The 55,736-nt window shown below is 72.6% G+C and carries 53 protein-coding genes and 1 pseudogene (1 of these 54 running past the window's edge); 35 read left to right on the forward strand and 19 right to left on the reverse strand.

All coding sequences use genetic code 11. The features are described 5' to 3' along the window. Positions 1-21 precede the first annotated feature (21 nt). Positions 22-654, forward strand: a pseudogene (locus ADY01_RS00955) (uridine kinase); the annotation flags it as partial. A 140-nt stretch (positions 655-794) separates the two neighbouring features. Continuing rightward, complete coding sequence (locus ADY01_RS00960; protein ID WP_049564154.1) at positions 795-1,235, forward strand: DUF6224 family protein; 441 nt, start codon at positions 795-797, stop codon at positions 1,233-1,235. A gap of 8 nt (positions 1,236-1,243) precedes the next feature. On the opposite strand, the gene ADY01_RS00965 is transcribed toward ADY01_RS00960, so the two are convergent. Together ADY01_RS00965 and ADY01_RS00970 are read right to left on the reverse strand one after the other, a co-directional pair. Continuing rightward, positions 1,244-2,236 (reverse strand): zinc-dependent alcohol dehydrogenase family protein, encoded by a 993-nt coding sequence (locus tag ADY01_RS00965; protein ID WP_199826134.1) that lies wholly within the window; start codon positions 2,234-2,236, stop codon positions 1,244-1,246. A 50-nt stretch (positions 2,237-2,286) separates the two neighbouring features. After that, complete coding sequence (locus tag ADY01_RS00970) at positions 2,287-3,717, reverse strand: WGR domain-containing protein (protein WP_049564158.1); 1,431 nt, start codon at positions 3,715-3,717, stop codon at positions 2,287-2,289. A gap of 143 nt (positions 3,718-3,860) precedes the next feature. Between ADY01_RS00970 and ADY01_RS00975 the strand changes: the two genes are divergently transcribed. The 4 genes from ADY01_RS00975 to ADY01_RS00990 all read left to right on the forward strand — a co-directional run bounded on the left by ADY01_RS00975 (position 3,861) and on the right by ADY01_RS00990 (position 7,814). After that, on the forward strand, positions 3,861-4,310 hold the full coding sequence (locus tag ADY01_RS00975) for a type II toxin-antitoxin system PemK/MazF family toxin (protein ID WP_049564160.1): 450 nt from the start codon (positions 3,861-3,863) through the stop codon (positions 4,308-4,310). A 7-nt stretch (positions 4,311-4,317) separates the two neighbouring features. Continuing rightward, complete coding sequence (locus ADY01_RS39615) at positions 4,318-5,850, forward strand: PolC-type DNA polymerase III (protein ID WP_063784078.1); 1,533 nt, start codon at positions 4,318-4,320, stop codon at positions 5,848-5,850. A 177-nt stretch (positions 5,851-6,027) separates the two neighbouring features. Next, positions 6,028-6,771 (forward strand): PIG-L deacetylase family protein, encoded by a 744-nt coding sequence (locus tag ADY01_RS00985; protein WP_049564162.1) that lies wholly within the window; start codon positions 6,028-6,030, stop codon positions 6,769-6,771. Positions 6,772-7,157: 386 nt separating this feature from the next. Continuing rightward, complete coding sequence (locus ADY01_RS00990; RefSeq protein ID WP_049564165.1) at positions 7,158-7,814, forward strand: M23 family metallopeptidase; 657 nt, start codon at positions 7,158-7,160, stop codon at positions 7,812-7,814. 47 nt (positions 7,815-7,861) lie between these two features. Here ADY01_RS00990 and ADY01_RS00995 read toward each other — a convergent pair whose 3' ends face one another. From ADY01_RS00995 to ADY01_RS01005, 3 genes are all read right to left on the reverse strand, one after another. Further along, on the reverse strand, positions 7,862-8,476 hold the full coding sequence (locus ADY01_RS00995; protein ID WP_049564167.1) for a hypothetical protein: 615 nt from the start codon (positions 8,474-8,476) through the stop codon (positions 7,862-7,864). Between the two features lie 154 nt (positions 8,477-8,630). Beyond that, positions 8,631-9,182: a methylated-DNA--[protein]-cysteine S-methyltransferase gene (locus ADY01_RS01000; protein ID WP_049564169.1), complete on the reverse strand. Its 552-nt coding sequence runs from the start codon at positions 9,180-9,182 to the stop codon at positions 8,631-8,633. 119 nt (positions 9,183-9,301) lie between these two features. Further along, positions 9,302-10,201, reverse strand: a complete 900-nt coding sequence (locus tag ADY01_RS01005; RefSeq protein ID WP_049564170.1) for a glycerophosphodiester phosphodiesterase — start codon at positions 10,199-10,201, stop codon at positions 9,302-9,304. 151 nt (positions 10,202-10,352) lie between these two features. Here ADY01_RS01005 and uvrB point away from each other — a divergent pair, with 151 nt between their 5' ends. Then, a complete protein-coding gene (uvrB, locus tag ADY01_RS01010) occupies positions 10,353-12,458 on the forward strand; it encodes an excinuclease ABC subunit UvrB (RefSeq protein WP_049564172.1) in 2,106 nt (701 codons plus the stop codon). A gap of 43 nt (positions 12,459-12,501) precedes the next feature. Next, entirely contained in the window at positions 12,502-13,089 is a 588-nt protein-coding gene (locus ADY01_RS01015; RefSeq protein WP_049564174.1) for a TerD family protein, read from the forward strand. 10 nt (positions 13,090-13,099) lie between these two features. Here the strand turns inward: ADY01_RS01015 and ADY01_RS01020 are convergent, their stop codons facing one another. After that, positions 13,100-16,402, reverse strand: coding sequence for a phosphodiester glycosidase family protein (locus tag ADY01_RS01020; protein WP_107081599.1), 3,303 nt, complete (start codon positions 16,400-16,402; stop codon positions 13,100-13,102). Positions 16,403-16,696: 294 nt separating this feature from the next. Then, positions 16,697-19,639 (reverse strand): excinuclease ABC subunit UvrA, encoded by a 2,943-nt coding sequence (uvrA, locus tag ADY01_RS01025; RefSeq protein WP_049564176.1) that lies wholly within the window; start codon positions 19,637-19,639, stop codon positions 16,697-16,699. A gap of 221 nt (positions 19,640-19,860) precedes the next feature. Here uvrA and ADY01_RS01030 point away from each other — a divergent pair, with 221 nt between their 5' ends. From ADY01_RS01030 to pgi, 12 genes are all read left to right on the forward strand, one after another. After that, on the forward strand, positions 19,861-20,550 hold the full coding sequence (locus ADY01_RS01030) for a maleylpyruvate isomerase family mycothiol-dependent enzyme (RefSeq protein ID WP_049564270.1): 690 nt from the start codon (positions 19,861-19,863) through the stop codon (positions 20,548-20,550). A 19-nt stretch (positions 20,551-20,569) separates the two neighbouring features. Then, positions 20,570-21,226, forward strand: coding sequence for an MBL fold metallo-hydrolase (locus tag ADY01_RS01035; RefSeq protein ID WP_049564178.1), 657 nt, complete (start codon positions 20,570-20,572; stop codon positions 21,224-21,226). 96 nt (positions 21,227-21,322) lie between these two features. Next, positions 21,323-23,296, forward strand: a complete 1,974-nt coding sequence (gene uvrC / locus ADY01_RS01040) for an excinuclease ABC subunit UvrC (protein ID WP_049564180.1) — start codon at positions 21,323-21,325, stop codon at positions 23,294-23,296. A gap of 61 nt (positions 23,297-23,357) precedes the next feature. Next, positions 23,358-24,281: an RNase adapter RapZ gene (gene rapZ, locus ADY01_RS01045; RefSeq protein WP_049564181.1), complete on the forward strand. Its 924-nt coding sequence runs from the start codon at positions 23,358-23,360 to the stop codon at positions 24,279-24,281. Beyond that, positions 24,282-25,337: a gluconeogenesis factor YvcK family protein gene (locus ADY01_RS01050; RefSeq protein ID WP_049564183.1), complete on the forward strand. Its 1,056-nt coding sequence runs from the start codon at positions 24,282-24,284 to the stop codon at positions 25,335-25,337. It abuts the gene before it with no gap. After that, positions 25,328-26,305 (forward strand): DNA-binding protein WhiA, encoded by a 978-nt coding sequence (whiA, locus tag ADY01_RS01055; protein WP_049564186.1) that lies wholly within the window; start codon positions 25,328-25,330, stop codon positions 26,303-26,305. The genes ADY01_RS01050 and whiA overlap by 10 nt, the downstream gene beginning before the upstream one ends. Before the next feature lie 169 nt (positions 26,306-26,474). Then, positions 26,475-27,479, forward strand: coding sequence for a type I glyceraldehyde-3-phosphate dehydrogenase (gene gap / locus ADY01_RS01060; protein ID WP_049564189.1), 1,005 nt, complete (start codon positions 26,475-26,477; stop codon positions 27,477-27,479). Positions 27,480-27,587: 108 nt separating this feature from the next. Then, positions 27,588-28,790: a phosphoglycerate kinase gene (locus ADY01_RS01065; protein WP_049564191.1), complete on the forward strand. Its 1,203-nt coding sequence runs from the start codon at positions 27,588-27,590 to the stop codon at positions 28,788-28,790. A gap of 14 nt (positions 28,791-28,804) precedes the next feature. After that, the gene (gene tpiA / locus ADY01_RS01070) at positions 28,805-29,581 is read left to right on the forward strand and encodes a triose-phosphate isomerase (protein WP_107081600.1); all 777 of its coding nucleotides are present in this window, start codon (positions 28,805-28,807) and stop codon (positions 29,579-29,581) included. A 124-nt stretch (positions 29,582-29,705) separates the two neighbouring features. Further along, on the forward strand, positions 29,706-29,936 hold the full coding sequence (gene secG, locus ADY01_RS01075; protein WP_049564196.1) for a preprotein translocase subunit SecG: 231 nt from the start codon (positions 29,706-29,708) through the stop codon (positions 29,934-29,936). Between the two features lie 95 nt (positions 29,937-30,031). Then, entirely contained in the window at positions 30,032-30,367 is a 336-nt protein-coding gene (locus ADY01_RS01080; protein WP_078899897.1) for an RNA polymerase-binding protein RbpA, read from the forward strand. A gap of 179 nt (positions 30,368-30,546) precedes the next feature. Beyond that, positions 30,547-32,199 carry a glucose-6-phosphate isomerase gene (gene pgi / locus ADY01_RS01085; RefSeq protein WP_049564199.1) on the forward strand — a complete coding sequence of 551 codons (1,653 nt, stop codon included), beginning with the start codon at positions 30,547-30,549 and terminating at the stop codon, positions 32,197-32,199. A 4-nt stretch (positions 32,200-32,203) separates the two neighbouring features. Here the strand turns inward: pgi and pgl are convergent, their stop codons facing one another. Genes pgl through tkt form a run of 5 tightly spaced genes read right to left on the reverse strand, consistent with a single transcriptional unit; the run spans position 32,204 to position 38,783 of the window. Continuing rightward, on the reverse strand, positions 32,204-32,950 hold the full coding sequence (pgl, locus tag ADY01_RS01090) for a 6-phosphogluconolactonase (protein ID WP_049564201.1): 747 nt from the start codon (positions 32,948-32,950) through the stop codon (positions 32,204-32,206). Further along, on the reverse strand, positions 32,947-34,008 hold the full coding sequence (opcA, locus tag ADY01_RS01095; protein WP_049564274.1) for a glucose-6-phosphate dehydrogenase assembly protein OpcA: 1,062 nt from the start codon (positions 34,006-34,008) through the stop codon (positions 32,947-32,949). Before opcA ends, pgl begins: the two co-directional genes overlap by 4 nt. Further along, the gene (zwf, locus tag ADY01_RS01100) at positions 34,005-35,543 is read right to left on the reverse strand and encodes a glucose-6-phosphate dehydrogenase (RefSeq protein ID WP_049564204.1); all 1,539 of its coding nucleotides are present in this window, start codon (positions 35,541-35,543) and stop codon (positions 34,005-34,007) included. The genes opcA and zwf overlap by 4 nt, the downstream gene beginning before the upstream one ends. Positions 35,544-35,550: 7 nt before the next feature. Continuing rightward, positions 35,551-36,669 carry a transaldolase gene (gene tal / locus ADY01_RS01105; RefSeq protein ID WP_049564207.1) on the reverse strand — a complete coding sequence of 373 codons (1,119 nt, stop codon included), beginning with the start codon at positions 36,667-36,669 and terminating at the stop codon, positions 35,551-35,553. A 35-nt stretch (positions 36,670-36,704) separates the two neighbouring features. Beyond that, positions 36,705-38,783, reverse strand: a complete 2,079-nt coding sequence (tkt, locus tag ADY01_RS01110; protein WP_049564209.1) for a transketolase — start codon at positions 38,781-38,783, stop codon at positions 36,705-36,707. A 386-nt stretch (positions 38,784-39,169) separates the two neighbouring features. On the opposite strand from tkt, the gene ADY01_RS01115 reads away from it, so the two are divergent. Continuing rightward, a complete protein-coding gene (locus ADY01_RS01115) occupies positions 39,170-40,111 on the forward strand; it encodes a heme o synthase (RefSeq protein WP_078899902.1) in 942 nt (313 codons plus the stop codon). Positions 40,112-40,168: 57 nt separating this feature from the next. Continuing rightward, positions 40,169-40,567 (forward strand): hypothetical protein, encoded by a 399-nt coding sequence (locus ADY01_RS01120; RefSeq protein WP_078899898.1) that lies wholly within the window; start codon positions 40,169-40,171, stop codon positions 40,565-40,567. Here the strand turns inward: ADY01_RS01120 and ADY01_RS01125 are convergent. Further along, positions 40,549-40,815: a DUF2087 domain-containing protein gene (locus ADY01_RS01125; RefSeq protein WP_049564215.1), complete on the reverse strand. Its 267-nt coding sequence runs from the start codon at positions 40,813-40,815 to the stop codon at positions 40,549-40,551. The genes ADY01_RS01120 and ADY01_RS01125 overlap by 19 nt on opposite strands. A 73-nt stretch (positions 40,816-40,888) precedes the next feature. Continuing rightward, on the reverse strand, positions 40,889-41,353 hold the full coding sequence (locus ADY01_RS01130; RefSeq protein ID WP_049564217.1) for a VOC family protein: 465 nt from the start codon (positions 41,351-41,353) through the stop codon (positions 40,889-40,891). 141 nt (positions 41,354-41,494) lie between these two features. On the opposite strand from ADY01_RS01130, the gene ADY01_RS01135 reads away from it, so the two are divergent. Then, entirely contained in the window at positions 41,495-41,815 is a 321-nt protein-coding gene (locus ADY01_RS01135) for an antibiotic biosynthesis monooxygenase family protein (protein ID WP_049564219.1), read from the forward strand. Here ADY01_RS01135 and ADY01_RS01140 read toward each other — a convergent pair. The 3 genes from ADY01_RS01140 to ADY01_RS01150 are packed head-to-tail and all read right to left on the reverse strand — an operon-like array spanning position 41,812 to position 44,629. Further along, positions 41,812-42,852, reverse strand: coding sequence for a COX15/CtaA family protein (locus ADY01_RS01140; RefSeq protein ID WP_049564221.1), 1,041 nt, complete (start codon positions 42,850-42,852; stop codon positions 41,812-41,814). The genes ADY01_RS01135 and ADY01_RS01140 overlap by 4 nt on opposite strands. Before the next feature lie 29 nt (positions 42,853-42,881). Beyond that, positions 42,882-43,700, reverse strand: coding sequence for an ABC transporter permease (locus ADY01_RS01145; RefSeq protein ID WP_063784079.1), 819 nt, complete (start codon positions 43,698-43,700; stop codon positions 42,882-42,884). Beyond that, positions 43,697-44,629, reverse strand: a complete 933-nt coding sequence (locus tag ADY01_RS01150) for an ABC transporter ATP-binding protein (protein ID WP_049564224.1) — start codon at positions 44,627-44,629, stop codon at positions 43,697-43,699. Before ADY01_RS01150 ends, ADY01_RS01145 begins: the two co-directional genes overlap by 4 nt. 145 nt (positions 44,630-44,774) lie before the next feature. Here ADY01_RS01150 and ADY01_RS01155 point away from each other — a divergent pair, with 145 nt between their 5' ends. The 8 genes from ADY01_RS01155 to ADY01_RS01190 all read left to right on the forward strand — a co-directional run bounded on the left by ADY01_RS01155 (position 44,775) and on the right by ADY01_RS01190 (position 51,468). Next, positions 44,775-45,605 (forward strand): helix-turn-helix transcriptional regulator, encoded by an 831-nt coding sequence (locus tag ADY01_RS01155; RefSeq protein ID WP_049564226.1) that lies wholly within the window; start codon positions 44,775-44,777, stop codon positions 45,603-45,605. Further along, positions 45,602-47,023, forward strand: coding sequence for a Fe-S cluster assembly protein SufB (sufB, locus tag ADY01_RS01160; RefSeq protein WP_049564228.1), 1,422 nt, complete (start codon positions 45,602-45,604; stop codon positions 47,021-47,023). Before ADY01_RS01155 ends, sufB begins: the two co-directional genes overlap by 4 nt. A gap of 74 nt (positions 47,024-47,097) precedes the next feature. Next, a complete protein-coding gene (gene sufD, locus ADY01_RS01165; RefSeq protein WP_049564230.1) occupies positions 47,098-48,249 on the forward strand; it encodes a Fe-S cluster assembly protein SufD in 1,152 nt (383 codons plus the stop codon). Then, entirely contained in the window at positions 48,246-48,605 is a 360-nt protein-coding gene (locus ADY01_RS01170; protein WP_049564233.1) for a non-heme iron oxygenase ferredoxin subunit, read from the forward strand. The genes sufD and ADY01_RS01170 overlap by 4 nt, the downstream gene beginning before the upstream one ends. Before the next feature lie 5 nt (positions 48,606-48,610). Then, positions 48,611-49,372, forward strand: a complete 762-nt coding sequence (gene sufC / locus ADY01_RS01175) for a Fe-S cluster assembly ATPase SufC (protein ID WP_049564234.1) — start codon at positions 48,611-48,613, stop codon at positions 49,370-49,372. Further along, the gene (locus ADY01_RS01180; RefSeq protein ID WP_049564236.1) at positions 49,369-50,649 is read left to right on the forward strand and encodes a cysteine desulfurase; all 1,281 of its coding nucleotides are present in this window, start codon (positions 49,369-49,371) and stop codon (positions 50,647-50,649) included. The genes sufC and ADY01_RS01180 overlap by 4 nt, the downstream gene beginning before the upstream one ends. Before the next feature lie 28 nt (positions 50,650-50,677). Then, positions 50,678-51,142 carry a Fe-S cluster assembly sulfur transfer protein SufU gene (gene sufU, locus ADY01_RS01185; RefSeq protein ID WP_078899899.1) on the forward strand — a complete coding sequence of 155 codons (465 nt, stop codon included), beginning with the start codon at positions 50,678-50,680 and terminating at the stop codon, positions 51,140-51,142. Continuing rightward, positions 51,139-51,468: a metal-sulfur cluster assembly factor gene (locus ADY01_RS01190; RefSeq protein ID WP_049564240.1), complete on the forward strand. Its 330-nt coding sequence runs from the start codon at positions 51,139-51,141 to the stop codon at positions 51,466-51,468. Before sufU ends, ADY01_RS01190 begins: the two co-directional genes overlap by 4 nt. Before the next feature lie 84 nt (positions 51,469-51,552). On the opposite strand, the gene ADY01_RS01195 is transcribed toward ADY01_RS01190, so the two are convergent. Further along, positions 51,553-51,789 (reverse strand): hypothetical protein, encoded by a 237-nt coding sequence (locus ADY01_RS01195; protein ID WP_049564245.1) that lies wholly within the window; start codon positions 51,787-51,789, stop codon positions 51,553-51,555. Positions 51,790-51,936: 147 nt separating this feature from the next. Between ADY01_RS01195 and ADY01_RS01200 the strand changes: the two genes are divergently transcribed. From ADY01_RS01200 to ADY01_RS01215, 4 genes are read left to right on the forward strand one after another with little or no spacing between them, the layout of a single operon-like run. Next, a complete protein-coding gene (locus ADY01_RS01200; RefSeq protein ID WP_049564247.1) occupies positions 51,937-52,257 on the forward strand; it encodes an SMR family transporter in 321 nt (106 codons plus the stop codon). Further along, positions 52,257-52,829, forward strand: coding sequence for a TetR/AcrR family transcriptional regulator (locus ADY01_RS01205; RefSeq protein WP_049564249.1), 573 nt, complete (start codon positions 52,257-52,259; stop codon positions 52,827-52,829). Before ADY01_RS01200 ends, ADY01_RS01205 begins: the two co-directional genes overlap by 1 nt. A gap of 10 nt (positions 52,830-52,839) precedes the next feature. Beyond that, a complete protein-coding gene (gene dapD / locus ADY01_RS01210; RefSeq protein ID WP_049564278.1) occupies positions 52,840-53,835 on the forward strand; it encodes a 2,3,4,5-tetrahydropyridine-2,6-dicarboxylate N-succinyltransferase in 996 nt (331 codons plus the stop codon). Positions 53,836-53,885: 50 nt separating this feature from the next. Beyond that, positions 53,886-54,683, forward strand: a complete 798-nt coding sequence (locus ADY01_RS01215) for an EI24 domain-containing protein (protein ID WP_078899900.1) — start codon at positions 53,886-53,888, stop codon at positions 54,681-54,683. Between the two features lie 13 nt (positions 54,684-54,696). On the opposite strand, the gene ADY01_RS01220 is transcribed toward ADY01_RS01215, so the two are convergent. Beyond that, positions 54,697-55,736, reverse strand: partial view of a serine/threonine-protein kinase gene (locus ADY01_RS01220; protein ID WP_049564251.1) — the 3' portion only. It continues 463 nt past the right edge of the window; the window shows 1,040 of its 1,503 coding nt (coding positions 464-1,503); its start codon lies beyond the right edge, outside the window — the gene reads right to left on this strand; it ends in the stop codon at positions 54,697-54,699.

Raw genomic sequence — 55,736 nt, forward strand, 5'->3', positions numbered from 1 at the left:
GGGGGCGAGGAGGATGGGGGGATGCGACTGGAGGCGATCAGCTGGGAGCGGCTCACCGGCGAACTGGTGGACCGCCTGGCAGGGGTGGCGACCGGCCCCGGTCCCGAGTGGGCGCGGGTGCTGATCGACGGGGCCCCGGCGGCCGGGACCGGGGCGCCGGCCCGGTGGATGGCCGAGGAGCTGAGGCTGCGGGGGCGGCCCGCGCTCGTGGTGGCGGCCGAGGGGTTCCTGCGGGCGGACTCGCTGCGCTTCGAGTACGGCAGGCGGGACCCCGACGCCTACGTCGACCTGTGGCTCGACACCGGCGCCCTCTGGCGCGAGGTCCTCACGCCGCTCGACCCCGGCGGGACGGGGCGGGTGCTGCCCGACCTGTGGGACGCCGAGCGCGACCGCGCCACCCGTTCCCCCTACACCGAACTGCCGCCGGGGGGCGTGCTCCTGCTGCACGGCACCTTTCTGCTGGGGCGGTGGTTCCCGGCCGATCTGACGGTGCACCTGAGCCTGTCGCCCGGCGCGCTGGCGCGGCGGACGCCGGAGGGGGAGCGGTGGACGCTCCCCGCGTTCGCCCGGTACGAGAGCGAGGCGCGGCCCGTCGAGGAGGCCGATGTCGTCGTCCGCGTGGACGACCCGAGGCGGCCCGCCTGGACGCCCCCGCCTGACCGCCGCCCCCTCCCGCCCCTGACCGAAACCACATGCGAGGGGCGGCGTTGGGCTGCGAACGGCTGCCGCACGCCGTCGAACCTGCAACACTGGGTGCTCGAATGATCGGCGGACAGTGACAGGGGCGGTGGCTGGTGGACGACTCGGGAAAGCCGTATACCACTGACGAGGTGCTGCACGCGGTGGCGCTGATCCAGGCCCACCTGGCCGAGGACGAGGAGGCCGTGCAGGCACTCCAGGACGAGACCGAGGAGAGCGCCCGCCAGTGCGCCAGGTCCATGTTCGCGCTGGCCCACGTCATCGTCTTCGGCCAGATCATTCCGGAGATGTGGGTCATCAAGCAGAACCTGGACTTCGGTCACACCAGCCGCGTTCCCGAGCTCAACCTGGCCATCCACGTGCTCAAGCGCATGGAGGAGCGGATCGGCCTCGCGCATGTCCACCCGGTGGTCGGCGCCCTGTCCGCGGGCGATGTGATGGACCTGATCATCCAGTGCACCGGGACCACGATGGAGGATGTGCCGGGCTTCCTCGACACCGTCCGCGAACGGACCCTGCGCACCGCCCAGTTCTGAGCCGGGCCTCAGTCCCCGGCCATCGTCAGTACCGCGGCCCCCCGCACCCCCCCCGCGGCCAGGTCGTCCAGCGCCGCGTCCGCCCGTTCGAACGGGTAGGGCATCACCGTCGTCCGGATCCGGTGTTCCGCCGCCGCCGCGAGGAACTCCCGCCCGTCCTCCCGCGTGTTGGCCGTCACGCTCCGCACCGTCCGCTCCCGGAAGAGGAGCGCCTCGTAGTCCAGCGGCGGGATCGCCGACAGGTAGATGCCCGCGATGCTCAGCGTTCCGCCCGCGTCCAGCGCCGAGAGCGCCACCGGGACCAGGTCCCCGACCGGCGCGAACAGGATCGCCGCGTCCAGCGGCTCCGGCGGCCCCGCCTCCGCGTCCCCCGCGGAGGCGGCGCCCAGCTCCAGGGCGAGCGCCGGCGCCGCCTTCGAGCGCGTCAGCACATGGACGCGCGCGCCCCGGCCCACCGCCACCTGCGCCGTGAGGTGGGCCGAGCCGCCGAAGCCGTAGATGCCCAGCCGCCCGCCCTCGGGAAGGTCGGCGCGCCGCAGCGCCCGGTAGCCGATGATCCCGGCGCAGAGCAACGGGGCCAGCTCCTCGTCGGTGAACCCCTCGGGTAGCGCGTAGGCGTACGCCGCGGGCACCGTCAGGTACTCGGCGTACCCGCCGTCCTCGTCCCAGCCGGTGTACCGCGAGTGCGGGCACAGGTTCTCCTGGCCGCGGCGGCAGAACCGGCACCGGCCGTCGGTGTGCCGCAGCCAGGGAACGCCGACCCGGTCGCCCACCGCGTGCTCACCGGCCCGCGGGCCCGCCGCCACCACCTCCCCGACCACCTCGTGCCCCGGCACCACCGGCGAGCGGTGAGGCGGCAGGTCGCCGTCCCTCACATGCAGGTCCGTGCGGCACACTCCGCAGGTCCGCACCCGGACCAGCAGCTCGTCGGGCGCCGGGCTGGGCACCGGCAGCCTCACCAGGTCAAGACGTCCCGGGGCGCGGACCACCCAGGCGCGCATCGTGTCACCGGCCATGGCGACACGGTAGCGCCGCGGGGTACCGGCGCCCGTCAGGCCAGGCGCCGTATCTCCCCGCGCACCCGGTAGAACCCGCCGGCCGAGGCGTGCAGCCCGTCCACCACGTACCGCGCGCCGGGCTGGCGGATGTGCCGGGGGAACTGCACGTTCCACCCCGGGTCGAACCCGGCGGTGCTCACCCGCATCCGCAGCCGGGAGCCGTCCTGGACGCACTCCACGATCACGCCGCCGCTCGGCACCGCCGCGACCGTCTCCACCGAAGCGCCCGGCGTGTACGTCGGCAGCGCCGCCGCCGACTTGACGTCCACGGCCCGCGGCACCGTCCCGGCCTGGGCCGCCGCGATCGCCGCCTCGCTCGCGTCGACGCACGCCAGCGAGCCGTCGGTGGTGACGACGAACAGCTGCTCGCCGAGGTACTGCATCGACAGCGCCGAGCCCGCGCCCGTCCCCAGCTTCCACAGCCGGGTGCCGTCCTTGGCGAAGCAGTACACCGAGGACGAGCTGTCCCCGGCGAACACGTAGCGCCCGTCGGGGGCCGCCGCGCAGGAGTACACCACGGAGTCGCAGGCGTACGTCGCCTCCACGCGGCCCGTCGCCTTCGACAGCCGCTGCACCACCCTGCGGTCGGTCCCCGCGTAGACCGCGTCGTGCTCCTGCCAGCCGAAGAGCACCGCGCCGCGGGTCGGCGTGTGCCACAACTCGCCGCGGCTGTCGGGCGTGTAGGCCGTCACGCCGCGGCTGTGCCCGTGGTAGACGGCGGACTCGTCGCGCCGCACCATCCACGCGTGGTCGCCCAGGCTCCGGCGCGACCATTTCAGCTCGTCCTCGTGGTCGATGACGGTCAGCCGGCCCTGCCGGTCCGAGACGTGCAGGACGCCCTCGTGGATGTCCAGCCAGAAGATGTCGACGTCCTCGGCTATCGCGTAGGCCGCGAACGGCAGCTTGGACGACAGGTCGTACACGGTGCCGTCGTCGCACCCGGCGTAGATCCAGAAGTCGTCCGCCACCAGGCACTTGACCCCGTCCGGCAGCCGGTAGCGGGCCAGCACCTCGCCGTCGTGGGCCAGCGTGTAGACGTCGCCGCTCTGATTGCCCACCCAGCAGCGGTCCTCGTCGATGTGGATGCCGAACGCCGAGGTGCCGGTGCGGAAGCGCCACAGCACCGGCGCCACCGCCCGCGCGGTCGAGGGGGCGGAGGTGACCTGGCGGCGCGTCACCGACCTCGCGGCCCGCTGCCCCCGCACGGCCGGCGCGTACCCCTTGCGAACCTTCTCGTCGATCTTCCGGTCCGCCGCCGCCCGCGCCTTCGCGGCCGTCGGGAACGAGCTCGTCTTCGTCTGGCCCCCCGCCCCGATGCGTCCGTAACGAACGGTCACCGCCGTCCCGTTCACCGAGATCTCGTAGAACTTGTGCGCGCCACCGCCGTCTTCCGACAGCTCCAGATAGGTCGTGGCCTCGGGCACGGCAAGCTCCTTCCCCCCGGCCCCGATGGCCCGGGTTCATCTGTGCGGAACGTTAGGCGCCGCCACTGACAGTCCGCGTCGAGTCCCCGTGCGCGGGCCCGGCCGAGGGACCGCCTGTCAGTGCCCGGCGATAGCGTGTGCGCATGGATCGCATCAGGACAGACCAGATACCCGGACGCGCGGGCCTCTCGGCGACCGTCGAGGTCGAGCCGCGCGAAGTGGGGCCCGTCCGCACGCAGTACGCGCCCGAGCCCGACGGCGATCCCGACCCCGGCGAGGTCGTGTGGACCTGGGTCCCGTACGAGGAGAACGACGGCCGCGGCAAGGACCGGCCCGTTCTGGTCGTCGCGCGGGAGGAGCGTCGCGAGACGCTGCTGGCCGTTCAGCTCACCAGCCGCGACAGGGACCATGACGACGAGTGGATGCCGCTCGGCTCGGGACCCTGGGACCGCACGGGGCGGGACTCGTGGGTGCATCTGGACCGCGTCCTGCGCGTGCACCCCGAGGGCATGCGGCGCGAGGCGTGCGCGCTGGACCGCGCCCGGTTCAACCGGGTGGTCCACAACCTCCAGCTGCGGCACGGCTGGCGCTGAGGCACCGATGACGGCCGACATGCTCCCCGAGTCGCCTGCCCTGCTCGGGGACCGCTTCGTGGTGCTCGACTGCGAGACCACCGGGTTCAGCCCCGAGCGTGGCGACCGCATGGTCTCGCTCGCCCTGGTGACCGTGGAGGACGGGCGCGTCACCGACCGGTGGACGAGTCTGGTCGACCCGGGGCGCGACACGGGCCCGGTCCACATACACGGCATCACCAACGCGGAGGCCGCCGCCGCCCCCCGCTTCGCCGACCTGGTGCCCGAGGTCCTGGCCCGGCTCGAAGGCGCGGTGCTGGTCGCGCACAACGTCGGCTTCGACCTCAGGTTCCTGGCCATGGAGCTGGAGCGGGCCGGCACCGGGCGGCTCCCGGCGACCGCCCTCGACACCCTCCGCCTCGCCCGCCGGTTCCTGCCCGAGCTGGACAACCACCGGCTCACCACCTGCGTCGCCGCCCTCGGCATCCCGCACCGCGCCCACCGCGCCGACTCGGACGCCGAGGTCACCGCCGCGCTCCTCACCGACCTGCTGCGCCGCGCCGCGCGGGACGGCCACACGGACCTGACCCGCCTGAGCGCCCCCGCCGCCGACCTGCTCCGCGAGGAGCGCCGCAAGCGCGTGCGGTGCGACGCGGACACCGAGGGCCTCACGCAGGGCCACCGCGCCGCGCACCTGACCATCGCCGGCTGGCACGGCGGCGCGGAGGGCTGGCGCGCCGCCCTGGCCAGGCTCCGGGACGACGGGTGCCCGGAGGCCGGGCGGCTGTGGGGCCTCTTCGGCGGGATGCTGTGCGCCGAGACCTCCGTCTTCGGACCCGCCAGGCCGGAGCTCGCCAGGGACGCGCTGCTGAGGGGCCTGCGGCTCCAGCTCGCCGAGGAGGGGGCGCACCGCGAGGACGTCGGGCAGATCGTGACCCACCTGGCCACCCTCGACCGCGGCAGCCGCGCCCCCGCTCACCTCCTGGGGCTCTTCCCTTCCGCCGCCGCCGCGATCGCCGCGCTCCCCGGCTGCCGGAGCTGCTGGTCGTGCGATGCCCTGGGGCTGTGCGACACGGGCAGCGCGGGCGGCGCGCTGGTCTCGCACTACGGCTCGGCCACGCCGTACCCGGACGACCTCGCGGCCCGGCTGCCGCTGCTCGCCGCCGCCGGGGACCTGGCCGCGCTGGGCCGCGGCGCCCGGTACGCGGGGCAGGTGTGGGAGCGGCAGGAGCGCGTGGACGACGCCGTGCGGCTGTGGCAGTGGGCCGTGGACCAGGGCGCCCGCGACGCCGCCCTGTTCAACCGGCTGTCCCTGCACCACGAGCGGCGCCTCGGCGACCACGCGACGGCCCTCGCCCTGTGCGAGCGGGCCCTCGCCGCCCGCCGCGGCGGCTCCACGGCCGCCTCGTCCTCCTGGTCGGCTCTCGCCCGCCGCGCCGAGCGCTGCCGCCGTCGGCTCTCGGGCCGCCTGCCGCTGGGACCGGTGGGACCGGTGGGGCCGGTGGGACCTGATGGTGCGGTGGGCCGGACCTCGTTCGGCGAACGGCAGGGGCACCGCTGACCGCCGTCCGGCGGCCCGGCTCGTGCCCGGGGGCGGCGCGTGCGCGGACGGAGCGCGTCGGCCGCTCCCCAGGCCGCGGTCAGCCACCTGCGCGGGCGAGGCGATGCTTCGGCGATGATGGTGCCGCGGTCGCCGAGGGCGGACGCGGCGAGATCGGGACCGGCGAGGAGACCTGCGGTGACGGACCAGTTCACACCCATGCCCACCGACTGGGAGCGGGCCCTGGCGATCGTCGCCCACCCCGACGACCTGGAGTACGGCGCGGCGGCGGCCGTGGCCGAGTGGACCGACGCGGGGCGTGACGTGGCGTACCTGCTGGTGACGCGCGGCGAGGCGGGCATCGACACGCTGGAGCCCGAGGAGAGCGCGCGGGTCAGGGAGGGCGAGCAGATCGCGAGCGCCGCCGTCGTCGGCGTCGACTCCGTCACCTTTCTCGGGCACCGGGACGGCGTGATCGAGGAGGGGACCGCGCTCCGCCGCGACCTGGCCGCCGTCATCAGGTCCCACCGGCCCGAGCTGCTGATCACGCTCAACCACCGCGAGACGTGGGACTGGGGCACCCGCGCCTGGAACACCCCGGACCACAGGGTCGTGGGACGGGCCGTGCTGGACGCCGCGGGCGACGCGGGGAACCGGTGGATCTTCCCCGAGCAGCTCGCCGCGGGCGGCGCACGCCCCTGGGACGGGGTGCGCTGGGTGGCCGTGGCCGGCTCCCCCGAGGCGACCCACGCACAGGGCGTGAGCGAACGCTCCGTGGAGCGGGCCGTCGCCTCGCTCGCCGAGCACCGCGCCTATATCGCCGCCCTCAGCGATCTGGAGCCGGTCGCCTACGCACGGGAATTGCACGCCTCCATGGCGGAGATGACCGCGCCCCGATTCGGCGGCGCCCCCTGCGTTCCCTTTGAGCTTTTCACCCGCTGATCCCGCGCCGACGCGGCGGCGAAAGTGACGCTCCACACACGCGAATCCGGGCCTACGAAGCCCGATAGGATCGAGGATTGCCAAAAGTCCGGGACTTTGGTCCCGTGCGGCCGGGTATTCCGGCGGGAGCGGCGGCAGACCTCGGGGAATTGACGGGTGGACCCACGATCCGTCCAGGTCAAAAGCACCCTGGTCACGACGTTGAACGTGAAAGAACCCGGTGGGAGAGGTGTTCTCCGCCGGTGACCCATGCCTTATTCCGCCCCCGGTGTCTACGGGGTCGTTTCGTAGGAACGGTGCTTGTGGCGGCCTGAGCCGGCGATTATCCATGAGGGTGTCCGGCCCGATTGGCTGGAATCTCCCCCACATGCAGAGGTAGTCCAACCATGCCGAACACCAGCACTTTCTCCACGACGCTGAACCGCGCGAAGAAGAATCTCCGCACCCGCACGGGCGCCATGGTCGCGACCGGTGTGTGCGCCTCGGTCGCCGTGACCGGCGTCTCGGTGGCGGCCGGCCAGGACGGCGGCGGCGGAAGCCAGGGCACCTTCTCCCCGCACACCGTCTCCGACGTCGCCAAGGCGACCGGCGACCAGGTGAGCGCCCAGAAGGAAGCCGCCAAGAAGTGGGTCTCCCCCATATCCGACGACTACTCGCTGAGCGCCTCCTTCGGCAACAGCGGTGACCGCTGGGCCTCGGGCCACAGTGGCCAGGACTTCGCCGTGCCCACCGGCACCGACGTCGACGCCGTCCACGGCGGCACCGTGGTCAAGGCGGGCGGCAACGGCGCGGGCGACGGCCCCGCGTACGGCAACGCCGTCGTGATCAAGCACTCCGACGACACCTACACCCAGTACGCGCACCTGTCCGAGATCGACGTCGACCAGGGCGAGACCGTGACCACCGGCGAGCACATCGCCAAGTCCGGCAACACCGGAAACAGCAGCGGCCCGCACCTCCACTTCGAGGTCAGGACCACGCCGGACTACGGCTCGGCCATCGACCCGGTCGCGTTCCTCAAGGACGAGGGCGTCAGCCTGTGACACCCGCAGCCTGTGACACCCGCGGCCCGTGACTCCCCCGGCCGGCCTCAGCCGGCCGGCGCGGTGGCCCGCTGCCTGCGGCACTCCGCGCCCAGCGCCGGGTAGGCCGCCGCGATGGCGCCGAGCACCCGCTCGGTGAGCAGCCGGCGGCCCTCCGCCCGGCAGCTCCCCGGCGGCAGCGCCTCGACCAGCAGCGCGTGCCGCGCCAGCACGTCACGCAAGTACTCGACCTGCCAGCGGGCCAGCTCCGCGGGGACGGCCGACTCGGCACTGACCGGGCTCGGCCGGTGCCCCCACGAGAGCGCGGCCCGCCGCGCGTCCCGCAGGTTCCTGTGCCGGACGGCCCGCTCGACCAGCTCGGCGGGGGAGAGCAGCGGCAGATCGAGGCGCACGGTCCTGATCGCGTCCAGGGCCCGCTCCCGCCGCCGGGCGCTCGCGGCCCGCAGGGCCTCGGCCCGGCGGCGGCGCAGCGCCACGGCCGCGGCGAACTCCGGCGTTCGCTCGGCCCCGCGCACCCGCGACGTCAGATAGAGCGGCTCCCCGCGCACCGTCAGGTCGGGCTCCATGAGGAAGGCCCGCACCAGGAACGGCGTCCAGCCCCGCTTCCGCAGCGCGTCGGACGAGCAGTAGGAAACCGGCTTGCGGTCCTCGTGCCAGGCCATGAACGGGCCCCCCCGGGCTCGGTGACGTTGTCCCCTCACCCGGGGTGATTCCCTGGATACGCTCCCGTCATACGTTCCCCACCGGTCCCTCCGCCCGCGATCCCTTCGGGGGCGGGCCGGGCCGCGGCCCCTCCCAGGGGCGCCGCGATGCCGGTCAGAAGAGCGGGGCGGGCAGCACGCCCTCCAGGGCCAGCAGGGTCCGTTTGGTCTCCAGGCCCCCGCTGAACCCGCCTATGCCCCCGTCGGAGGCCACCACCCGGTGGCAGGGCACCACCACCGGCAGCGGATTCGCCCCCATCGCCGCGCCCACCGCGCGGGCCGCGTCCGGGTCGCCGACCCGGCCGGCCAGCGCGCCGTACCCCACCACGCTGCCGAACGGCACCGAGGCCGCCAGCTCCCGCAGCACCCGCTCGGTGAAGCCCGAGACCAGTGACCAGTCCAGCGGAACCGTGAACCGCCTGAGCCCACCCGCGAAGTACGCGTCGAGCTCGGCCGACGCCCCGGCCAGCACGGGGTCGTCCGCCACGTCCTCCACCTGCCCGGGACGCGCCCCCAGCCCCGCCGCGAGTCCGGCCAGCGCCCGCCGTCTGGCCCGCTCCTCCGCGTGGAAGACGACGCTGACCAGCCCCGACGCCGTGGCGGCGAGCAGCAGCGGGCCGACCGGCGACCGCCGGACGGCCCACGCGCACCGTGTGTCCCCACTCATGCCCGGCAGCCTAAGGGCACCCACTGACAAGCGCCGCCGAGCCCCGCCGAGCCCGGACAAGCCCCGACAAGCCCTGACAAGCGCTGACCAGCGCCCCCGCGGGCCGCCGGGCCCGGCCGTCAGCCGGCGAGGGCGTCGCGCACCACGTCGGGGTAGTTGCTGATGACGCCGTCCACGCCGAGCCCCGCCACGCGCACGGCCGTGGGCCCGTCGTTCACCGTCCAGGTGTGGACCTCGACCGGCTCGCCCTTCGGCCCGTCCACCGCCTGGAGGGCCGCCACATAGTCCGCCGTGAGGTCGCCGTACCGGGGGTTGATCTGGTCGGCGAACGCCGCGTACTCGGGGATGTCCGCGACGGCCGGGGTGCCCAGGAACCCGGTCTTCACGCGCGGTGCCAGCTCGTGCACCGTCCGCACCGACTCGGCGCCGAAGCTCTGCACGACCACGCGCTCGCCGGGCAGCCGCTCGTCCAGCCAGCCCAGGGTGCCGAGCTCGGCCAGGATCTCGCCCTCGATGCCCGGGTAGAGCTCGGGGGCCTTGATCTCCAGCAGGAGCCGCTGGTCGTGCGTCTCCATGCGCTCCACGAAGTCCGCCAGCGTGGGCACCGGCTCCCCGGCGAACGCGTCGCCGAACCAGCTGCCCGCGTCGAGCCGCGCGATCTCCTCGGCGCTGAAGTCGCCGACGTTCCACGGAGCGCGGCCGGGGAAGACCTCCTCCGCGTCCGTCGTCCGCTCCAGCGTGGTGTCGTGCATCAGGACGAGCTCGCCGTCCGCGGTGCGCTGCACATCCGTCTCCACCCACGTGATGTCCACGTCGGCCGCGGCGTCCGCGGCGGCCAGGGTGTTCTCCGGGGCGTACCCGGAGGCGCCGCGGTGGGCGACGACGACCGGCGCCTCCGCCGTGCCGCCGGCGGGGACGACCCCGGCCGACGCCGTCCCGGTCGCGGGCCCGAGCCCGAAGGTGGCGAGGGTGACGCCGAGTAGCCACCCGGCCCAGGTGGGGGTGGGGAGGTACGGCATGGGGGGCTCCTTGCTATCCGCGATCCGGCCGCAGGCAGGCTGCCCGCGGCCGGGAACGGAGGGGGAGGAGAACGGTTACCGAAAGTTGAACATGGGGCTACCGTCCGTCGGTGCGGCGACGTTGTCAGTGGGGGGCCGTACGGTTGATGGCATGCGGCCCGTCTCACACATCGAACGCACCACGGCGCCTTTCGAGGTCGTCAGTGCCTATCAGCCCAGTGGCGACCAGCCCGCGGCCATCGCGGAGCTGGAGAAGCGCGTCGCCGGGGGGGAGAAGGACGTCGTCCTCCTCGGCGCCACCGGCACCGGCAAGTCGGCGACCACGGCGTGGATGATCGAGCGGCTGCAGCGCCCGACGCTGGTCATCGCACCGAACAAGACGCTGGCCGCCCAGCTGGCGAACGAGTTCCGCGAGCTCCTCCCGAACAACGCGGTGGAGTACTTCGTCTCGTACTACGACTACTACCAGCCGGAGGCGTACGTCCCGCAGACGGACACCTATATCGAGAAGGACTCCTCGATCAACGAGGAGGTGGAGCGGCTGCGCCACAGCGCGACGAACTCGCTGCTCACCCGCCGGGACGTGGTCGTCGTCGCGTCGGTCTCCTGCATCTACGGCCTGGGCACGCCGCAGGAGTACGTGGACCGCATGGTGCCGCTGCGCGTCGGCGAGGAGATCGACCGGGACGCCCTGCTGCGCCGCTTCGTCGACATCCAGTACGTGCGCAACGACGTGGCGTTCACCCGCGGCACCTTCCGGGTGCGCGGGGACACCATCGAGATCTTCCCGGTCTACGAGGAGCTGGCCGTCCGCATCGAGATGTTCGGCGACGAGATCGAGGCGCTCTCCACGCTCCACCCGCTGACCGGCGAGGTCATCTCGTCCGACGACCATCTCTACGTGTTCCCCGCCTCGCACTATGTGGCGGGGCCCGAGCGCATGGAGCGGGCCGTCTCCGGCATCGAGGCGGAGCTCGCGGAGCGGCTCGCCGGCCTGGAGCAGCAGGGCAGGCTCCTGGAGGCCCAGCGGCTGCGGATGCGCACGACCTACGACATCGAGATGATGCGGCAGATCGGCACCTGCTCCGGCATCGAGAACTACTCGCTCCACATCGACGGCCGCGACACCGGCTCCCCGCCGCACACGCTGCTGGACTACTTCCCCGACGACTTCATGCTGGTCATCGACGAGTCGCACAACACCGTCCCCCAGATCGGCGCCATGTACGAGGGCGACGCCTCGCGCAAGCGCACCCTGGTCGACCACGGCTTCCGGCTGCCCTCCGCCATGGACAACCGCCCGCTGAAGTGGGAGGAGTTCCAGAAGCGCGTGGGCCAGACCGTGTACCTCTCGGCGACCCCGGGTCCCTACGAGCTCTCGCGCGGCGACGGCGTGGTCGAGCAGATCATCCGGCCCACCGGTCTGATCGACCCGGAGGTCGTCGTCAAGCCCACCGAGGGGCAGATCGACGACCTGGTCCACGAGATCCGCGACCGCGCCGAGAAGGACGAGCGGGTCCTGGTCACCACGCTCACCAAGAAGATGGCCGAGGACCTGACGGACTACTTCCTGGAGCTCGGCGTCCGCGTGCGCTATCTCCACAGCGACGTGGACACCCTGCGCCGCGTCGAGCTGCTGCGCGAGCTGCGCTCCGGCGAGTTCGACGTGCTCGTCGGGATCAACCTGCTGCGGGAGGGCCTCGACCTCCCCGAGGTGTCGCTGGTGGCCATCCTGGACGCCGACAAGGAGGGGTTCCTGCGCTCGGGCACCTCGCTGATCCAGACCATCGGCCGCGCCGCGAGGAACGTGTCGGGTCAGGTGCACATGTACGCGGACCGGATCACCCCGGCCATGGAGCGCGCCATCGAGGAGACGAACCGGCGCCGCGCCCGGCAGATCGCGTACAACGAGGAGCGGGGGATCGACCCCCAGCCGCTCCGGAAGAAGATCAACGACATCGTGGCCACCATCGCCCGCGAGGAGGTCGACACCCAGGCGCTGCTGGGCTCCGGGTACCGGCAGCCGGGCGAGGCGAAGAAGGGCAAGGCCCCCGTTCCCACCGTCGCCCAGGGCGGCGGCAGGAAGGAGCTGACCGACCGGCCGGCCGCCGAGCTCGCCGAGACCATCGAGCAGCTCACCGAGCGGATGCGGTCCGCCGCGGCCGAGCTCCAGTTCGAGATCGCCGCGCGGCTGCGCGACGAGGTGTCCGATCTCAAGAGGGAGCTGCGCCAGATGCGCGAGGTGGGCCTACGGTAGCGGCATGCACAGCACTGATCACGGGGACGCAGGGGGGACGGGCATGGGTGTGGAGCTGGCCCAGGGCGAGGAGTTCAGCGTTCAGGACTCCGAGGGCGGCGGGCTGAGCCTGATCCGGATGGGGCTCGGCTGGCGGGCTTTGGAACGGGGCGACGGCTTCCTCTCCAAGATGTTCGACAGCCGCCGTGACATCGATCTGGACGCCTCCGCCGTGCTGTTCGCGGGCGAGAGCGCCGAGGACGTCGTCTACTTCAAGAAGCTCACCAGCGACGACGGGTCCGTCACCCACAGCGGCGACAGCCTCACCGGGGGCGCGGGCCACGAGGACGACGAGTCCATCACCGTCGACCTGCGCCGGGTCCCCGAGCGGATCGACCAGATCGTCTTCACGGTGAACTCCTTCACCGGCCGCAGGTTCAGCCAGGTGCGCGACGCGTTCTGCCGGCTGGTCGACGCCGCCACCGGCGAGGAGCTCGCCCGGTACACGTTGACCGGGGGCGGCGCCTGGACCGGCCAGGTCATGGCGAAGGTGCGGCGCCGGGGCGCCGGCTGGCAGATGACCGCCATCGGCGCCCCGACCTCGGGCCGCACCATCCAGGACCTGCTGCCGGCGATCCGGCCGCACCTGTAGCGCGCCGGCCTCAGGGGGTCACGCGCAGCTCCACGCTCCGGGTCTCCCCGCCGACCGCGACCTGAAGGGTCACCGTCCCCGGCCGCAACCCGGTCAGCTCGCCCGTCGCCGGGTCGAACGCCGCGACATGGCGCGGGCGCGCGTCCTCGGCGTCCCCCACGTGCAGGCCGCGGGAGCCCGCCCAGTCGGCGCTGACGGGGAACGCGACCGGCACCTCACGCGCGCCCTCCCCCTCGCCCTGGGTCACGGACGCCCCGGCCTCGGCCGTCTCGCCCACCGCCAGCGCTCCGGGGGCGTCGAGCGTCAGCCCGTCCACATGGGGCCTGGTCTGCACGGAGAGCCAGTCCGGCAGCACCGCGTGCGGCGCGCGCCTGGCCTCGGCCTGCTCGCCGGAGGAGATCCGGTCCACGCCCACCAGGGCCCAGCCGGAGAAGCCGCCCTCGTCCGGCGGGGCGGCCGGCGCCTTGCCCGCGTTCCCGCCGATGAAGAACGGCACCCCGTCCAGGTGGTAGGAGTCGAAGACCCCCACATGGGCGCCGAAGTACGCGGCGCCCTTGCCGGTCTCGCGCCGGAAGTCGGCCAGCCACCGTTCGATCAGGGCCGCCTCCCACCGGTCGCTCAGCTGGCTGGCGGGCTGCGCGGTGGTGTCCCGCGGCGGCACGTGCGCCATCACCACCACGGAGTCCACCCGGCGGTCGTCGCCCGCGGCGTCGAGCTGCGCGCGGAGCTCCTGGAACTGCTCGTACCCGCCGCCGCGGATCGTCAGCGAGGAGGTGTCCAGCGTGAGGAACCGGGTCCCCCGATGGTCGAACGTCCGCCTGCTCGCGCCGAACTCGGCCTCGAACTGGTCGATGGAGCCACCCATCACCTCGTGGTTGCCCGGCACGTAGTACCAGGGCAGCGCGTCGCCGAGCTCCTCCTCGATCACGGTCCTGGCGAACGCCAGGTCGGCCGGCGACCCCTCGTCCACCCAGTCCCCGTTGATCACCACGAAGTCGGGGTCGGCGGCCCTGGCCTCCCGCAGCGAGCGGCGGGCGGCGGCCACGATCGCGCTGTCCGGGTCCCGCGCCACGAACTGCGCGTCGGAGACCACCGCGAAGTTCCAGTCCCGTTCCGCCGTCTCCTCGGCCGTCGCGATCAGCGGGTCCCGGTCCGCCACCGCCGGGGGCAGCGCGACGTCCGGCGGGGTCTGAGCCCGCAGCTCGTCGATCGCGATGTCGCCGGTGTAGCCCTGCTCGGGCCGGGTCTCGGCCACGTAGAAGCGCCGCACCGACAGCGGGTAGGCCACCCCCTCCGGCACCTCGAAGGTGATCTGCCGCCAGCCCTCCCAGTCGAGGTGGTCGCCGCGCAGTATCTGGTCGGTGCCGCGCGCGTCCACCAGGTGGAGCGAGGGCCAGGCGCCGCGGGCGTCGCCGTCCACCCACAGCGTGAAGCTCTGCGGCTGCCCGGGGACGGGGATGTTCCCGCCCGCGGGCGTGGCGTACGCGGCCCGCGTGGCGGTGGACAGGCCGAAGTCGTAGGTCATCCGCAGCGCGGCGCCCTCCTGCCCGGCCGGTTCGGGCAGCAGCTCGCCGCCGGCCCTCGCGTGGCTGAACTCCCACGCGTCCGCGTCCTCGAAGTCCGCGACCACGGTGTCGTCGAGTCCCACGGTGACGGCCACCGCCGCGGTGACCCCGCCGGCCTCGACCGAGACCAGCCCGGACGTGGAGGCCGCGTCCGAGGCGGCCCGCACCCGGAAGCCCCCGGCCTCGGCGTCGGGCTCGACGGTGAACAGCGAGGCGTCGTAGGTGAGGTGGGCGTCGGCCGGTTCGATGGGCGCCGAGTTCCCCGCCGCGTCGTAGCCGAGGAGGCCGAACGCGCCCGACGCCTCGGGGCCCGCGAGCCCGACGCGCTGGGTGGTGGGAACGATCCGGTCCAGGTCGCCGAGCACGGTGAGGTCCGTCCAGCCCTCGGCGCCGCGGTGCGACGCCGTGACCCGCGCGGTGCCGGGCCGCTCGGCGCGGAAGACGCCGTCTCCCGTGACGCCGTCTCCCGTGACGGTACCGACCCGCCGCCGGTCGCTGTGCCACCGGGAGGGCTCGGCCTCGGCGGGGCCGAAGGTCTCGTCGTAGCCGGTGGCGGTCAGCCGCCGGGTCAGCCCCGGGAAGACGCGGTCCGGCCGCCCGCCGGGCACGGCGCCCGCGGTCGGCGCGGCGGCCGGGTCGGCGGTGGGCTCCACCCGGAAGCCCGCCACCTCGCCGCTGCCCTCGGGCGCGGTGAGGGCGAGGCCGTTGGGCACCTCGCGCTCGGCACCGTCCGACGGGCTGTTGATCACGTGCGGCGCCTCGTCGCCCGCGTCCCTGGCCAGCAGGGTGGAGGAGCCGCCGCCGTCCAGGTTGAGCGCGCTCCAGGCGCCGAGGTCGGCCATCATCACGGCCAGCTCGGTCAGGGTGGCGCCGCCCGAGTGCGGCTGCCGCCCGTCGACGGTCAGCACGTACATGTCCTGCCCGTCCCGGGAGAAGCCCACGGCGGTGCGGGGGGCCGTCGGGTTGTTCGGCAGGCCCTCCCAGTTCTGCGGCTCGCCCTCGGACACCAGGACGCCGCGCCCGCCGACCGCGGTGGTGGGCAGCGGCGAGCCGTCGCCGGTGAGCGGCGCGTACTCCAGGGCGACGGGGTCGCCCGCGGCGAGCGCGCCCAGCGTCGCGGCCCCGGCGTCGCGGCCGAGGAGAACGGTCGCGCCCTCGGGTATCGGCCCGGCGCCCGGCTTGTCGGCGACGGCGGTGACCGCGCCCTCCTCGACGGTCACCTCGGTGACGTCACCGGCCCCGGCCACCGCCGTGGCGCGGTCGGCCTCGCCCCACTGCGGCGTGTAGACGCCGATGCCGTCGGCCGGGACGCCCGGCGCGTTGAACGTGTCGAGGCCCGCCTCGCCGCCGGGGAGGGTGAGCGTGCCCTCGAAGTAGAGGTCGAGGATCCGGCCCGCGTTCTCGGGCCCGATGCCCACGGCCTGGGTGACGCCGTCCGTGGGGGACTGGACGAGCTCGCCGCCGGAGATGCCCGCGCCCAGCGGCGCCTTGCTGGCGTTGATGTCGAAGAAGTCGCCGTTGAGGGCGGCGACGGTGGTGCGGCCCTCGCCCGCGTCGTGCCCCGCGACCAGCTCGCTCACCGGAGCCGCGTCGGCTACGTCCTCCGCCGCGAGGTAGTCCACCCGCAGGTCGCTGGTGAGGTCGATGCTCAGCGCCTGGGCGCTCAGCCACTTGTCCGATTCGAGCCGCTGGAACGTCGTCAGCTCGGCGCCGGGAGCGATCGGTTGCTCGGTGCGCGACAGCTCCATGCCGTCGCGGTCGACCACCCCGGCGGGGACGGAGGCGAGGACGGCCGGCGCGGGCGCGGCCGGAGTCCGGGCCGCCCCCGGCGGCGCCAGACCGAAGGTCAGAACGGACGCGGCCCCCACCGCGATCAGCGAACGTGCGCACAGCCTTCTGCGCACCGCGGTTCCTGGCACGGGTACTCCCTCGAAACGCTTGCCCTGTCTGCGCGTTCAGCGCATCCAGCGGCACAGCGTTCCAAGGGAGAGGGGGCGGCACCAGAGGGCCGCCGAGAACTTCCGGGAAACAACTCGCCGGAATCAGCGGTCCCGTGACGCCCCGGCACGCGCGCGCTTCACGGTGGCACCGGCCGCCGCCCCGGACCTCGTGGCCTTGCGGCCCGACCGCGGGGCGTCGCTGACCGCGTCGCCCAGCAGGTCCCGCAGGAACTTGCCCGTGTGGCTGGCCGGCTCCGAGGCGACCTGCTCGGGGGTGCCCTCGGTGATCACCGTGCCACCCGCGTAACCGCCCTCGGGACCCATGTCGACCACCCAGTCCGCGGTCTTGATCACGTCGAGGTTGTGCTCGATGACGATCACCGTGTTGCCCTTGTCGACCAGGTCCGACAGGACCGAGATCAGCCGCCGGATGTCCTCGAAGTGCAGCCCGGTGGTGGGCTCGTCGAGCACGTAGACGGTGCTGCCGGTGGAGCGCTTCTGGAGCTCGGAGGCGAGCTTGACCCGCTGGGCCTCGCCGCCGGAGAGCGTCGTCGCCGGCTGGCCGAGCCTGACGTACCCGAGCCCCACGTCCTTGAGCGTGCGCAGGTGCCGGGAGATGGCGGGCACCGCCTCGAAGAAGTCCGTCGCCTCCTCGATGGGCATGTCCAGCACCTGGGCGATGGACTTGCCCTTGTAGTGCACCTCCAGCGTCTCCCGGTTGTACCGGGCGCCGTGGCAGACCTCGCAGGGAACGTAGACGTCCGGCAGGAAGTTCATCTCGATCTTGATGGTGCCGTCGCCCGAGCAGTTGTCGCAGCGGCCGCCCTTGACGTTGAACGAGAAGCGGCCCGGCAGATATCCGCGGACCTTGGCCTCGGCCGTCTCCGCGAACAGGCGGCGGACGTGGTCGAAGACGCCGGTGTAGGTCGCCGGGTTCGACCGGGGGGTGCGGCCGATGGGCGACTGGTCGACGTGGACCACCTTGTCCACCAGGTCGTCGCCCGTGATCCGGGTGTGCCGTCCCGGCACGCCCTTCGCTCCGTTCAGCTCGCGGGCGAGGTGGGTGTAGAGGATGTCGTTGACCAGGGTGGACTTGCCCGAGCCCGAGACGCCGGTGACCGCGGTCAGCACGCCGACCGGGAAGGAGACGTCGATGTCCCGCAGGTTGTGCTCGCGGGCCCCGTGCACCGTCAGCTGCCGCTCGTCGTCCACCGGACGGCGCGCGGGCGGGATGGGGATGGACCGCGCCCCGGAGAGGTACTGCCCGGTGAGCGACGCCTCGTTGGTCAGGAGCTCGGCCAGCGGGCCGCTGTGCACCACCTCGCCGCCGTGCTCGCCGGCGCCGGGGCCGATGTCCACCACCCAGTCCGAGGTCTTGATCGTGTCCTCGTCGTGCTCCACGACGATCAGCGTGTTCCCCAGGTCGCGGAGGCGGACCAGGGTCTCGATCAGCCGGTGGTTGTCCCGCTGGTGCAGCCCGATCGACGGCTCGTCCAGCACGTACAGCACGCCGACCAGGCCGGAGCCGATCTGCGTGGCCAGCCGGATCCGCTGGGCCTCGCCGCCCGAGAGGCTGCCCGCGGCGCGGTCCAGCGAGAGGTAGTCGAGGCCGACGTCCACCAGGAAGCGCAGCCGCTCGTTGACCTCCTTGAGCACCCGCTCGGCGATGGCCTTCTCGCGGGGGGACAGACTCATCCCGCGCAGGAAGTCGGCGCACTCGCTGATCGACATGCCCGCGATCTCGGCGATCGACCTGTCCTGCACCGTCACCGCGAGCACCAGCGGCTTCAGCCGGGTGCCGTGGCAGGCCGGGCACGGCGCCTCGCGCATGTACCCCTCGAAGCGCTCCCGGCTGGAGTCGGTCTCGGCCTCGGCGTGGCGGCGCCTGATGAACGGCAGGACGCCCTCGAAGGCCGTCGTGTACGCCCGCTCCTTCCCGTGCCGGTTCTCGTAGCGGACCTCGATCTTGGTCTTGTGCCCGTGCATCAGCGCCTTGCGCGCCCGCTGCGGCAGCCCCTGCCAGGGGATGTCCGTCCGGAAGTTCAGCGCGTCGCCGAGAGCGCCGATCAACAGGTTGAAATAGCCCTTGGTGTGGCCGTGCGACCACGGGTGGATGGCGCCCTCGTCCAGCGTCTTCTCCGGGTCGGGGATGATCAGCTCGGGGTCCACCTCCATCCGCGTGCCGATGCCGGTGCACTCGGGGCAGGCGCCGAACGGCGAGTTGAACGAGAACGAGCGCGGCTCCAGTTCCTCGAACGACAGGTCGTCGTACGGGCAGTACAGGTGCTCGGAGAACATCCGCTCGCGCTGCGGGTCGTCCTCGTCCAGGTCCACGAAGTCCAGGACGACCATCCCGCCCGAGAGGCCGAGCGCGGTCTCCACCGAGTCCGTCAGACGCCGCTTGGCGCTCTCCTTGACGGTCAGCCGGTCCACCACCACCTCGATGGTGTGCTTCTCCTGCTTCTTCAGCTTCGGCGGGTCGGAGAGCTGGACCGTCGCGCCGTCCACCCTGGCCCTGCTGTAGCCCTTGGTCTGGAGGTCGGCGAACAGGTCGGCGAACTCGCCCTTCCGCTCGCGCGCCAGCGGCGAGAGCACCTGGAAGCGGCTGCCCTCCTCCAGGGTCAGCACCTTGTCCACGATCGCCTGCGGCGACTGCCGCGCGATCGGCCGCCCGCACTCGGGGCAGTGGGGCTTGCCGATGCGGGCGAAGAGCAGCCGCAGGTAGTCGTAGACCTCGGTGATCGTGCCCACGGTCGAGCGCGGGTTCCGTGAGGTGGACTTCTGGTCGATGGAGACCGCGGGGGACAGGCCCTCGATGAAGTCCACGTCGGGCTTGTCCATCTGCCCGAGGAACTGCCGGGCGTACGCCGAAAGCGACTCGACGTAACGGCGTTGGCCCTCGGCGAAGATCGTGTCGAAGGCGAGCGAGGACTTGCCCGATCCCGACAGCCCGGTGAAGACGATGAGCGAGTCGCGAGGCAGGTCGAGCGAGACGTTCCGGAGATTGTGCTCGCGAGCGCCACGAACGATGAGTCGGTCGGCCACGCCGGATGGCACCTTTCTTTTCACGGTGGAGCGGGTGGATCACTGGATCCCGCGGAGACGCCGGGCGGGCGCACCCCTTCCACAAGACTAGGGGCGGCCTCTGACACTCGGAGTCGAAAGCACCGGGCCGCGCGCGCTCCGCAGCCTATAGTACGCGCGTTCGATTCCCGGCACTCCGCTCTCATCTTCACTCGATGGAGTGGTCCGGATAGCGTGTGATCATGAGCCGACCCGAAGCAGACCTCGCCGCCCTCCAGGACGCCACGGACCACCTCCTCGAAGGACTCGCCGCCCTGGACGACGCCCGCGTCGCCGGCCCGTCCCTGCTGCCGGGCTGGACCCGCGGCCATGTCCTCGCCCACGTGGCCCGCAACGCCGACGCCCTCGTCAATGTGCTGAACGGCCGCCCCATGTACACCAGCACCGAGGCCAGGGACGGCGACATCGACCGCAACGCCCCCCGCTCCCTCGCCGACCACCGCGCCGACGTGCGCGACAGCGCCGCCCGCCTCGCCGACGCCGCCGACGGACTCACCGACGAGCGGTGGAAGTCCACCGTGACGCTGCGCGGCGGCATCACCGACCGTGCCGACACCATCCCGCTGCGTCGCTGGGTCGAGGTCGAACTGCACCACCTCGACCTGGACATCGGCCACACCGTCGCCGACCTCTCCGGCGCCTTCACCGACCGCGCCGTCGCGTACCTCACCGACCGCTTCGCCGGCCGCCCCGGCGTGCCGCCCGTCGAGCTGCGGGCCGAGGACGGCCGCGTCTGGCGCACCGGCTCCGGGGACGGCGCCCCGCACGTGATCGTCGGCACCCCGCCCGCCCTCGTCGGCTGGCTGAGCGGACGCACCTCGGGCAGCGGCCTCACCGCCGGCGCCCCCCTCCCCACGCTGCCGCCCCTCTGAGCCCACCCGGGAGACCGCCATGTCCTACACCGGAAGGGTCACCGTCGGCGGCCCCGCCGACGCCCACGAGCTCGGGCAGCTGATCATCTCCAAGGCCGCCGTCGGCCCGATGGAGAACAACGCCTACCTCCTGCGCTGCCGCCGCACCGGGGAACAGCTCCTCGTCGACGCCGCCGCCGAACCCGGCACCCTCCTGAGCCTGATCGGCGAGGACGGCATCGCGGGCGTCGTCACCACCCACCGGCACGGCGACCACTGGCAGGCGCTCGACGCCGTCGTCCGCGCCACCGGCGCGCGCACCTACGCCGGCCGCTACGACGCCGAGGGCATCCCCGTGCCCACCGACGTGCCGGTGGAGGACGGCGACGAGATCCTGGTCGGGACCTGCCGCCTCACCGCCCGCCACCTCGTCGGCCACACCCCGGGCTCCATCGCCCTGGTCTACGACGACCCCGAGGGCCACCCCCACCTCTTCACCGGCGACTGCCTCTTCCCCGGCGGCGTGGGGAACACGCGGGGTGACCGGGAGGCGTTCACGCGGCTCCTCCACGACGTCGAGACCAAGCTGTTCGCACCGCTCCCCGACGAGACCTGGGTCTACCCCGGCCACGGCGCCGACACCACCCTCGGCGCCGAACGCCCCCACCTGCCCGAGTGGCGCGAACGCGGCTGGTAGCACCGGCGCCGCCCGCCCGCCGCCGGCGCCCCCCGGGGCGCCCACCGAGAGCGGGGGAGTCACTCACTGTCAGTTGCCGGCAGTAGGGTTGCGTCCATGGCCGACCCCTCCAGCTACCGCCCCAGGCCGGGCGAGATTCCCGACTCGCCCGGGGTCTACCGGTTCCGCGACCAGCACCGCCGGGTGATCTACGTCGGCAAGGCCAAGAGCCTGAGGCAGCGCCTCTCGTCCTACTTCCAGGACATCTCGGGGCTGCACCCCAGGACCGCCACCATGGTCACCACGGCCGCCTCGGTGGAGTGGACGGTGGTCTCCACCGAGGTGGAGGCGCTCCAGCTGGAGTACTCCTGGATCAAGGAGTACGACCCCCGTTTCAACGTCAAGTACCGCGACGACAAGAGCTATCCGTCGCTCGCCGTCACGCTCAACGAGGAGTACCCGCGCGCCCAGGTGATGCGCGGCCCCAAGCGCAAGGGGGTGCGGTACTTCGGCCCCTACGGCCACGCGTGGGCCATCCGCGAGACCGTCGACCTCCTGCTCCGCGTCTTCCCCATCCGCACCTGCTCCGCCGGGGTCTTCAAGCGCGCCAGGGCCGTCGACCGCCCCTGCCTCCTGGGGTACATCGACAAGTGCTCCGCCCCCTGCACCGGCCGCGTCACGCCCGAGGAGCACCGCGAGCTGGCCGAGGAGTTCTGCGATTTCATGGCGGGCCGCACCGGCACCTACCTGCGCCGCCTCGAGGAGCGGATGCGCGAGGCGGCCGAGGACCTGGAGTACGAGCGGGCCGGCCGCCTGAGGGACGACATCGAGGCGCTGCGCCGCGCCATGGAGAAGAACGCCGTCGTCCTCGCCGACGCGACCGACGCCGACCTCATCGCCCTCGCCGAGGACGAACTGGAGGCGGCCGTCCAGATCTTCCACGTCCGCGGCGGCCGGGTCCGCGGCCAGCGCGGCTGGGTCACCGACAAGGTCGAGCAGGTCACCACCGCCGACCTGGTCGAGAGCGCCCTCCAGCAGCTCTACGGCGAGGAGAGCGGCGAGAGCGTGCCCAAGGAGGTCCTCGTCCCCGCCCTCCCCGAGCCGCCCGGGCCCGTGTCCGAGTGGCTCGGCGAGCGCCGCGGCTCGCGCGTGAGCCTGCGGGTGCCGCAGCGCGGCGACAAGAGGGACCTGATGGCGACCGTCCAGCGGAACGCCGAGCAGTCCCTCGTCCTGCACAAGACCAAGCGGGCCTCCGACCTGACCACCCGCTCCCGCGCCCTGGAGGAGATCGCCGAGGCGCTGGGCCTCGACTCCGCCCCGCTGCGCGTCGAGTGCTTCGACATCTCCCACCTCCAGGGCGAGGACGTGGTGGCCTCCATGGTCGTCTTCGAGGACGGCCTGGCCCGCAAGAGCGAGTACCGAAGGTTCCAGATCAAGGGCTTCGCCGGGCAGGACGACGTCCGGTCCATGCACGAGGTCGTCTCCCGCCGCTTCCGCCGCTACCTGCGAGAGCGCGAGCAGACCGGGGAGTGGGCCGTGGAGGAACCGGAGGAGGAGGCTCCGGCGTCCTCACGGACGGACGACGGCCGCCCGAAGCGTTTCGCCTATCCGCCGCAGCTCGTGGTGGTGGACGGCGGGCAGCCGCAGGTGGCCGCCGCCCGGCGGGCGATGGACGAGCTGGGGGTGGACGACGTCGCCGTGTGCGGACTGGCGAAGCGCCTCGAAGAGGTCTGGCTGCCCGGCGAGGAGGACCCGGTGATCCTGCCCCGTACCAGCGAGGGCCTCTATCTCCTCCAGCGGGTGCGTGACGAGGCACACCGCTTCGCGATCCGCTACCAGAGGGGCAAGAGGTCACAATCGATAAGAAGGGGTCCCCTCGACGCCGTGCCCGGCCTCGGGGAGACCCGCAAGAAGGCCCTGCTCAAGCACTTCGGCTCGCTCAAGCGGCTCCGCGCCGCCACGATCGAGGAGATCTGCGAGGTCCCGGGAGTGGGCCGCAGGACCGCGGAGACAGTCGCCGCGGCCCTCGCCCAGGACGGCCGCCCGGCCCCCGCGGTGAACACCGCGACCGGCGAGATCATCGAGGGCTGAGCGGGGAAGGCGCAGACCACACAGTCGCTACCGAGGAATGAGACAGGCGGGGGACGACACCATGAGCGAACAGACCAGAGACGAAGACGAGCCGGCCACCCCCGCAGCGGGCGAGGAGGCTCTGACCAACCCGGAGCTGGTGATCATCTCCGGCATGTCGGGCGCCGGCCGGTCCACCGCGGCGAAGTGCCTGGAGGACCTCGGCTGGTTCGTCGTGGACAACCTGCCGCCCGCCCTGATCCCCACCATGGTCGATCTGGGCGCCCGCTCCCAGGGGAACGTGGCGCGCATCGCCGTCGTCGTGGACGTCCGCGGCCGCGGCTTCTTCGACAGCCTGCGCGAGTCACTGAACGACCTCGACACCAAGGGCGTCACCCGCCGCACCGTCTTCCTCGAAGCCTCGGACAACGCACTCGTCCAGCGCTTCGAGTCGGTCCGCAGGCCGCACCCCCTCCAGGGGGACGGGCGCATCGTCGACGGCATCGCCGCCGAGCGCGACCTCCTGCGCGAACTGCGCGGCGACGCCGACCTGGTGATCGACACCTCCAACCTGAACGTGCACGAGCTGCGCGCCAAGATGGACGCCCAGTTCACCAGCGGTGACGAGCCCGAGCTGCGGGCCACGGTCATGTCCTTCGGCTACAAGTACGGCCTGCCGGTGGACGCCGACCACGTGGTCGACTGCCGCTTCCTGCCCAACCCCCACTGGGTCCCCGAGCTGCGCCCCTACACGGGCACCAGCGAGGAGGTCGCGGGCTACGTGTTCAACCAGCCGGGCGCCAAGGAGTTCCTCGACCGCTACGCCGAGCTGCTCCAGCTCATCGCCACCGGCTACCGGCGCGAGGGCAAGCGGTATGTGACCATCGCCGTCGGCTGCACCGGCGGCAAGCACCGCAGCGTGGCCATGTCCGAGCGGCTGGCCAGGCGCCTGGCCGCCGAAGGCGTCGAAACGGTCGTCGTGCACCGGGACATGGGGCGCGAGTAGATGCCACGAAAGGGCGTCCGGCAGCGCCGGATCGCGGAGGGCCAGGAGGGTGGCCGCCGCGCGTTCAGAACCCTGCGCGGCGGGCGCCGCGGCGCCCAGCCCAAGGTCGTCGCCCTCGGCGGCGGCATGGGGCTCTCCGCGTCGCTGACCGCGTTGCGCCGGATCACCGGCGACCTGACCGCCGTCGTCACCGTGGCCGACGACGGGGGTTCGAGCGGCCGGCTGCGCGACGAGCTCGGCGTGCTGCCCCCGGGCGACCTGCGCAAGGCCCTGGCCGCCCTGTGCGGGGACGACGAGTGGGGCCGCACCTGGTCCGAGGTCGTCCAGCACCGCTTCACCAGCGAGGGCGCCCTGCACGACCACGCCGTGGGCAATCTGCTGATCGTCGCCCTCTGGGAGCAGCTCGGCGACCATGTGCGCGCCCTGGACCTGGTCGGCAAGCTGCTGGGCGCCCACGGCCGCGTGCTGCCCATGTCGGCCGTGCCGCTCGAACTGGAGGCGCTGGTCCGCGGCCACGAGCCGTCGCGCCCCGACGAGCTCAGCCGCGTCCGTGGCCAGGCCGCCGTCGCCCTCACCCCGGGCGAGGTGCGCCAGGTCGTCCTCGTCCCGCACGACCCGCCCGCCGTGCCCGAGGCCGTCGAGGCGGTCCTGGACGCCGACTGGGTGGTTCTCGGACCCGGCTCCTGGTTCTCCTCCGTCATCCCGCACCTGCTCGTCCCCGAGCTGCTCGACGCCCTGACCGCCACCAGGGCCCGGCGCGTCCTCTCGCTCAACCTGGCCCCTCAACCGGGCGAAACTGATGGGTTCTCCCCGCAGCGTCATGTGGAGGTTTTGGTACAACACGCCCCTAAACTCGCCTTTGACGTGGTGCTGGCAGACCGGGCCGCCGTGCCGGACCAGGAGAGTCTGCGCCAGGCGGCCGAACGGCTGGGTGCCGAAGTCGAGCTGGCCCCCATGGCCGAGCCGGACGGTTCCCCCCGGCATGACCCGGAGCTGCTGGCCGCCGCGTATGACCGTGTTTTTCGGATGCATGGAAGGATCGGCCCATGGCGATGACGGCTGCGGTGAAGGACGAGATCTCCCGGCTTCCCGTCACCCGCACCTGCTGCCGCAAGTCGGAGGTGTCGTCCATCCTGCGCTTCGCGGGCGGCCTGCACCTGGTGAGCGGGCGGATCGTGATCGAGGCCGAGCTCGACACGGGGATCGCGGCCAGACGGCTGCGGCGGGACATTCTGGAGATCTTCGGCCACGCCTCCGACCTGCTGGTGATGGCCCCCGGCGGGCTGCGCCGCGGCAGCCGTTACGTGGTGCGCGTCGTCGCGGGCGGGGACCAGCTGGCGCGGCAGACCGGCCTGGTGGACGGCCGCGGCCGGCCGATCCGCGGCCTCCCGCCGCAGGTGGTCTCGGGGGCCACCTGCGACGCCGAGGCCGCCTGGCGCGGGGCGTTCCTCGCTCACGGCTCGCTGACCGAGCCGGGGCGCTCCTCCTCGCTGGAGGTCACCTGCCCCGGCCCCGAGGCCGCCCTCGCCCTGGTGGGCGCGGCGCGCAGGCTCCAGATCGGGGCCAAGGCGCGCGAGGTCCGCAGCGTGGACCGGGTCCAGGTCAGGGACGGCGACGCCATCGGGGCGCTGCTCACCCGGCTGGGAGCGCACGAGTCGGTGCTGGCCTGGGAGGAGCGCCGCATGCGCCGCGAGGTGCGCGCCACCGCCAACCGCCTGGCGAACTTCGACGACGCCAACCTCCGGCGTTCCGCCCGCGCCGCCGTCGCCGCCGGGGCCCGCGTCCAGCGCGCCCTGGAGATCCTGGCCGACGAGGTGCCGGAGCACCTGGCCGCGGCCGGCCGGCTGCGCATGGAGCACAAGCAGGCGTCCCTGGAGGAGCTGGGCGCCCTGGCCGACCCGCCGCTGACCAAGGACGCGGTCGCCGGCCGCATCCGCAGGCTGCTGGCGATGGCCGACAAGCGCGCGCAGGACCTCGGCATTCCGGGCACCGAGTCGAGCCTCACGGAGGAGATGGTCGGCTGAACGGACCGGCGCGGGCGGGGGCGCGCGGGCCCGTCATTCGCGGCCCGAACACGCCTGGGCGCTGTCACCGGCGGGTCCGGGGCGCGGTAGGGTCGGAGATGGTCGGGGACATCCCAATAACGCATCGCCGGTGTTCGTTTCACCGACGTACCAACGAGGAGATCGGTTCGTGACGATCCGCGTAGGAATCAACGGCTTCGGCCGTATCGGTCGCAACTACTTCCGCGCGCTCCTTGAACAGGGTGCGGATGTCCAGGTTGTCGGTGTCAACGACCTGACCGACAACGACACCCTGGTCCACCTGCTGAAGTACGACAGCATCCTCGGCCGCCTCAAGGAAGAGGTCACGCACACCGAGGACACCATCACGGTCGGCGGCCACACGTTCAGGACGCTGGCCGAGCGCGACCCCGCCGCCCTCCCGTGGGGCGAGCTCGGTGCCGACGTCGTCATCGAGTCCACCGGCATCTTCACCAAGCGCGACGACGCGGCCAAGCACCTGGCCGCCGGCGCCAAGAAGGTCCTCATCTCCGCCCCGGCGAAGAACGAGGACCTCACCGTCGTCATGGGCGTGAACCAGGACCAGTACGACCCGGCCACCCACCACGTCATCTCCAACGCCTCCTGCACCACCAACTGCGTGGCGCCGATGGCGAAGGTCCTCGACGAGAGCTTCGGCATCGTCAAGGGTCTGATGACGACCATTCACGCCTACACCAACGACCAGCGGATCCTGGACTTCCCGCACAAGGACCTCCGCCGCGCCCGCGCCGCCGCGATCAACATCATCCCGACCACCACCGGCGCCGCCAAGGCCACCGCGCTGGTCCTTCCGCAGCTCAAGGGCAAGCTCGACGGCATCTCGATGCGCGTGCCCGTGCCCACCGGCTCGGTCACGGACCTGGTCGTCGAGCTCGGCCGCGAGGTCACCAAGGACGAGGTCAACGCCGCCTTCCGCACCGCCGCGGAGACCGGCCTCAAGGGCATCCTGGAGTACACCGGCGACCAGCTGGTCTCCTCGGACATCGTCGGCTTCCCGGCCTCCTGCACCTTCGACTCCTCGCTCACCATGGCGCAGGGCTCGCAGGTCAAGATCGTCGGCTGGTACGACAACGAGTGGGGCTACTCCAGCCGCCTGGTCGACCTGACCGTCTACGTCGGCGAGCGGCTCTGACCGTTCCCTCCCACCAGGGCTCGCAGGGCGGCGTCTCGGCCTCCCCGCGGGCCCTCGTGCCATGGGGCCGACGGCAGACGGCAGCACACCTCCAGGAGCCAGACAACCATGAAGACGATCGATGATCTCCAGGTCGCCGGGCGGCGGGTCTTCGTCCGCTCCGATCTGAACGTTCCACTCGCCGAGGGCACCATCACCGACGACGGCCGCATCCGCGCCGCCGTGCCGACCATCCGCCGGCTCGCGGACGCGGGCGCCCGGGTGGTCGTCGCCTCGCACCTCGGGCGGCCCAAGAACGCCCCCGAGCCGGCGTTCTCGCTCGCCCCCGTCGCCAGGCGGCTGGGCGAGCTGCTCGGCTCCGACGTGGCGTTCGCCGCCGACACGGTCGGCGACAGCGCCAGGTCGACCGTCGCGGGCCTCGCCGACGGCGGCGTCGCCCTGCTGGAGAACCTGCGGTTCAACGCCGGCGAGACCAGCAAGGACGACGCCGAGCGCGGAGCGTTCGCCGACGAACTCGCCTCGCTCGCCGACCTCTACGTCGGCGACGGCTTCGGCGCCGTGCACCGCAAGCACGCCTCGGTCTACGACCTCCCGGCCCGCCTTCCGCACGCCGCGGGCGGGCTGATCGCGACCGAGGTCGGCGTCCTGGAACAGCTCACCGAGAGCGTCCGCCGCCCCTACGCGGTCGTCCTCGGCGGCGCCAAGGTCTCCGACAAGCTCGCCGTGATCGAGCACCTGCTCAGCAGGGCCGACCGCATCCTGGTCGGGGGCGGCATGGTGTACACGTTCCTCAAGGCACAGGGCCACGAGGTCGGCGACTCCCTCCTCCAGGAGGACCAGGTCCCGGCCGTCCAGGGCTATCTGGCCAAGGCCGCCGAGCTCGGCGTCGAGTTCGTGCTGCCGGTGGACGTGCGGGCGGCGAAGGACTTCCCCGACCTGCGGACCAAGGCGCCGGCCGAGCCGGTCGTCCTGGCCGCCGACGCCATCCCGGCCGGGCTCAAGGGCCTGGACATCGGCCCCGAGACCGGCCGTCTCTACGCGGACAAGCTCGCCGACGCGGCCACCGTCTTCTGGAACGGGCCGATGGGCGTCTTCGAGCACCCCGACTTCGCCGAGGGCACCAGGGACGTCGCCCAGGCGCTCGCCGACAGCTCCGCCTTCACCGTCGTGGGCGGCGGCGACTCGGCGGCGGCGGTGCGGATCCTCGGCTTCGAGGAGTCGGCATTCGGCCACATCTCGACCGGCGGAGGAGCCAGCCTCGAATACCTCGAGGGCAAGGCGCTCCCCGGTCTCGCTGCACTGGAGGACTGAGAAGCATGGCGTCCGTGGAAGCGCGCACCCCGCTGATGGCGGGCAACTGGAAGATGAACCTCAACCACCTCGAGGCCATCGCCCACGTCCAGAAACTGGCGTTCGGCCTGTCCGACAAGGACTTCGACGCGGTCGAGGTCGCCGTGCTGCCGCCGTTCACCGATCTGCGCTCCGTGCAGACCCTCGTGGACGGCGACAAGCTGAAGATCAGGTACGGCGCCCAGGACATCTCACCCCACGACGCGGGCGCGTACACCGGAGAGGTCTCCGGGCCGATGCTGGCCAAGCTGAACTGCGACTACGTCGTCGTCGGCCACTCCGAGCGCCGCGAGTACCACGGTGAGTCGGACGAGTTGTGCAACGCCAAGGTGAAGGCCGCCTACCGGTACGGGATCACCCCGATCCTGTGCATCGGCGAGCCCCTGGAGGTCCGCAAGGCGGGCCGCCAGGTCGAGCACACCCTGGCCCAGCTCGACGGCGGGCTCGGGGACGTGCCGCCCGAGCAGGCCGCGAGCGTCGTCATCGCCTACGAGCCGGTGTGGGCCATCGGCACCGGCGAGGTCGCCACCCCCGACGACGCCCAGGAGGTCTGCGCGGCGATCCGCGCCCGCCTGGCCGAGCTGTACGACGCCCCGCTGGCCGACGGGGTCCGCATCCAGTACGGCGGCTCGGTGAAGTCGGGCAATGTCGCGGCGATCATGGCGCAGCCCGACGTGGACGGCGCCCTGGTGGGCGGGGCCTCGCTGGACGCGGACGAGTTCGTCAAGATCGTGCGTTTCCGCGACCAGTAGCGCTCGTCCGGGGTGGTAGCGGTACCCTGTCGGGGGCCGGAGGAGCGGCGCCGAGACGACCCTGCTCCGTCCCCCGCATCACCCGTACCACCATCCGTCCGTCACTGAGAGAGTTGGTCCAGTCGTGGAAACGGCGTTCCAGATTGCTTTGATCGTTTTCAGCTTTCTGCTGGCGCTGCTCGTGCTGATGCACAAGGGCAAGGGCGGCGGCCTGTCCGACATGTTCGGCGGCGGCATGCAGTCCTCGGTCGGTGGCTCGTCGGTCGCCGAGCGGAACCTGGACCGGATCACCGTTGTGGTGGGTATCATCTGGGCCGCGATCGTCGTGGCGCTCGGACTGCTGATGAAGTCCTAAGCGACGTCATAAGTCAGTAACTCCTAGCACTGGACGTGCGTTGAGCCTTGCATAGACTGAGGACTTCTAGGTAAGTCAGGCAGGGAGTTACGACCGTGGCAGGTGGCAACGCGATCCGGGGCAGCCGGGTCGGCGCGGGGCCCATGGGTGAGGCCGAACGCGGCGAGTCCGCTCCCCGGCTGAGGGTCTCCTTCTGGTGTGCGAACGGGCACGAGACGCAGCCCAGCTTCGCCAGTGACGCACAGATTCCGGAAACCTGGGACTGCCCGCGCTGCGGCTTCCCGGCCGGCACCGAGCGCGACGACCCGCCGGACCCGCCGCGCACCGAGCCGTACAAGACTCACCTCGCGTATGTGCGCGAGCGGCGCAGCGACGCCGACGGCGAGGCCATTCTGGCCGAGGCGCTGGCCAAGCTCCGCGGCGAGATCTGACGCGAGATCCGCCGCCGGGCCCGCGCGAAGGCTCGGTTCAGCACCGGCCCGGCACCGGCCCAGCCGTCCGACCGCCCGGGTGCCGATCACCGGATCGGCACCCGGGCGGTCCGCTTTTCGATCGACTAGCGTGTGGTCGACGGGGATCGGAACACGTTGACGGATGGGCTGAGGGCGAGATGAACGCGACTGGCGGGGCCAGGCTCGATCGGATGGCCGAGTGGGGCGCACTGGGCAAGCACCGCGAGGAGCTCGGGGCGGTGAGCCTGCGGGAGCTGTTCGCCCGGGACCCCGGCCGGGCCGGGCGCTACGCGGTGCGGGTCGGCGACCTGCACATCGACTTCTCCAAGCAGCTGGTCACCGACGAGACCCTGCGCCTCCTGGGCGAGCTGGCCGCGGCGACGGGCGTGGGAGAGCTGCGGGACGCCATGTTCCGCGGCGAGCGGATCAACGTGACCGAGGACAGGGCCGTTCTCCACACCGCGCTGCGGGCGCCGCGGGACGCGGTGGTCGAGGTCGACGGGGAGAACGTCGTTCCCGCCGTGCACGCGGTGCTGGACCGGATGGCGGGCTTCGCGGACCGGGTGCGCTCCGGGGAGTGGACCGGGCACACCGGCAAGCGCGTCAGGAACGTCGTCAACATCGGCATCGGCGGCTCCGACCTGGGCCCGGCCATGGCGTACGAGGCGCTGCGGCCGTTCACCGCCCGGGAGATGACCTTCCGCTTCGTCTCCAATGTGGACGGCGCGGACCTGCACGAGGCCGTGCGCGACCTCGACCCGTCCGAGACGCTGTTCATCGTCGCCTCGAAGACGTTCACCACGGTCGAGACCCTGACCAACGCCACCTCCGCGCGCTCGTGGCTGATCGACGGGCTCGGCGGGGACGAGGCCGCCGTCGCCCGCCACTTCGTCGCCGTGTCCACCAACGCCGGGAAGGTCGCGGAGTTCGGCATCGACACGGAGAACATGTTCGAGTTCTGGGACTGGGTCGGCGGCCGGTACTCCTACGACTCGGCCATCGGCCTCTCGCTGATGACGGCGATCGGCCCGCTGCGCTTCCGGGAGATGCTGGACGGCTTCCGGCTGGTCGACGAGCACTTCAGGACGGCTCCCGCGGGGGAGAACGCGCCGCTGCTGCTCGGGCTGCTCGGCGTCTGGTACGGCGGCTTCTTCGACGCCCAGGCGCACGCGGTGCTGCCCTACAGCCACTACCTGGCGCGTTTCCCCGCCTATCTCCAGCAGCTCGACATGGAGTCCAACGGCAAGCGCGTGGACCGGGAGGGCCGCCCCGTCACCTGGGAGACCGGGCCCGTCGTCTGGGGCACGCCGGGCACCAACGGGCAGCACGCCTACTTCCAGCTGCTCCACCAGGGCACCAGGACGGTCCCGGCCGACCTCATCGGCTTCGCGCGCCCGGTGGGCGGGCTGGGGGCGGAACGGGCCGCGCAGCACGACCTGCTGATGGCCAATCTGTTCGCGCAGGGCCAGGCGCTCGCCTTCGGCAGGACCGCGGACGAGGTGCGGGCCGAGGGGGTCGCGGAGGAACTGGTGCCGCACCGCACGTTCCCGGGGAACCGGCCGACGACCACCATCCTGGCCGCCGAGCTCTCGCCGTCCGTGCTGGGGCAGCTGGTCGCGCTGTACGAGCACAAGGTGTTCGTCCAGGGCGCCGTGTGGGACATCGACTCGTTCGACCAGTGGGGCGTCGAGCTGGGCAAGGTGCTCGCCACGCGCGTCGAGCCGGCACTGACCGAGGGCGCCGAGGTGGAGGGCCTCGACGCCTCGACGGCCTCGCTGGTGGCGAGGTACCGGGAGCTGCGCGGGCGCTGACGGCTCAGGCCGCCACCGGGAGGCCCGCGGCGGCGGCCTCGTCCAGCAGCCACACCGTGCGGGCGCCGCGGGCTGCGGAGGCCGGCGCCCGCTCCGCGTCGTCGGTGGCCAGTGCGGTGGCCGCCGCCTCCGCCTTGTCCCCGCCCGCCGCGAGCAGCCACACCTCGCGGGCCGAGCGGATCGCGGGCAGGGTGAGGGAGATCCGGGTGGGCGGCGGCTTGGGCGCCTCGCGGACGGCGGTCACCGTCCGGTCGGTCACCCGCACCGCCGGGTGCCCGGGGAACAGCGACGCCACATGGGTGTCGGGCCCGACGCCGAGCAGCAGCACGTCGAACGGGGCGGGGTCGGCGGCCAGTTCGGCCGCGTACGCCACGGCGGCCGCCTCCGGGTCGTTGCCGTGGGGGCCGTCGGAGGCGGGCATGGGGTGGACCCGCCGGGGGTCGAGCGGGACCGCGTCCAGCAGGGCCGCGCGGGCCTGCGTGTGGTTGCGGTCCGGGTGCCCCTCCGGGAGGAACCGCTCGTCGCCCCACCACAGCTCCAGATGGCCCCAGTCCACGGCGTCCCTGGCCGGTGAGGCGGCGAGCGCGGCCAGCAGGCCGTTCCCGTTGCGGCCCCCGGTCAGCACCACAGAGGCCGAGCCCCCGCCGGACTGGGCGTCGGTGATCGCGGTGATCAGCCGGGCCGCCGCGGCGTGGGCCATCAGCTCCTTGTCCCGGTGGACCAGGACGGTCAGGTCGGGCGGCGGCGTCATGAGCCCTTCTCCGCCGCTCGCTCCGCCTTCCCGGCCCGTTCCTCCTTGTGAGGCTTCGTGGCCGTCTCCGTCTCCGGCTTCCTCGCCTTCCCGGCCTCGCCTCCGCCGTTGCCGTGCCCCTTCTTCTGGGCACGGTGCCGCTGGAGGTTCCCCACGCCGTGGCGCACCGCCTGCTCGTACGCCTCGTCCGGGTCGAGCCGCCGCAGCTCCTCGGCGATCAGCTCGGCGGTGGTGCGCCGGTTCAGCGCCACATGCCGGTCGGGCTGCCCCGGCACCGCGAGCAGCGCCAGCGAGCCGTCCGAGCGATCGAGGCAGATCACGCCGTTCTCCGTCGTCAGCCGCACCGCCGTGATGCCGGGCCCCGGCGAGACGACGCGCTCGACCGGGACCGAGAGCCGCTCGGCCAGCCACATCGCCAGCAGCTCGGTGCTCGGGTTGTACTCCTCGCCCTCCACCTCGGCGGAGGAGATCTTCGTGTGCTTCTGGTCCAGCGCCGCCGCCAGCACGCTGCGCCAGGGGGTGATCCGCGTCCACGCCAGGTCCGTGTCGCCCGGCGCGTACACCTCGGCGCGGGTGGCGAGGGTGGCCACCGGGTCCTCGGTCGAGGCCGCGTCCGTGATGCGGCGCTGTGCCAGGGTCCCGAGCAGGTCCTCGGCCGGGTGCGCCGGGGCGTCCTCCGGCCACCAGACCACCACGGGGGCGTCGGGCAGCAGCAGCGGCATCACGACGCTGTAGGCGTGGGCCGACAGCTCGCCGTGCAGGCGCAGCAGGACGGTCTCGCCGTTGCCGACGTCGGCGCCGACCCGCACCTCGGCGTCGAGGCGGGCCATGGCCCGTTCGCGCGGGGAGCGGCCGGGGCGCTTGATGACCACCAGGATCCGGGAGGGGTGCTCCTTGGACGCCTCGCTCGCGGCGCGCAGGGCGTCGTAGTGGTTCCCCTCGTCGGTGACGATGACGAGGGTCAGCACCATGCCGACGGCCGAGCCGACCGCCCGGCGGGCCTTGATCAGCGCCGCGTTGAGCTGGCTCGACGTGGTGTCCGTGAGGTCGATGTTCATGGGCGCCGCCAGCTCCGTCCGTCCCGTGCGAGCATGTCATCCGCCGCCTTGGGGCCCCAGCTTCCCGAGGTGTACGGCTCGGGCTTTCCATGCCCGGTCCAGTACTCCTCGACCGGGTCGAGGATCTCCCAGGAGCGTTCGACCTCCTGGTGCCGGGGGAACAGGTTCGCGTCGCCGAGCAGCACGTCGAGGAGCAGCCGCTCGTACGCCTCGGGGCTGGACTCGGTGAAGGACTCGCCGTAGGCGAAGTCCATCGTGACGTCCCTGATCTCCATCTGGGTGCCCGGCACCTTGGAGCCGAAGCGGACCGTGATGCCCTCGTCCGGCTGGACGCGGATCACCAGGGCGTTGTGCCCGAGCTCCTGGGTGTCGGTGGCGTTGAACGGGGAGTAGGGCGCGCGCTGGAAGACGACCGCGATCTCCGTGACCCGGCGGCCGAGCCGCTTGCCGGTGCGCAGGTAGAACGGGACGCCCGCCCAGCGGCGGTTGTCGATCTCCAGGCGCATCGCCGCGTAGGTGTCGGTCATGGAGGCGGGGTCGATGCCCTCCTCCTCCAGGTACCCGGCGACCTTCTGCCCGCCCTGCCACCCCGCCGTGTACTGCCCGCGCACCGTGTGGCGGCCCAGGTCGGACGGGAGCTTGACCGCGTGGAGCACCTTCAGCTTCTCGGTGACCAGCGCGTCCGCGTCGAACGAGGCGGGCTCCTCCATCGCGGTGAGCGCGAGGAGCTGGAGCAGGTGGTTCTGGATGACGTCGCGCGCCGCGCCGATCCCGTCGTAGTACCCGGCCCGGCCGCCGATGCCGATGTCCTCGGCCATGGTGATCTGCACATGGTCGACATAGCTGCGGTTCCAGATGGGCTCGAACATCGTGTTGGCGAACCGCAGCGCCAGGATGTTCTGCACCGTCTCCTTGCCGAGGTAGTGGTCGATCCTGAAGACCTCGTGCGGCGGGAAGACCTCGTGGACGACCTGGTTGAGCTCCTGCGCGGAGGCCAGGTCGTGGCCGAACGGCTTCTCGATGACCGCCCGCCGCCAGGCGTCCTCCGGGGCGTCGGCGAGGCCGTGCTTCTTCAGCTGGCGCACCACCGTCGGGAAGAACTTCGGGGGCACCGAGAGGTAGAACGCGAAGTTCCCCCCGGTGCCGCGCTCCTTGTCGAGCTGCTCGATGGTGGAGCGCAGCGAGGCGAACGCCTGGTCGTCGTCGAAGACACCGGGGACGAAGCGCATCCCCTCCGCCAGCTGCCGCCACACCTCCTCGCGGAAGGGGGTGCGCGCGTACTGCTTGACGGACTCGTGCACGACGTCGCAGAAGTCCTCGTTCGCCCAGTCGCGGCGGGCGAAGCCGACCAGCGAGAAGCCCGGGGGCAGCAGCCCCCGGTTGGCCAGGTCGTAGACGGCCGGCATCAGCTTCTTGCGGGAGAGGTCCCCGGTGACGCCGAAGATGACCAGCCCCGACGGCCCCGCGATGCGCGGGAGCCGCCGGTCCTGCCAGCTCCGCAGGGGGTTGTGATGGTGGTTCGCGCTGCCGCTCACCGCTCTCTCAGTCCTCCCCGTCCGCCAGGCGCTCCAGCTCGGCCTTGGTCGAGTCGAGCAGCCCGATCCAGGCCGTCTCGAACTTCTCCACGCCCTCGTCCTCCAGCACCTGGACGACGTCGTCGTAGGAGATGCCGACCTTGTCGAGCGCGTCCAGGTCGGCGCGCGCCTGCTCGTAGGTGCCCTTGACCGTGTTCCCGGTGATCTCGCCGTGGTCCTCGGTGGCCTTCAGCGTGGCGCCCGGCATGGTGTTCACGGTGCCGGGGGCGACCAGCTCGGTCACGTACAGCGTGTCCGGGTAGGCCGGGTCCTTCACGCCGGTCGACGCCCACAGCGGGCGCTGCGGGTTGGCGCCGGAGCGGGCCAGCGACTGCCAGCGGTCGGCGGCCGTGACCTCCTCGAACGCCTGGTACGCCAGCCGGGCGTTGGCGACGGCGGCCTTGCCGCGCAGCGCCGTGGCCTCCTCGCTGCCGATGGCGGCCAGGCGCTTGTCGACCTCGGTGTCCACGCGGGAGACGAAGAACGACGCGACCGAGTAGATCGTCGACAGGTCGAGCCCGCGGGCGGCGGCCTGCTCCAGGCCGGTCTGGTAGGCGTCCATCACCTCGCGGTACCGCTGGAGGGAGAAGATCAGCGTGACGTTGACGCTGATGCCCCGGCCGATGGTCTCGGTGATGGCGGGCAGCCCGGCGCGGGTGGCCGGGATCTTGATGAACGTGTTGGGCCGGTCCACCAGCCAGGCCAGCTGCTTGGCCTCGGAGATCGTCGCCCGGGTGCTGTGCGCCAGACGGGGGTCGACCTCGATCGAGACCCGCCCGTCGAGCCCGCCGGTCGCCTCGTACACCGGCCGCAGCACGTCGGCAGCGTCGCGCACGTCGGAGGTGGTGATCATGCGCACCGCCTCCTCCACCGTGACCCGGCGGGAGGCCAGGTCGGCCACCTGCTCCTCGTAGCCCTCGCCGGCCGAGATGGCCTTCTGGAAGATCGAGGGGTTGGTGGTGACGCCCACGACATGCTGCTGGTCGAGCAGTTCGCCGAGGTGGCCCGAGGTGATCATCGTGCGCGACAGGTCGTCAAGCCAGATCGCGACACCCTCTTGGGAGAGGCGCTTGAGTGCGTCGGTCATGGAAATCGCATCTCCTGCTGTCTCGTGTATCGGTGTCAGCGCTCGGCGGCCGTCAGGGATTCCCGCGCGGCCTGCGCCACGGCTTCGGGGGTGATGCCGAACTCGCGGTAGAGGGTCGTGTGGTCGGCCGAGGCACCGAAGTGCTCCAGGGAGACGATCCGTCCGGCGTCCCCGACATAACGGTGCCAGGTCAGGCCGACGCCCGCCTCCACGGCGACCCGCGCCTTCACGCCCGGCAGCAGCACACGGTCCCGGTACGCCTGGTCCTGCTCCTCGAACCACTCCACGCAGGGCAGCGAGACCACGCGGGTCGGAACGGAGTCGGCCTGGAGCTGCTCGCGGGCCGCCAGGGCCAGGTGGACCTCGGAGCCGGTGGCCAGCAGGATGGCGCGCGGGGTGCCGCCCTCGGCCTCCGTGTGTACGTAACCGCCCCTGGCCGTGTCCTCGTTGGCCTCGTACACCGGGACGTTCTGCCGGGTGACGGCGAGGCCGTGCGGGGCCGAACGGTCCGTGTGGCGGCGGAGGATCTCACGCCAGGCGATGACCGTCTCGTTGGCGTCGGCCGGACGGACGACGTTCAGCCCCGGGATGGCGCGCAGCGCGGCCAGGTGCTCGACCGGCTGGTGGGTGGGGCCGTCCTCGCCGAGGCCGATCGAGTCGTGCGTCCAGACGTAGGTGACGGGCAGTCTCATCAGCGCGGCGAGCCGGACCGCCGGGCGCATGTAGTCGGAGAAGACGAGGAACGTGCCGCCGTAGATCCGGGTGTTGCCGTGCAGGGCGATGCCGTTCATCGCCGAGCCCATGGCGTGCTCGCGGATGCCGAAGTGGACCGTACGGCCGTACGGGTGAGCCTCGGCCAGCGGGTTGCCCTCGGGGAGGAAGGACGAGGAGGCGTCGATCGTGGTGTTGTTGGACCCGGCCAGGTCGGCGGAGCCGCCCCACAGCTCGGGAACGACCGCGCCCAGCTCCTTGAGGACCGAGCCCGACGCCTTGCGGGTGGCCACGGAGCCGCCCTCGTCGAAGACCGGCAGCGCCTTCTCCCAGCCCTCGGGCAGCCGCCCGGCGCTGATCCTGTCGAACTCCGCGGCCCGTTCGGGGTTGGCCCGCCGCCACTCGGCGAGCCGCTTCTCCCAGGCGGCGCGGGCCGTCTGGCCGCGCTCGACGGCGGCGCGGGTGTGGGCGATGACCTCGTCCTCGACGGCGAACGACGCCTCGGGGTCGAAGCCGAGGACCCGCTTGGTGGCGGCGACCTCGTCGGCGCCCAGCGCCGAGCCGTGCGCGGCCTCGGTGTTCTGCGCGTGGGGCGCGGGCCAGGCGATGATGGAGCGGGCCGCGATGATCGAGGGGCGCCCGGTCTCCGCCCGCGCCGCCGCGAACGCGGTGTGCAGCGCGGCCGGGTCCAGGTCCCCGTTCTCGCGGGGGGCCACGCGCTGGACGTGCCAGCCGTACGCCTCGAAGCGCGCGAGCACGTCCTCGGAGAACGCGGTCTCGGTGTCGCCCTCGATGGAGATGTGGTTGTCGTCGTAGAGGAGGACCAGGTTCCCCAGCTTCTGGTGCCCCGCGAGGGAGGCGGCCTCGGCGGAGATGCCCTCCTGGAGGCAGCCGTCACCGGCGAACACCCAGACGGTGTGGTCGAACGGGGAGGTGCCGGGCGCCGCCTCGGGGTCGAACAGGCCGCGCTCGTAGCGGGCGGCCATCGCCATGCCCACCGCGTTGCCGATGCCCTGGCCCAGCGGCCCCGTCGTCGTCTCCACACCCACCGTGTGCCCGAACTCGGGGTGGCCAGGCGTCCGGGAGCCCCAGGTGCGGAACGACCTCAGGTCCTCCAGCTCCAGGCCGTAACCGGCCAGGTAGAGCTGGATGTAGAGCGTGAGGCTGGTGTGCCCCACCGAGAGCACGAAGCGGTCGCGCCCGGCCCACTCCGGCTCCGAGGGGTCGTGTCGCATGAGCTTCTGGAACAGCACATAGGCGGCGGGGGCCAGGCTCATCGCCGTCCCCGGGTGGCCGTTCCCGACCTTCTGCACGGAGTCCGCGGCCAGGACCCGAGCGGTGTCCACGGCCCGCTGGTCCAGCTCGGACCATTCGAGTTCTGAGGTGGTCGGCTTGTTGCTCACCCTGCGTCAGGGCTCCTCTCCACGTGTGTCAGGCCGGCGACGAACCTCTCCGCCTGGCGGCACAGCGCTCTCACCGGCGTGTCGAGCCTACCTCCGGCGATGCGGGCGCCCCGGCGACCCTCACGTCACAAGGCGGCCCTTTCCGGCCGGATGCCTTCCGGCCGGAAGCGGGCCCCGCGCACGGTCCGGTCCGCCGACGATTACAGGGTGCCCCAGCCGGGGCGTTCCGGCACGCCCGGCCGCTCGGGGGGCCCGGCGACAAGCGGCGCAAGCCGGGCGTCTAGAGTGACGTGGTACGCGCGAGCTCTCACCAGCCGGTTCGCCGGCCGGGGCCCGCATTCTGCCCGCAGCGCGTGATCGCTGATGTCGCACGATCAGGGGTGTCCGTGACGGCCGTCGATTCCCGTCCCGTGGCCGAGCCCGGCCAGAGCCAGGACCACTGGACACCGGGAGCCCGGGTCAAGGCGTTCGTCGCGCTGACGAAGCCGCGGATCATCGAGCTCCTGCTCATCACCACGGTCCCGGTGATGTTCCTCGCCGAGCAGGGCGTTCCCGACCTGTGGCTGGTCCTGGCGACCTGCCTCGGCGGCTACCTGTCGGCGGGCGGCGCCAACGCGCTGAACATGTTCATCGACCGCGACATCGACGCGCTGATGGAGCGGACGAAGAACCGTCCCCTGGTGACCGGGGTCGTCAAGCCGGGGGAGTGCCTGGCGTTCGGCATCGTGCTCGCGGCCGTCTCGACCCTCTGGTTCGGCCTCACGGTCAACTGGATGTCGGCCGCCCTGTCGCTGGGCGCGCTCCTCTTCTATGTCGTGGTCTACACGATGTGGCTCAAGCGCCGCACCGCGCAGAACATCGTCTGGGGCGGCATCGCCGGGTGCCTGCCGGTCCTCATCGGCTGGTCGTCGGTCACCGGCACCGTCTCCTGGGCCGCGGTGGTCCTCTTCCTGGTGATGTTCTTCTGGACCCCGCCGCACTACTGGCCGCTGTCCATGAAGGTCAAGGACGACTACGCCCGCGTCGGCGTCCCGATGCTTCCGGTGATCGCGGCCAACACGGTGGTGGCCCGGCAGATCGTCCTCTACAGCTGGATGATGGTCGCGGTCTCGCTGACGCTGTGGCCGCTGGGGTACACCGGCTGGTTCTACCCGCTGGTCGCCGCGCTGGCCGGCGGGTGGTGGCTGCGGGAGGCGCACGCGCTCCTCGCCCGCGCCCGCGCGGGGCTGAAGGGGGCCGCGCTCAAGGAGATGCGCCTCTTCCACTGGTCGATCACCTATGTCTCGGTGGTCTTCCTCGCGGTGGCCGTCGACCCGTTCCTGCGCTGACGGCCCGTTCCGGCACCGAGCTCACCCGGTTGGGCTACCGGCCGGTAGGATCCGGGCATGGCTGAAACGGACGAGCAGCAACGAGACGAGCACCCACCGTCCCCGGCGGCGGCGCCGGAGAGCGCGCCCACGAGCCGCGAGGGACGGCGCCTGATGAAGCGCATCCGCTCCTTCGCCGCGGCGCACGGCGGCTCGGCTGAGGGGCAGATCTCCTACCTCGGCGCCCGGGGCCACCGGCTGGTGCTGGTCGGCGCGGACGGCGGCTGGGGCGATGTCGTCTCCCGCGACCTGGAGACCCTGAGGCTGGCCGCCGAGCGGTCGGGCGTCGCCCTCGCCGAGACGCTGGACGGCGAGCTCGCGGCCCGCATGCGGACCGGCCCCTACGAGTGGACGCGGATGGCCGGGATGCAGCTCGGCGGCGAGGAGCGGGACCCGGTCTACCGCAGCCGCCGGTAGCCGCCGCCGTCGCGGGTCCTGGCCAGCCAGCCGTCGTCCACCAGATGGCGGCGCAGCGCCGCGCAGTCCTGGTGGACCGTCCGCAGCAGGTCGTTGACCTCGCGCTCGCTGTACTGCCGCCCCGGCTCGAACAGGGTCTCGCTGAGGTGGGCGAGCAACTGCGCGCGGCGGTCGGCCCTGCGGGGGATCGCGATCAGTCGCCCTCGCGCGAAGAGGGCCTCCACGCCCCGCGCGCCGCCGTCCGCCATGGTCCGCTCCCTCGCCCGCCGTTGCCGTTGCCGTTGCGGTGGCCGTCCGCGTCCGCCCTCGCACCCGATCCTGTCAGGGGTGCGGCGGCGCGGTCATCCCGTTCGGGTCGGCGAAGACGCCCCGGAGCATCCCCGTCGCCTGGCCCACCTCGATCAGGTAGCCGTCGGGGTCGCGCAGATAGCAGCGCAGCTCGGCCCCGCGGTCCAGCGGCGGGGTCAGGAACTTCGCCCCCCTCGCGCTCCACTCCCGGTGGCACGCCGCGATGTCGGCCACCCGGATGTTGAGGAACGCCGAGGCCGTGCCGGGGTCACCGGGCGGCACGAGCGTGACCTCCGGCTTGTCGGGCGTGGGGCCGCCGCCCGGGTTCATGATCAGCCAGCCGTTGGCGAGCCTGACCACGCACGGGTTCTCCTCCAGGACCACGGTGCCGCCCAGCACGTCGCTGTAGAAGGCGCGGGAGCGCGCCACGTCGCGCACGGTCAGGAAGTGGGTCAGCAGCACCCCGGTCTCCGGGGCGGGCAGATCGTCTCTCCGCATGCGCCCATCCTGTGCCCGTCCCCGGACCGGCGACACCGGAGCGCACCGAACGGACGAGCCGCCCCCGATGGAGCAGACTGCTGCCATGTCGCCCGGGGCCGGAACGGACGGTCCCGGCTCTCGTCGTGCCGGAGGTTTCGCGTGTCCGTGGTGAAGATCAACGTCCTGACCGTTCCGGAGGAGCGGCGCGAGGAACTGGAGAAGCGGTTCGCCGCGCGGGCCGGGCTGGTGGAGGGGCAGGACGGGTTCGAGTGGTTCGAGCTGCTGCGGCCGGTCGAGGGGACCGACACCTATCTGGTGTACACGCGGTGGCGCAGCGAGGAGGACTTCCGGAACTGGATGAACGGGTCCATGCGGGCCGGTCACCAGGGCGGCGGCGAGCGGGGTCCGGCCGCCTCGGGGGCCACGCTCTGGTCGTTCGAGGTCGTCCAGCAGGCGGCCCCGAGGGCGGGCGGGTCCTAGGGGGTATTGACCTGGGCCGAGGCGGCGGGCTCCCGGAGGGGGGTCCGGTCCTCGGCGGGGGAGTGCTCCGGCGCCGGGGGCCGCCCGTCGCGGTCGCGAGTGGCCAGCAGGAGGCGCAGGACCGCGACCCACACGAGCGTCGAGCCGAGCAGGTGCATGCCGACGAGCCACTCGGGCTCGTCCAGCGCGTACTGCGTGTAGCCGATGACGCCCTGGCCCAGGAGGACCAGCAGCAGGTCCCGGGCGCGGGCCCTGATCCCGGCCGGGGCGTCGAGCAGGCGCAGCGCGACCAGGAGCGCCACCGTCGAGAGGACCACCGCCCAGGCGAGGAACGAGTGGGTCCTGGTGATGACGTCCCAGTCGAACGGCATCCGCTCGATGTGGTCGCCGCTGTCGCCCGAGTGCTTGCCGCTGCCGGTCACGGCCGTGCCGGCGACGAGCAGCGCGCCCGCGAGCAGCGTGAGCCCGCCCACCGCGCGCCGCACCGGCACGCCCACCAGCGGGCGGGGCTCGGCGTCGCCCTCGCGGGCGCGCTGCCAGGAGACGGTGGCGGCGGTCAGCAGCACCATGGCGGCCAGGAAGTGGGCGGCCACGATGTACGGGTTCAGCTCGGTCAGCACGGTGACGCCGCCGATGACGCCGTTGCTCATGACGATCCAGAACTGGAGCCAGCCGAGCCGGGTCAGCGACCTGCGGCGGGGCTCGGCGCAGCGGGCGGCGACGATGAACCAGCCGACGGCGGCCGAGACCACGTAGGCCATCATCCGGTTGCCGAACTCGATCGCGCCGTGTATCCCCATCTCCGAGGTGGCGACCAGGCTCTCGCCGCTGCACTTGGGCCAGGTGTCGCAGCCGAGCCCCGAGCCGGTCAGGCGGACCGCGCCGCCGGTGACGACGATGAGCACGGCCATGCTCAACGAGGCGAGCGCCGCCCGGCGCACGGTGACGGGCCGCGGCGTCCAGTGGTCGGCGAGGAAGGCGAGGGGGTTTCGCACTGCTTTCAGCACCCGCTCATCGTAGGCCCCTCGCTTGTGCATCAATTCACGAGGGGGGCGCCCGCAGGGCCCTACTCCCAGCGGAAGAAGCGAGCCGCCGCGCCCAGGCCGAGCGCCGACCACACCGCCAGCACGCCCGCCTCGTCCCAGGGCAGCCCGGCGCCGTCGCGCAGGATGTCGCGCAGCCCGCCGCTCAGGGCGCCGACCGGCAGCAGCTCCAGCACGGCCCGCACCCCGCCGGGGAAGTCGTCCAGCGGGATGACCACCCCGCCGAAGAACACCAGCAGGACGAAGACGAGGTTGGCCGCGGCCAGCGTCGCCTCCGCGCGCAGCGTCCCCGCCATCAGCAGCCCCAGGCCCGAGCAGGCCGCCGCGCCCAGCAGCATCAGCAGCGCCACGGCCGGCGCGTTCCCCCGGGGCGACCAGCCGAGCGCCAGGGCGACGGTGGTCAGCAGCGCCGTCTGGAGGAGGAGCGTGACCAGGACCGCGCCCGTCTTGCCGCACATCAGCCCCCAGCGCGGCAGCGGGGAGACGGCGAGCCGCTTGAGCACGCCGTAGCGGCGCTCGAAGCCGGTGGCGATGGCCTGGCCGGTGAACGCGGTCGACAGCACGGCCAGCGCGAGGATGCCGGGGGCCAGGAAGTCGACGCGTCGCTCCCGGGTGTCGCCGGCGGCCTCCACGATGTCGACCGTGCTGAACAGCACGAGCAGCAGGGTGGGGATGACGACCGTCAGCAGCAGCTGCTCGCCGTTGCGCAGCAGCATCCTGGTCTCCAGCGCCGCCTGGGCGGCGATCATCCGGCCCACCGGGGCCGAGCCGGGCCGGGGCGCGTGGCGGCCGGTGCCCGCCCCGGGCGCGCCTTCGGCCCGCGGGCCGGGGAGGTGGCTCATGGACGCAGCTCCTTGCCGGTCAGTTCGAGGAAGACGTCCTCCAGCGTGTGGCGCCTGGTGGTGATGCGGTCCGCCAGCACCCCGTGCTGCGCGCACCAGGCGGTGACGGTGGCCAGCAGCCGGGGACCCACGTCCCCGGTGATGCGGTAGCTGCCGGGGCTCGGCTCGGCGGCCCCGCTGCCGTCGGGGAGCGCCTGGCGCAGGGACACCAGGTCGAGGCCGGGGCGGCCGGTGAAGCGCAGCACGTCGGCGCCGCCCCCGCACAGCTCGGCCGGGCTGCCGTGGGCGACCACCCGGCCCTCGTCCACGACGGCGACCGCGTCGGCCAGCTCCTCGGCCTCGTCCATGAAGTGCGTGGTCAGCACGGTGGTGACCCCGTCGGCGCGCAGCTCGGCGATCAGCTCCCAGGTGGCGCGCCTGGCCTGGGGGTCGAGCCCCGCGGTCGGCTCGTCGAGGAAGACCAGCTCGGGGCGGCCGACCACGGCCAGGGCGAGGGCCAGGCGCTGCCGCTGGCCGCCGGAGAGGCGGCGGTAGGGGGTGCGCCCGCACGAGGCGAGGCCGAGGCGTTCCGCCAGGGCGTCCACGTCGAGCGGGTGGGCGTGCAGGCGGGCGACGTGGGTGAGCATCTCGGTGGCGCGCACCCCCGCGTAGACGCCGCCGCTCTGGAGCATCACGCCGAGGCGCGGGCGCAGCGCGGGCGCGTCGGCCACCGGGTCGAGCCCCAGCACGCGCAGCCGCCCCGCGTCGGGCGCGCGGTAGCCCTCGCAGAGCTCGACGGTGGTGGTCTTGCCCGCGCCGTTGGGCCCGAGCACGGCGGTCACGGTGGCGGGGGAGACGGTCAGGTCCAGGCCGTCGAGTGCGGTGGTCGCGCCGTACCGCTTGACCAGGCCGACCGCCTCGACGGCCGGGGCGGTGCCTCCGGGATGCATGGGTGGAGTCTAGGAACCCCGGCGGGGCGCCCCCGACCGCAGGGTCCCGGGGCGCCGGGTAAGGCATGCCTTACGTGATGTACTCCATGCGGGCAGGTCAGGCCGTGGCTTGCCCGTGTCGCGAGAATTACGCAACAATGGCGTTGTGAAAAAGGGGCACGAGCGCGACGAGACCCCGGTGGCCCCCGCCGCCGCCGGTGGCCCCGCCCTGCCCTTGGCCGTCGAGGAGCAGTCGGGCACCCGTCGCCGCGTCGCCCGTTCCATTCTGGACCACGGCCCGTCCACCGCCGGCGACCTGGCCGGCCGCCTCGAACTGACCCAGGCGGCGGTGCGCCGCCACCTCGACGCGCTGGTCGCCGAGGGGCTGGTCGAGCCCCGCGAGAAGCGGGTCTACGGCTCGCGTGGCCGGGGCCGCCCCGCCAAGGTCTTCGCGATCACCGACTCGGGGCGGGACGCCTTCGACCAGGCGTACGACGAGCTGGCCGTCGAGGCGCTGCGCTGGATCGAGCGCCTCGCCGGAGGCGGCGAGCGGGGCGCCGCGGCCGTCATGGAGTTCGCGCGGGCCAAGGCCGCCGACCAGGCGGAGCTGTACCGGCCGTTCCTGGAGGAGGCCCTGCCCGAGGAGAGGGCGCGGGCGCTCGCCGAGGCCCTGTCCCACCAGGGGTACGCCGCCACCGTCCGCCGCGTTCCGGCGCCGGCCGGCGACCAGGTGTGCCAGCACCACTGCCCGGTGGCCCACGCCGCCGCCCGCTTCCCGCAGCTGTGCGAGGCGGAGACCGAGGTGTTCTCCCGCCTGCTCGGCAGCCATGTCCAGCGCCTCGCGACCATCGCCCATGGCGACGGCGTGTGCACCACGTTCGTCCCCGAGACGGACCTCTCCGAGGCGGACGCCCCGGAGAAGCCCGAGACGCCCGAGAAGTCCGAGAAGCCCAAGTCCACCGCTTCACCACGCACTGCCGGGAGGAACCCCGCATGACGCTCCCCACGGAGACTGCCCACCCCGAGCTCGAGGGGCTTGGCACGTACGAATACGGCTGGGCCGACTCCGACGCGGCCGGTGCCGCCGCCAAGCGCGGCCTGTCCGATGAGGTCGTCCGCGACATCTCGGGCAAGAAGTCCGAGCCCGACTGGATGCTGAAGATGCGCATGAAGGGCCTGAAGCTCTTCGGCAAGAAGCCCATGCCGTCCTGGGGCTCCGACCTCAGCGGCATCGACTTCGACAACATCAAGTACTTCGTGCGCTCCACCGAGAAGCAGGCCCAGAGCTGGGACGACCTGCCGGAGGACATCAAGAGCACCTACGACAGGCTGGGCATCCCCGAGGCGGAGAAGCAGCGCCTCGTCGCGGGTGTCGCCGCGCAGTACGAGTCGGAGGTCGTCTACCACCAGATCCGCGAGGACCTGGAGGCGCAGGGCGTCATCTTCCTCGACACGGACACGGCGCTGAAGGAGCACCCCGAGCTCTTCCAGGAGCACTTCGGCACCGTCATCCCCGCCGGTGACAACAAGTTCGCCGCGCTGAACACGGCGGTCTGGTCGGGCGGATCGTTCATCTACGTGCCGCCGGGCGTGCACGTCGACATCCCGCTCCAGGCGTACTTCCGGATCAACACGGAGAACATGGGGCAGTTCGAGCGCACGCTGATCATCGTCGACGAGAACGCCTACGTGCACTACGTCGAGGGCTGCACCGCCCCGATCTACGACTCGGACTCGCTGCACTCCGCGGTCGTGGAGATCATCGTCAAGAAGGGCGGCCGCTGCCGCTACACGACCATCCAGAACTGGTCGAACAACGTGTACAACCTGGTGACCAAGCGGGCCGTGGCCTACGAGGGCGCCACCATGGAGTGGGTCGACGGGAACATCGGCTCCAAGGTCACCATGAAGTACCCCGCGATCTACCTGATGGGCGAGCACGCCAAGGGCGAGACGCTCTCCGTCGCCTTCGCGGGCGAGGGCCAGCACCAGGACGCGGGCGCCAAGATGGTGCACATGGCCCCCCGCACCTCCTCGAACATCGTCTCCAAGTCGGTGGCCAGGGGCGGCGGGCGGACCTCCTACCGCGGCCTCATCGAGATCGGCGAGGGCGCGTCGGGCTCCAAGTCCAACGTGCTGTGCGACGCGCTGCTCGTGGACAGCATCTCCCGCTCGGACACCTACCCGTACGTGGACGTCCGCGAGGACGACGTGACGATGGGGCACGAGGCGACGGTCTCCAAGGTCAGCGACGACCAGCTCTTCTATCTGATGAGCCGCGGCCTCTCCGAGGACGAGGCGATGGCGGTGATCGTGCGCGGCTTCGTCGAGCCCATCGCCAAGGAGCTGCCCATGGAGTACGCCCTGGAGCTGAACCGGCTGATCGAGCTCCAGATGGAAGGCGCCGTCGGCTGACCATGGCCACCGGACCGTCACCGTCCCACCAGCAAGCCGTCCCCACGACCAAGAGAGTGAGCACGACGACACCCATGGCTGAGGCCCAGAGCATCGCGGTGGCGGCCGAGTCCACCGTGGCCACCAGGATGAGCGCTCCGCCGTCCTACGACGTGGCCGACTTCCCGGTGCCGCACGGCCGCGAGGAGGAGTGGCGCTTCACTCCCCTGGAGCGGCTGAGGGGGCTGCACGACGGCTCCGCCCTCGCTGACGGCTCCCTCAAGGTCGAGGTGAACGCGCCCGACGGCGTCACCGTCACCACCGTCGGGCGCGACGACCCGCGCGTCGGCAAGGCGGGCCAACCGGTCGACCGGGTCGCCGCGCAGGCGTTCAGCGCCTTCGAGAAGGCGACGGTCATCTCCGTCGCGGCCGAGGCCGTCCTCACCGAGCCGGTGCGCCTGAGCCTGCACGGCGAGGGCGGGGTGACCTTCGGTCACACCGTCTTCGAGGTCGGGGCGTTCGCCGAGGTCGTCTTCGTGGCCGACCACACCGGCGACGGCGTCCGCTCGGCCAACGTCGAGTTCCTCGTCGGCGACGGCGCCAAGGTCACCTTCGTCAGCGTGCAGGACTGGGACGACACGGCCGTCCACTGCTCGCAGCACACCGTGCTGATCGGGCGGGACGCCACGTTCAAGTCGGTCGTGGTGACCTTCGGCGGCGACGTGGTGCGGCTGCACCCCCGCGTGAGCTACGCGGGCCCCGGCGGCGAGGCCGAGCTCTACGGCCTGTACTTCACGGACGACGGGCAGCACCAGGAGCACCGGCTGCTGGTGGACCACACCGCCCCCAACTGCCGCAGCAACGTGGCCTACAAGGGCGCGCTCCAGGGCGCCGACGCGCACGCGGTGTGGATCGGCGACGTCGTGATCCGCGCCGCCGCCACCGGCACCGACACCTACGAGCTCAACCGGAACCTGGTGCTCACCGACGGCGCCCGCGTGGACTCCGTTCCCAACCTGGAGATCGAGACCGGCGAGATCGTCGGCGCCGGGCACGCCTCGGCCACCGGGCGGTTCGAGGACGAGCAGCTCTTCTACCTGATGGCCCGCGGCATCCCGGCCGAGCAGGCCCGGCGCCTGGTGGTGCGCGGCTTCTTCGCCGAGCTGGTCCAGCAGATCGGCGTCCCCGACGTGGAGCAGCGGCTCATCGCGAAGCTGGAGGCCGAGCTGGCGGAGGCGATCGCATGAGCGGTGGCACGGCAGCGGCCGGGGCGGAGGGCTTCGTGCGGGCCTGCGCGCTGGGGGACCTGGAGGTCGACGTGCCCCGGCGCGTCGACCTCGGCGGCGTGCCCGTCGCCGTGGTCCGCACCGAGGGCGCGGTCTACGCGGTCAACGACATCTGCTCCCACGCGAACGTCTCGCTCTCCGAGGGCGAGGTGGAGGACTGCCAGATCGAGTGCTGGCTGCACGGCTCCAGCTTCGACCTGCGGACCGGCAAGCCGACGGGCCTGCCCGCGACGCAACCCATCCCCGTCTACCCCGTCAAGATCGAAGGAGAGGGCCCGGCCGCCGCCGTGCTCGTCTCCGTCACCCAGGAGTCCTGAGCCCCATGGCAACGCTTGAGATCCACGACCTGCACGTCTCCGTCGACGGCGAAGGCGGCTCCAAAGAGATCCTGCGCGGGGTCGACCTGACCGTGAAGCAGGGCGAGACGCACGCCATCATGGGCCCCAACGGCTCAGGCAAGTCCACCCTGGCCTACTCCCTCGCCGGGCACCCCAAGTACACGATCACCTCGGGCACCGTCACGCTCGACGGCGAGAACGTCCTGGAGATGTCCGTCGACGAGCGCGCCCGCGCCGGGGTCTTCCTCGCCATGCAGTACCCGGTCGAGATCCCCGGGGTGTCCGTCTCCAACTTCCTGCGCACCTCCGCCACCGCCATCCGTGGCGAGGCCCCCAAGCTGCGGACGTGGGTCAAGGAGGTCAAGGAGGCCATGGAGCGCCTGGAGATGGACCCGTCCTTCGCCGAGCGCAACGTGAACGAGGGCTTCTCGGGCGGCGAGAAGAAGCGCCACGAGATCCTCCAGCTGGAGCTGCTGAAGCCGAAGATCGCCGTCCTGGACGAGACCGACTCCGGCCTGGACATCGACGCGCTGCGGATCGTCTCCGAGGGCGTCAACCGGGTCCGCGAGAGCGGCCAGGTCGGCACCCTGCTGATCACGCACTACACCCGCATCCTGCGGTACATCGCCCCCGACCACGTGCACGTCTTCGCGGGCGGCCGGATCGCCGAGTCCGGCGGTGCGGAGCTGGCCGACAAGCTGGAGGCCGAGGGCTACGAGCAGTACACCAAGGGGGGCGCCTCATGACCGACACGACGCGGGCGGCCCACGGCTCCCTGGCCGGCCTGTTGGACACCGAGGCGATCCGCAAGGACTTCCCGATCCTGCACCGCACGGTCCACGGCGGGAAGCCGTTGGTCTACCTGGACAACGCGGCCAGCTCGCAGAAGCCGCGCCAGGTCCTCGACGCGGTGAACGACTACTACGAGCAGCACCACGCCAACGTGCACCGCGGCGTCCACGTCCTGGCGGAAGAGGCCACGGCGCTGTACGAGGGCGCGCGCGACAAGGTCGCCGCGTTCATCAACGCGCCCAGCCGCAACGAGGTGGTCTTCACCAAGAACGCCTCCGAGTCGCTGAACCTCGTGGCCAACATGCTCGGCTGGGCCGAGGACCCCTACCGGGTCGACGCGGGCACCGAGATCGTCATCACGGAGATGGAGCACCACTCCAACATCGTTCCCTGGCAGCTGCTCGCGCAGCGCACGGGCGCGACGCTGAAGTGGTTCGGCCTCACCGACGACGGCAGGCTCGACCTGTCGCGCATCGACGAGATCATCACCGAGCGGACCAAGGTCGTCTCGTTCATGCTGGTCTCCAACGTGCTCGGCACGGTCAACCCGGTGGACCGGATCGTCCGCAGGGCCCAGGAGGTCGGCGCCCTCGTCGTCGTGGACGCCTCGCAGGCCGCGCCGCACATGCCGCTGGACGTGCAGTCGCTCCAGGCGGACTTCGTCGTCTTCACCGGGCACAAGATGTGCGGGCCGACCGGCATCGGCGTGCTCTGGGGGCGGCACGAGCTGCTGGAGGACCTGCCGCCGTTCCTGGGCGGCGGGGAGATGATCGAGACCGTCACGATGCACTCCTCGACGTATGCCCCGGCGCCGCACAAGTTCGAGGCGGGCACGCCGCCGATCGCCCAGGCGGTCGGGCTCGGCGCGGCCGTGGACTACCTGACCGGCATCGGCATGGACCGTGTCCTCGCCCACGAGGAGGCGCTCACGCGCTACGCGCTGGAGCGGCTGTCCGAGGTGCCGGACCTGCGGATCATCGGGCCGCTGACCGGCGAGGACCGGGGGGCGACGATCTCGTTCACCCTGGGCGACATCCACCCGCACGACGTGGGCCAGGTGCTGGACGAGCAGGGCATCGCCGTCCGGGTCGGTCACCACTGCGCGCGGCCGGTCTGCCTGCGGTACGGAATTCCCGCGACCACGCGGGCGTCTTTCTATCTGTACTCGACCCCGGCCGAGGTCGACGCCCTGGTCGCCGGGCTCGACTACGTCCGCGGGTTCTTCGGATGAGACGTCGGATGAGAGCGGTGTGAGAGGCGTGCAGCTGCAATCGATGTACCAGGACGTCATCCTGGATCACTACAAGCACCCGCACGGGCGCGGCCTGCGCGAGGGCGACGCCGAGGTGCACCACGTGAACCCCACGTGCGGGGACGAGATCACGCTGCGGGTCAGGTACGAGGGCGAGACCGTCGCCGACGTCTCGTACGAGGGGCAGGGCTGCTCGATCAGCCAGGCCAGCGCCTCCGTGCTGAACGAGCTGCTGGTCGGCAAGAAGCTGCGGGACGCGCTGGCCGTGCAGGAGACGTTCCTCACGCTGATGCAGTCCCGGGGGCAGCTGGCGCCCGACGATGCCATGGAGGAGGTGCTGGAGGACGCGGTCGCGTTCGCCGGCGTCTCCAAGTACCCGGCGCGGGTGAAGTGCGCGCTGCTGAGCTGGATGGCCTGGAAGGATGCCACCGCCCAGGCTCTGGGCGAGGGCGCGGTGGAGGAGAAGCTGTGAGCGAGACGACGACCGCACCGGCCGGCGAGGAAGAGGTCCGCGAGGCGATGATGGACGTCGTCGACCCCGAACTGGGGATCGACGTGGTCAACCTCGGCCTGATCTACGGCATCCACGTGGACGAGGAGAACATCGCCACGGTGGACATGACCCTCACCTCGGCCGCGTGCCCGCTGACCGATGTCATCGAGGACCAGGCCAGGACGGCCACCGAGGGCCTGGTCAGCGAGCTGAAGATCAACTGGGTCTGGATGCCGCCGTGGGGCCCGGACAAGATCACCGACGACGGCCGCGAGCAGCTGCGCGCCCTGGGGTTCAGCGTCTGAGCGGGGCGCCGTCCGCCCTCCGGACGCCATGACGATGCCCGCCGGATGTGGTCCGGCGGGCATCGTCATGTCCTCGGGCGGGTGTCAGCCGTGGTCGACCAGCTCCGCGTGGCCCTGGGTGCGGGCGCAGTGCCCGCAGCAGAAGAAGTGGCCGTCCTCCGTCTCCAGGCCGTGGCCCATGATCTTGCACCCGCAGTTCTCGCAGACGGGCGCCATCCTCTGCACGGCGCACTCGAAGCTGTCGAAGACGTGCACCTGCCCGGCGGCACGCACCTCGAAGGCCATCCGGTAGTCGTTGCCGCAGACCTCGCACTCGGCCATCCGCTCTCACTCCTTCTCTCGCTGGGAAGCTCTCGCGCTGGGAAATTCGCCGCAAGGATGGCGGGAACGCCCGCCGGGTTCCCCGCAGACGCGCAGGGCAGTCACTCCACCGGCAGGGGCCCCGGAGCGATGTGTACGATCGTCCACATGGTGTATGTGACGCTGTCCGCCGCGATCCTGGCCGAGATCATCGGGACCCTGCTCATGCAGCGGAGCGACGGCTTCTCCCGGCTCTGGCCGACCGTCGGCACGCTCTCCCTCTATGTCGTGGCCTTCACGCTGCTCGCCCAGACGCTCAAGACCATGGAGGTCGGCGTCGCCTACGGCATCTGGTCCGGCGCGGGCACCGCCGTCGTCGCGGCCATCGGCATCGTCTTCCTCGGCGAGGGCGTCTCCGTCCTCAAGGTCGGCGGCGTCCTGCTGGTCGTCGCGGGGGTCGTCCTCCTCAACGTCGGCGGGGCCCACTGATGGCCCGCCGCTACGACCCCGACCGCCGCGAACGCATCGCGCGGGCCGCCGTCTCCGTGGTCAGGGAGCGCGGTGTCGCGGGGCTCAGCCACCGCGCCGTGGCCGCCGCCGCCGACGTCCCGCTCGGCTCGACCACGTACCACTTCGCCGACCGCGACGAGCTGCTGCTCGCCGCCCTGGAGCGGATCAACGAGGCGTGGCTGGCGCGTTTCGCCACGTGGCTGGAGGGCGTGGACGGCTCCACGCCGGTCGCCGACCTGCTGGCCCGCCACCTCGGTGACTGCCTGGGTCCCTGGCGGGAGAGCACGGAGCTGGAGTACGAGCTGTACTTCGCGGGTCTGCGCCAGCCCGCCGTCCGCCCGCTGGCCGCCCGCTGCCTGGACCGGATGGCCGAGCTGCTGTCCCCGCGCGTGCCCGACGAGACCACCGCGAGGGCCCTGATCGCGGTGGCCGACGGGCTGCTCATCCACATCCTCCTCACCGGCCGCCCCTACGACGAGGCGCAGGCCGCCGCCACGTTCGCCCGGCTGCTGCCCGGGACCGGCTCGCGTCCCGGGGCGGCCACCCGTTAGCGTCGTGACCATGACCGAGACCACCTCTCCGCAGCTCATCCCCTCCGGCGCCGTCGCCGCCGGGCTCGCCACCGTCACCGCCGAGGGCGTCGTGCTCGACACCTGGTTCCCGGCGCCCGAGCTGGTGGCCGAGCCCGGCGTCTCCGGCACCGAACGGCTCGCCGGGCCGCGCGTCGCCGAACTGCTCGGCCCCCGGGCGCCCCGCGCCCTCGGCCCGGACGAACGGCGCGGCGTCGAGGTCGTCGCGGTCCGCACGGTCATCTCCGACCTCCAGGGGAAGCCGGTCGACGCCCACGACGTCTACCTCCGCCTGCACCTGCTCAGCCACCGCCTCGTCCGCCCCCACGGCCTCAGCCTGGACGGCATCTTCGGGCTGCTGGCCAACGTCGCCTGGACCACGGCGGGGCCCGTTCCCGTCGAGCGCGTCGAGCAGGCCAGGCTCGCCCTCCGCGCCGAGGGCGGGCAGCTGGGGGTCACGAGTGTCGACAAGTTCCCCAGGATGACCGACTACGTGGTCCCGGCCGGGGTCCGCATCGGCGACGCCGACCGCGTGAGGCTCGGCGCGCACCTCGCGGCGGGCACCACCGTGATGCACGAGGGATTCGTCAACTTCAACGCGGGGACGCTGGGCGTCTCCATGGTCGAGGGGCGCATCAGCGCGGGCGTGGTCGTGGGCGACGGCTCCGACGTCGGCGGCGGCTCGTCCATCATGGGCACCCTCTCGGGCGGCGGGAAGCGGACCATCTCCCTCGGCGAGCGCTGCCTGCTCGGCGCCCAGGCGGGCATCGGCATCTCGCTCGGCGACGACTGTGTGGTGGAGGCGGGCCTCTATGTCACGGCGGGCACGCGCGTCACGCTGCCGGACGGCGAGGTCGTCAAGGCGCTGGAGCTCTCCGGCGCGCACAACCTGCTCTTCCGCCGCAACTCCACCAGCGGCGCCGTCGAGGCCCTGCCGCGCACCGGCGCCTGGGGCAGTCTCAACGAGGTGCTCCACGCGCACAATTGACCGGTTGACCGGGCGCGGACGGGCGGCGCCGAGCCGATAGCCTTGCGGCCGTGAGAGATGTCGCGGTGGGGATACGGTATGTGGCGCGCGGGCAGAAGTGGGCGTTCGGGCACGGCCGGTGGTTGGCCCTTGGCCTGCTGCCCGCGCTGATCACCCTGGTCGTCTACGCCGCGGCGCTGGTGGCCCTCGCCCTGTACGCGGGCGACCTCGCGTCCTGGGCGACGCCGTTCGCCGACGACTGGGACGAGACCTGGCGGTCCGTTCTCCGTGTCACGTTCGCCGTGCTGCTCTTCGCCTTCGGCCTGCTGCTGTCCGTGCTGACCTTCACGGCCGTCACGCTGGTGATCGGCGACCCGTTCTACGAGGCGCTCTCCGGTCACGTCGAGACGTCGGAGGGCGGCGGCCCGGCCGGGGAGGGGCTGTCGTTCTGGGCCTCGGTCCGGGGGAGCGCGCGGGTGCTGCTGTACGCGCTCTCCCTCGCGGTGCCGCTCTTCGCGCTCGGCTTCGTTCCCGTGCTGGGGCAGACCGTGGTCCCCGCCCTGGGGTTCTGCGTCTCGGGCTTCTTCCTGGCCGTCGAGCTGACCTCGGTGCCGATGGACCGCCGTGCCGTGCCCCTGCGGGACCGGATGCGGATGCTGCGCGGCCGTCTCGGGCTGGCTCTGGGGTTCGGCGTTCCGCTGGTGCTGCTGTTCCTGGTCCCGCTGGCGGCGGTGTTCCTGATGCCCGGGGCGGTGGCCGGGGCGACACTGCTGGCCCGCGACCTGGCGGGCACCGCGACCCCGCCGCACCCGCCGCACCCGCCGCACCCGTCGCCCGGCATGCCCCACCCGTCTCGCCGGCCCCGGTGAGGCGGCGGGCCGGTCAGCGCGCGTCGCGCCAGACGGTCGCGTCCAGGGTGAGGTGCGTCTCGCCCTCGGCGGGGAGGGCGGTGATGTCGACGAGGGCGATGTGGCCCGCGACGGTGCGGACGCAGACCTGGGAGCCCTCCGTCACCCGGGCCATGTCGATCGCCTCGGTGGAACGGGTCTCGGCGCGGCAGGTCGCCAGCGAGCCTCGCTCCTCGGGGCGGAGCAGGACCAGTTCGTTCCCCAGGGCGGTGCGGAGCCGGGGCGGGTCACCGGCGGTGAAGTAGCGGAAGTCGATCTCCGCCATGTTCCAGGAGCCCGAGTCGCGGGGGACCACCGGGTGCTGGTCGAGGAACAGGTGGTCACCGGCGGCCAGTTCGATGCCCGGATAGTGCGCGGGCTCGGGGTCGGCGGGCGGTGGGGGCGTCGTCTCCGTCCGCTCCTCGGGCCCGTCCTCCTCCTCGGGCGGGGCCTCCTCGGCGGCGCCCTCGTCGCCGCCCGCCAGGACCGCCGCCATGATGCCGCCGCCCGCGAGGAGCACCGCGGCCGTCGCCCCCGCGGCCAGCAGCAGGGCGCCGCGCCGCCGCCTCGGCGGGGGCGTGACCGCCGCGGCCAGGGGCGTGGCGTGCGAGGTGAGCTCGGCGGCCACCTCGGGGGGCAGCCAGTCGCCGGGCGCCGACGGCGGGGGACCGGCCGCGGACCGGGCGGCGGTGATGAGATCGGTGGGCGAGGGGCGCCCGGAGGGGTCCTTGGCGAGACAGTGGGCCACCAGGTTCCGCAGGGGCTCCGGCAGCGCCGAGAGGTCGGGGTGCTCGTGGACGATGCGGTAGAGCACCGCGTGCGAGGTGCCCTCGCCGAACGCGGGCGTGCCCGTCCCGGCGAACGAGGCGAGCAGGCCCAGGGCGAACACGTCGGTCGCGGGGGAGACCCGGCCGCCCGCCGCCTGCTCCGGCGCCATGAACGAGGGCGTGCCCACGACGACCCCGCTGTGCGTGAGCGCGGTGCCCTCGACGGCCCTGGCGATGCCGAAGTCGATGACGCGCGGCCCGTCGGTGG

The sequence above is a fragment of the Streptomyces sp. SBT349 genome (genome assembly GCF_001083795.1).
In the GTDB taxonomy this organism is placed as follows: Bacteria; Actinomycetota; Actinomycetes; order Streptomycetales; family Streptomycetaceae; genus Streptomyces.

Coding starts and splice junctions, on each gene's coding strand:
- ADY01_RS01050 (WP_049564183.1), top strand. CDS start 24,282: ATGCCACGAAAGGGCGTCCGGCAGCGCCGGATCGCGGAGGGCCAGGAG.
- rapZ (WP_049564181.1), top strand. CDS start 23,358: ATGAGCGAACAGACCAGAGACGAAGACGAGCCGGCCACCCCCGCAGCG.
- ADY01_RS01150 (WP_049564224.1), bottom strand. CDS start 44,629: ATGCATCCCGGAGGCACCGCCCCGGCCGTCGAGGCGGTCGGCCTGGTC.
- ADY01_RS01005 (WP_049564170.1), bottom strand. CDS start 10,201: ATGCCGTACCTCCCCACCCCCACCTGGGCCGGGTGGCTACTCGGCGTC.
- pgi (WP_049564199.1), top strand. CDS start 30,547: ATGAACGCGACTGGCGGGGCCAGGCTCGATCGGATGGCCGAGTGGGGC.
- ADY01_RS01140 (WP_049564221.1), bottom strand. CDS start 42,852: ATGCACAAGCGAGGGGCCTACGATGAGCGGGTGCTGAAAGCAGTGCGA.
- ADY01_RS01000 (WP_049564169.1), bottom strand. CDS start 9,182: ATGAGTGGGGACACACGGTGCGCGTGGGCCGTCCGGCGGTCGCCGGTC.
- ADY01_RS01015 (WP_049564174.1), top strand. CDS start 12,502: ATGGGTGTGGAGCTGGCCCAGGGCGAGGAGTTCAGCGTTCAGGACTCC.
- ADY01_RS00990 (WP_049564165.1), top strand. CDS start 7,158: ATGCCGAACACCAGCACTTTCTCCACGACGCTGAACCGCGCGAAGAAG.
- uvrB (WP_049564172.1), top strand. CDS start 10,353: ATGCGGCCCGTCTCACACATCGAACGCACCACGGCGCCTTTCGAGGTC.
- ADY01_RS39615 (WP_063784078.1), top strand. CDS start 4,318: ATGACGGCCGACATGCTCCCCGAGTCGCCTGCCCTGCTCGGGGACCGC.
- ADY01_RS00995 (WP_049564167.1), bottom strand. CDS start 8,476: ATGGCCTGGCACGAGGACCGCAAGCCGGTTTCCTACTGCTCGTCCGAC.
- ADY01_RS01120 (WP_078899898.1), top strand. CDS start 40,169: ATGGCTGAAACGGACGAGCAGCAACGAGACGAGCACCCACCGTCCCCG.
- ADY01_RS01180 (WP_049564236.1), top strand. CDS start 49,369: ATGACCGACACGACGCGGGCGGCCCACGGCTCCCTGGCCGGCCTGTTG.
- dapD (WP_049564278.1), top strand. CDS start 52,840: ATGACCGAGACCACCTCTCCGCAGCTCATCCCCTCCGGCGCCGTCGCC.
- ADY01_RS01065 (WP_049564191.1), top strand. CDS start 27,588: ATGAAGACGATCGATGATCTCCAGGTCGCCGGGCGGCGGGTCTTCGTC.
- ADY01_RS01125 (WP_049564215.1), bottom strand. CDS start 40,815: ATGGCGGACGGCGGCGCGCGGGGCGTGGAGGCCCTCTTCGCGCGAGGG.
- sufC (WP_049564234.1), top strand. CDS start 48,611: ATGGCAACGCTTGAGATCCACGACCTGCACGTCTCCGTCGACGGCGAA.
- opcA (WP_049564274.1), bottom strand. CDS start 34,008: ATGAACATCGACCTCACGGACACCACGTCGAGCCAGCTCAACGCGGCG.
- ADY01_RS01200 (WP_049564247.1), top strand. CDS start 51,937: ATGGTGTATGTGACGCTGTCCGCCGCGATCCTGGCCGAGATCATCGGG.
- pgl (WP_049564201.1), bottom strand. CDS start 32,950: ATGACGCCGCCGCCCGACCTGACCGTCCTGGTCCACCGGGACAAGGAG.
- ADY01_RS00965 (WP_199826134.1), bottom strand. CDS start 2,236: ATGCGCGCCTGGGTGGTCCGCGCCCCGGGACGTCTTGACCTGGTGAGG.
- ADY01_RS01145 (WP_063784079.1), bottom strand. CDS start 43,700: ATGAGCCACCTCCCCGGCCCGCGGGCCGAAGGCGCGCCCGGGGCGGGC.
- ADY01_RS01170 (WP_049564233.1), top strand. CDS start 48,246: ATGAGCGGTGGCACGGCAGCGGCCGGGGCGGAGGGCTTCGTGCGGGCC.
- ADY01_RS01030 (WP_049564270.1), top strand. CDS start 19,861: ATGAGCCGACCCGAAGCAGACCTCGCCGCCCTCCAGGACGCCACGGAC.
- sufB (WP_049564228.1), top strand. CDS start 45,602: ATGACGCTCCCCACGGAGACTGCCCACCCCGAGCTCGAGGGGCTTGGC.
- ADY01_RS01205 (WP_049564249.1), top strand. CDS start 52,257: ATGGCCCGCCGCTACGACCCCGACCGCCGCGAACGCATCGCGCGGGCC.
- whiA (WP_049564186.1), top strand. CDS start 25,328: ATGGCGATGACGGCTGCGGTGAAGGACGAGATCTCCCGGCTTCCCGTC.
- uvrC (WP_049564180.1), top strand. CDS start 21,323: ATGGCCGACCCCTCCAGCTACCGCCCCAGGCCGGGCGAGATTCCCGAC.
- ADY01_RS01035 (WP_049564178.1), top strand. CDS start 20,570: ATGTCCTACACCGGAAGGGTCACCGTCGGCGGCCCCGCCGACGCCCAC.
- ADY01_RS01020 (WP_107081599.1), bottom strand. CDS start 16,402: ATGGAGCTGTCGCGCACCGAGCAACCGATCGCTCCCGGCGCCGAGCTG.
- ADY01_RS01130 (WP_049564217.1), bottom strand. CDS start 41,353: ATGCGGAGAGACGATCTGCCCGCCCCGGAGACCGGGGTGCTGCTGACC.
- tal (WP_049564207.1), bottom strand. CDS start 36,669: ATGACCGACGCACTCAAGCGCCTCTCCCAAGAGGGTGTCGCGATCTGG.
- sufD (WP_049564230.1), top strand. CDS start 47,098: ATGGCTGAGGCCCAGAGCATCGCGGTGGCGGCCGAGTCCACCGTGGCC.
- ADY01_RS01195 (WP_049564245.1), bottom strand. CDS start 51,789: ATGGCCGAGTGCGAGGTCTGCGGCAACGACTACCGGATGGCCTTCGAG.
- ADY01_RS00975 (WP_049564160.1), top strand. CDS start 3,861: ATGGATCGCATCAGGACAGACCAGATACCCGGACGCGCGGGCCTCTCG.